54 protein-coding genes and 1 pseudogene (2 of these 55 only partly in view) are annotated in these 57,023 nt (G+C 53.4%); 37 read left to right on the top strand and 18 right to left on the bottom strand.

Annotation, left to right across the window (positions count from 1 at the left end):
- The 4 genes and pseudogenes from ICA20_RS18805 to ICA20_RS18790 form a co-directional block, all read left to right on the top strand.
- Positions 1–1,261: pseudogene (locus ICA20_RS18805) on the top strand (hemagglutinin repeat-containing protein) (its annotated part extends 9,802 nt beyond the left edge of the window); the annotation flags it as partial.
- A gap of 632 nt (positions 1,262–1,893) precedes the next feature.
- On the top strand, positions 1,894–2,151 hold the full coding sequence (locus ICA20_RS18800) for a hypothetical protein (RefSeq protein ID WP_038638013.1): 258 nt from the start codon (positions 1,894–1,896) through the stop codon (positions 2,149–2,151).
- Entirely contained in the window at positions 2,148–2,837 is a 690-nt protein-coding gene (locus ICA20_RS18795) for a hypothetical protein (RefSeq protein ID WP_230592279.1), read from the top strand. Before ICA20_RS18800 ends, ICA20_RS18795 begins: the two co-directional genes overlap by 4 nt.
- Positions 2,837–3,154, top strand: coding sequence for a hypothetical protein (locus ICA20_RS18790; RefSeq protein WP_038638015.1), 318 nt, complete (start codon positions 2,837–2,839; stop codon positions 3,152–3,154). Before ICA20_RS18795 ends, ICA20_RS18790 begins: the two co-directional genes overlap by 1 nt.
- A gap of 44 nt (positions 3,155–3,198) precedes the next feature.
- On the opposite strand, the gene ICA20_RS18785 is transcribed toward ICA20_RS18790, so the two are convergent.
- Positions 3,199–3,300 carry a type I toxin-antitoxin system SymE family toxin gene (locus ICA20_RS18785; RefSeq protein ID WP_233638525.1) on the bottom strand — a complete coding sequence of 34 codons (102 nt, stop codon included), beginning with the start codon at positions 3,298–3,300 and terminating at the stop codon, positions 3,199–3,201.
- 768 nt (positions 3,301–4,068) lie between these two features.
- On the opposite strand from ICA20_RS18785, the gene ICA20_RS18780 reads away from it, so the two are divergent.
- The 3 genes from ICA20_RS18780 to ICA20_RS18770 all read left to right on the top strand — a co-directional run bounded on the left by ICA20_RS18780 (position 4,069) and on the right by ICA20_RS18770 (position 5,976).
- Complete coding sequence (locus ICA20_RS18780) at positions 4,069–4,314, top strand: YmjA family protein (protein WP_038638018.1); 246 nt, start codon at positions 4,069–4,071, stop codon at positions 4,312–4,314.
- Positions 4,315–4,400: 86 nt separating this feature from the next.
- Positions 4,401–4,877: a cold shock domain-containing protein gene (locus ICA20_RS18775; RefSeq protein ID WP_038638021.1), complete on the top strand. Its 477-nt coding sequence runs from the start codon at positions 4,401–4,403 to the stop codon at positions 4,875–4,877.
- Positions 4,878–5,259: 382 nt separating this feature from the next.
- The gene (locus ICA20_RS18770; protein ID WP_038638023.1) at positions 5,260–5,976 is read left to right on the top strand and encodes a YebC/PmpR family DNA-binding transcriptional regulator; all 717 of its coding nucleotides are present in this window, start codon (positions 5,260–5,262) and stop codon (positions 5,974–5,976) included.
- A gap of 114 nt (positions 5,977–6,090) precedes the next feature.
- Here ICA20_RS18770 and ICA20_RS18765 read toward each other — a convergent pair whose 3' ends face one another.
- On the bottom strand, positions 6,091–6,948 hold the full coding sequence (locus ICA20_RS18765) for an alpha/beta fold hydrolase (RefSeq protein WP_038638026.1): 858 nt from the start codon (positions 6,946–6,948) through the stop codon (positions 6,091–6,093).
- A gap of 168 nt (positions 6,949–7,116) precedes the next feature.
- Positions 7,117–7,929: a DNA-binding transcriptional regulator gene (locus ICA20_RS18760; protein WP_051594508.1), complete on the bottom strand. Its 813-nt coding sequence runs from the start codon at positions 7,927–7,929 to the stop codon at positions 7,117–7,119.
- A gap of 190 nt (positions 7,930–8,119) precedes the next feature.
- On the opposite strand from ICA20_RS18760, the gene ICA20_RS18755 reads away from it, so the two are divergent.
- From ICA20_RS18755 to mmuM, 8 genes are all read left to right on the top strand, one after another.
- Positions 8,120–9,784 carry a bifunctional 3-(3-hydroxy-phenyl)propionate/3-hydroxycinnamic acid hydroxylase gene (locus ICA20_RS18755; RefSeq protein WP_038638028.1) on the top strand — a complete coding sequence of 555 codons (1,665 nt, stop codon included), beginning with the start codon at positions 8,120–8,122 and terminating at the stop codon, positions 9,782–9,784.
- A gap of 1 nt (position 9,785) precedes the next feature.
- A complete protein-coding gene (mhpB, locus tag ICA20_RS18750; protein WP_038638031.1) occupies positions 9,786–10,730 on the top strand; it encodes a 2,3-dihydroxyphenylpropionate/2,3-dihydroxicinnamic acid 1,2-dioxygenase in 945 nt (314 codons plus the stop codon).
- A gap of 28 nt (positions 10,731–10,758) precedes the next feature.
- A complete protein-coding gene (gene mhpC / locus ICA20_RS18745; protein WP_038638034.1) occupies positions 10,759–11,625 on the top strand; it encodes a 2-hydroxy-6-oxonona-2,4-dienedioate hydrolase in 867 nt (288 codons plus the stop codon).
- Positions 11,626–11,634: 9 nt separating this feature from the next.
- A complete protein-coding gene (gene mhpD / locus ICA20_RS18740; protein WP_038638037.1) occupies positions 11,635–12,444 on the top strand; it encodes a 2-keto-4-pentenoate hydratase in 810 nt (269 codons plus the stop codon).
- Positions 12,441–13,391, top strand: coding sequence for an acetaldehyde dehydrogenase (gene mhpF, locus ICA20_RS18735; RefSeq protein WP_038638040.1), 951 nt, complete (start codon positions 12,441–12,443; stop codon positions 13,389–13,391). Before mhpD ends, mhpF begins: the two co-directional genes overlap by 4 nt.
- Positions 13,388–14,401, top strand: a complete 1,014-nt coding sequence (gene mhpE, locus ICA20_RS18730; RefSeq protein WP_038638043.1) for a 4-hydroxy-2-oxovalerate aldolase — start codon at positions 13,388–13,390, stop codon at positions 14,399–14,401. Before mhpF ends, mhpE begins: the two co-directional genes overlap by 4 nt.
- Positions 14,402–14,469: 68 nt before the next feature.
- Complete coding sequence (mhpT, locus tag ICA20_RS18725) at positions 14,470–15,681, top strand: 3-(3-hydroxy-phenyl)propionate transporter MhpT (protein ID WP_038643046.1); 1,212 nt, start codon at positions 14,470–14,472, stop codon at positions 15,679–15,681.
- A 114-nt stretch (positions 15,682–15,795) separates the two neighbouring features.
- Positions 15,796–16,722, top strand: a complete 927-nt coding sequence (mmuM, locus tag ICA20_RS18720; RefSeq protein ID WP_038638046.1) for a homocysteine S-methyltransferase — start codon at positions 15,796–15,798, stop codon at positions 16,720–16,722.
- A gap of 114 nt (positions 16,723–16,836) precedes the next feature.
- Here the strand turns inward: mmuM and fbpC are convergent, their stop codons facing one another.
- From fbpC to ICA20_RS18690, 6 genes are all read right to left on the bottom strand, one after another.
- Positions 16,837–17,883 carry a ferric ABC transporter ATP-binding protein gene (fbpC, locus tag ICA20_RS18715; protein ID WP_038638049.1) on the bottom strand — a complete coding sequence of 349 codons (1,047 nt, stop codon included), beginning with the start codon at positions 17,881–17,883 and terminating at the stop codon, positions 16,837–16,839.
- A gap of 11 nt (positions 17,884–17,894) precedes the next feature.
- The gene (locus ICA20_RS18710) at positions 17,895–19,973 is read right to left on the bottom strand and encodes an iron ABC transporter permease (protein WP_038638053.1); all 2,079 of its coding nucleotides are present in this window, start codon (positions 19,971–19,973) and stop codon (positions 17,895–17,897) included.
- A 67-nt stretch (positions 19,974–20,040) separates the two neighbouring features.
- A complete protein-coding gene (locus tag ICA20_RS18705) occupies positions 20,041–21,072 on the bottom strand; it encodes an ABC transporter substrate-binding protein (RefSeq protein WP_038638056.1) in 1,032 nt (343 codons plus the stop codon).
- On the bottom strand, positions 21,069–22,364 hold the full coding sequence (gene uhpC / locus ICA20_RS18700; RefSeq protein ID WP_038638059.1) for an MFS transporter family glucose-6-phosphate receptor UhpC: 1,296 nt from the start codon (positions 22,362–22,364) through the stop codon (positions 21,069–21,071). The genes ICA20_RS18705 and uhpC overlap by 4 nt, the downstream gene beginning before the upstream one ends.
- 85 nt (positions 22,365–22,449) lie before the next feature.
- Positions 22,450–23,991, bottom strand: a complete 1,542-nt coding sequence (locus tag ICA20_RS18695; protein WP_038638062.1) for an MASE1 domain-containing protein — start codon at positions 23,989–23,991, stop codon at positions 22,450–22,452.
- The gene (locus ICA20_RS18690) at positions 23,991–24,620 is read right to left on the bottom strand and encodes a response regulator transcription factor (protein ID WP_038638064.1); all 630 of its coding nucleotides are present in this window, start codon (positions 24,618–24,620) and stop codon (positions 23,991–23,993) included. Before ICA20_RS18690 ends, ICA20_RS18695 begins: the two co-directional genes overlap by 1 nt.
- Positions 24,621–24,956: 336 nt before the next feature.
- Here ICA20_RS18690 and tauA point away from each other — a divergent pair, with 336 nt between their 5' ends.
- From tauA to tauD, 4 genes are read left to right on the top strand one after another with little or no spacing between them, the layout of a single operon-like run.
- On the top strand, positions 24,957–25,919 hold the full coding sequence (tauA, locus tag ICA20_RS18685) for a taurine ABC transporter substrate-binding protein (protein WP_038638070.1): 963 nt from the start codon (positions 24,957–24,959) through the stop codon (positions 25,917–25,919).
- Positions 25,920–25,930: 11 nt separating this feature from the next.
- Positions 25,931–26,698, top strand: a complete 768-nt coding sequence (tauB, locus tag ICA20_RS18680; RefSeq protein ID WP_038638074.1) for a taurine ABC transporter ATP-binding subunit — start codon at positions 25,931–25,933, stop codon at positions 26,696–26,698.
- Entirely contained in the window at positions 26,695–27,525 is an 831-nt protein-coding gene (gene tauC, locus ICA20_RS18675; protein ID WP_038638077.1) for a taurine ABC transporter permease TauC, read from the top strand. Before tauB ends, tauC begins: the two co-directional genes overlap by 4 nt.
- A complete protein-coding gene (gene tauD / locus ICA20_RS18670) occupies positions 27,522–28,373 on the top strand; it encodes a taurine dioxygenase (RefSeq protein ID WP_038638080.1) in 852 nt (283 codons plus the stop codon). The genes tauC and tauD overlap by 4 nt, the downstream gene beginning before the upstream one ends.
- A gap of 79 nt (positions 28,374–28,452) precedes the next feature.
- On the opposite strand, the gene hemB is transcribed toward tauD, so the two are convergent.
- Positions 28,453–29,427, bottom strand: coding sequence for a porphobilinogen synthase (gene hemB, locus ICA20_RS18665; RefSeq protein WP_038638082.1), 975 nt, complete (start codon positions 29,425–29,427; stop codon positions 28,453–28,455).
- 502 nt (positions 29,428–29,929) lie between these two features.
- On the opposite strand from hemB, the gene ICA20_RS18660 reads away from it, so the two are divergent.
- Together ICA20_RS18660 and iprA are read left to right on the top strand one after the other, a co-directional pair.
- Positions 29,930–32,773, top strand: coding sequence for an autotransporter outer membrane beta-barrel domain-containing protein (locus ICA20_RS18660; RefSeq protein WP_038638084.1), 2,844 nt, complete (start codon positions 29,930–29,932; stop codon positions 32,771–32,773).
- Between the two features lie 83 nt (positions 32,774–32,856).
- A complete protein-coding gene (iprA, locus tag ICA20_RS18655; RefSeq protein WP_038638087.1) occupies positions 32,857–33,480 on the top strand; it encodes a hydrogen peroxide resistance inhibitor IprA in 624 nt (207 codons plus the stop codon).
- Position 33,481: 1 nt separating this feature from the next.
- On the opposite strand, the gene ampH is transcribed toward iprA, so the two are convergent.
- Positions 33,482–34,639, bottom strand: coding sequence for a D-alanyl-D-alanine-carboxypeptidase/endopeptidase AmpH (ampH, locus tag ICA20_RS18650; protein WP_038638090.1), 1,158 nt, complete (start codon positions 34,637–34,639; stop codon positions 33,482–33,484).
- A 384-nt stretch (positions 34,640–35,023) separates the two neighbouring features.
- Here ampH and sbmA point away from each other — a divergent pair, with 384 nt between their 5' ends.
- Positions 35,024–36,244: a peptide antibiotic transporter SbmA gene (gene sbmA / locus ICA20_RS18645; protein WP_038638093.1), complete on the top strand. Its 1,221-nt coding sequence runs from the start codon at positions 35,024–35,026 to the stop codon at positions 36,242–36,244.
- Between the two features lie 14 nt (positions 36,245–36,258).
- Positions 36,259–37,362 carry a DUF1615 domain-containing protein gene (locus ICA20_RS18640; protein ID WP_038638096.1) on the top strand — a complete coding sequence of 368 codons (1,104 nt, stop codon included), beginning with the start codon at positions 36,259–36,261 and terminating at the stop codon, positions 37,360–37,362.
- Here ICA20_RS18640 and ICA20_RS18635 read toward each other — a convergent pair.
- Positions 37,347–37,670 (bottom strand): YaiY family protein, encoded by a 324-nt coding sequence (locus ICA20_RS18635; RefSeq protein WP_038638099.1) that lies wholly within the window; start codon positions 37,668–37,670, stop codon positions 37,347–37,349. The two genes, ICA20_RS18640 and ICA20_RS18635, sit on opposite strands and share 16 nt — an antisense overlap.
- Positions 37,671–37,934: 264 nt before the next feature.
- On the opposite strand from ICA20_RS18635, the gene ICA20_RS18630 reads away from it, so the two are divergent.
- Positions 37,935–38,159 (top strand): DUF2754 domain-containing protein, encoded by a 225-nt coding sequence (locus ICA20_RS18630; protein WP_038638102.1) that lies wholly within the window; start codon positions 37,935–37,937, stop codon positions 38,157–38,159.
- Between the two features lie 21 nt (positions 38,160–38,180).
- Here the strand turns inward: ICA20_RS18630 and ddlA are convergent, their stop codons facing one another.
- Positions 38,181–39,275: a D-alanine--D-alanine ligase gene (ddlA, locus tag ICA20_RS18625; RefSeq protein WP_038643049.1), complete on the bottom strand. Its 1,095-nt coding sequence runs from the start codon at positions 39,273–39,275 to the stop codon at positions 38,181–38,183.
- A gap of 301 nt (positions 39,276–39,576) precedes the next feature.
- Between ddlA and ICA20_RS18620 the strand changes: the two genes are divergently transcribed.
- From ICA20_RS18620 to adrA, 5 genes are all read left to right on the top strand, one after another.
- A complete protein-coding gene (locus ICA20_RS18620; RefSeq protein ID WP_038638105.1) occupies positions 39,577–40,773 on the top strand; it encodes a multidrug efflux MFS transporter in 1,197 nt (398 codons plus the stop codon).
- Between the two features lie 249 nt (positions 40,774–41,022).
- Entirely contained in the window at positions 41,023–41,268 is a 246-nt protein-coding gene (locus tag ICA20_RS18615; protein ID WP_038638107.1) for a sigma-S stabilization anti-adapter protein IraP, read from the top strand.
- 99 nt (positions 41,269–41,367) lie between these two features.
- On the top strand, positions 41,368–42,783 hold the full coding sequence (gene phoA, locus ICA20_RS18610; RefSeq protein WP_038638110.1) for an alkaline phosphatase: 1,416 nt from the start codon (positions 41,368–41,370) through the stop codon (positions 42,781–42,783).
- A 97-nt stretch (positions 42,784–42,880) separates the two neighbouring features.
- On the top strand, positions 42,881–43,201 hold the full coding sequence (gene psiF / locus ICA20_RS18605) for a phosphate starvation-inducible protein PsiF (protein ID WP_038638114.1): 321 nt from the start codon (positions 42,881–42,883) through the stop codon (positions 43,199–43,201).
- 91 nt (positions 43,202–43,292) lie between these two features.
- On the top strand, positions 43,293–44,408 hold the full coding sequence (gene adrA / locus ICA20_RS18600; RefSeq protein WP_149282232.1) for a diguanylate cyclase AdrA: 1,116 nt from the start codon (positions 43,293–43,295) through the stop codon (positions 44,406–44,408).
- Between the two features lie 17 nt (positions 44,409–44,425).
- Here adrA and proC read toward each other — a convergent pair whose 3' ends face one another.
- Complete coding sequence (gene proC, locus ICA20_RS18595) at positions 44,426–45,235, bottom strand: pyrroline-5-carboxylate reductase (protein WP_038638118.1); 810 nt, start codon at positions 45,233–45,235, stop codon at positions 44,426–44,428.
- Positions 45,236–45,383: 148 nt separating this feature from the next.
- Between proC and ICA20_RS18590 the strand changes: the two genes are divergently transcribed.
- From ICA20_RS18590 to ppnP, 5 genes are all read left to right on the top strand, one after another.
- A complete protein-coding gene (locus ICA20_RS18590; protein ID WP_038638120.1) occupies positions 45,384–45,839 on the top strand; it encodes a YaiI/YqxD family protein in 456 nt (151 codons plus the stop codon).
- 185 nt (positions 45,840–46,024) lie between these two features.
- The gene (aroL, locus tag ICA20_RS18585; RefSeq protein WP_038638123.1) at positions 46,025–46,570 is read left to right on the top strand and encodes a shikimate kinase AroL; all 546 of its coding nucleotides are present in this window, start codon (positions 46,025–46,027) and stop codon (positions 46,568–46,570) included.
- Between the two features lie 26 nt (positions 46,571–46,596).
- A complete protein-coding gene (gene yaiA, locus ICA20_RS18580; RefSeq protein ID WP_038638127.1) occupies positions 46,597–46,788 on the top strand; it encodes a protein YaiA in 192 nt (63 codons plus the stop codon).
- A gap of 247 nt (positions 46,789–47,035) precedes the next feature.
- Complete coding sequence (locus tag ICA20_RS18575; protein WP_038638130.1) at positions 47,036–47,713, top strand: AroM family protein; 678 nt, start codon at positions 47,036–47,038, stop codon at positions 47,711–47,713.
- Positions 47,714–47,784: 71 nt separating this feature from the next.
- Entirely contained in the window at positions 47,785–48,069 is a 285-nt protein-coding gene (gene ppnP, locus ICA20_RS18570) for a pyrimidine/purine nucleoside phosphorylase (RefSeq protein WP_038638136.1), read from the top strand.
- 50 nt (positions 48,070–48,119) lie between these two features.
- On the opposite strand, the gene rdgC is transcribed toward ppnP, so the two are convergent.
- Positions 48,120–49,031, bottom strand: a complete 912-nt coding sequence (gene rdgC, locus ICA20_RS18565) for a recombination-associated protein RdgC (protein ID WP_003021479.1) — start codon at positions 49,029–49,031, stop codon at positions 48,120–48,122.
- Between the two features lie 91 nt (positions 49,032–49,122).
- On the opposite strand from rdgC, the gene mak reads away from it, so the two are divergent.
- Positions 49,123–50,031, top strand: a complete 909-nt coding sequence (gene mak, locus ICA20_RS18560; protein WP_038638141.1) for a fructokinase — start codon at positions 49,123–49,125, stop codon at positions 50,029–50,031.
- 6 nt (positions 50,032–50,037) lie between these two features.
- Here the strand turns inward: mak and araJ are convergent, their stop codons facing one another.
- The 3 genes from araJ to sbcD form a co-directional block, all read right to left on the bottom strand.
- Positions 50,038–51,207 carry an MFS transporter AraJ gene (gene araJ, locus ICA20_RS18555; RefSeq protein ID WP_038643051.1) on the bottom strand — a complete coding sequence of 390 codons (1,170 nt, stop codon included), beginning with the start codon at positions 51,205–51,207 and terminating at the stop codon, positions 50,038–50,040.
- 164 nt (positions 51,208–51,371) lie between these two features.
- Complete coding sequence (gene sbcC / locus ICA20_RS18550; protein ID WP_038638144.1) at positions 51,372–54,521, bottom strand: exonuclease subunit SbcC; 3,150 nt, start codon at positions 54,519–54,521, stop codon at positions 51,372–51,374.
- Positions 54,518–55,720: an exonuclease subunit SbcD gene (gene sbcD / locus ICA20_RS18545; RefSeq protein WP_038638145.1), complete on the bottom strand. Its 1,203-nt coding sequence runs from the start codon at positions 55,718–55,720 to the stop codon at positions 54,518–54,520. The genes sbcC and sbcD overlap by 4 nt, the downstream gene beginning before the upstream one ends.
- A gap of 190 nt (positions 55,721–55,910) precedes the next feature.
- Between sbcD and phoB the strand changes: the two genes are divergently transcribed.
- Together phoB and phoR are read left to right on the top strand one after the other, a co-directional pair.
- On the top strand, positions 55,911–56,600 hold the full coding sequence (gene phoB, locus ICA20_RS18540) for a phosphate response regulator transcription factor PhoB (RefSeq protein ID WP_003021496.1): 690 nt from the start codon (positions 55,911–55,913) through the stop codon (positions 56,598–56,600).
- 50 nt (positions 56,601–56,650) lie between these two features.
- On the top strand, positions 56,651–57,023 hold the start of the coding sequence (phoR, locus tag ICA20_RS18535; RefSeq protein ID WP_038638149.1) for a phosphate regulon sensor histidine kinase PhoR. 923 nt of this gene lie beyond the right edge of the window; the window shows 373 of its 1,296 coding nt (coding positions 1–373); the start codon lies at positions 56,651–56,653; the stop codon falls past the right edge of the window.

Genomic DNA, 57,023 nt, shown 5'->3' with positions numbered 1-57,023 from the left:
TGGTCGTGATGCCATTCTGAATGGCGCGCAGGTCAGCGGCGATAAAGTGGTGGCGAATATTGGTCGCGACCTGTGGATGAGTAGCCAGCAGGACAGCAACGACTATAAATCGAAACAGAACAGCGTAGCAGCAGGCGGCAGTTTTACCTTCGGCAGCATGACCGGTTCGGGCTATATCAGTGCCAGCCAGGACAAGATGAAAAGCACTTATGACTCGGTGCAGGAGCAGACCGGGCTTTTTGCTGGCGATGGCGGATTTGATGTGGTGGTAGGACGTCACACACAACTGGACGGTACGGTAATCGCCTCGACGGCGCCAGGGGATAAAAACAGCCTTGATACCGGAACGCTGGGGTTCAGGGACATTCACAACGAAGCAGACTTTAAGGTCAGTCATTCAGGAGCCAGCCTGAGCGGCGGCGGGGCTTTTGGCGGCGATCAGTTTAAAGGTAACATGCCGGGTGGAATGATTTCAGCCGCTGGCAACAGTGGCCACGCGGAAGGCACGACGCAGGCGGCGGTGGCAGACGGCACCATAACTATCCGTGATAAAACCGGTCAGAAACAGGACGTGGCGAATCTGAGCCGTGATACGGAACACGCCAACGGCAGCATCAGCCCGATTTTCGACAAGGAGAAAGAGCAGAACCGGCTGAAAGCGGTGGGACTCATCAGCGACATTGGCGGTCAGGCAGCCGATATCGCCAGGACCCAGGGAGAGATTATTGCGCTCAAAGAGGCGCGGAGGGACAATCCAAATCTGCCAGCGGATAAGCTGAAAGATACACCGAAGTACAAGGAAGAACTGGCCAAGTATGGCACGGGCAGCGATATTCAGCGGGGAATTCAGGCGGCAACGGCGGCGCTTCAGGGGCTGGCTGGCGGTGATGTGGGGGCCGCGCTGGCGGGGGCATCGGCACCAGAGCTGGCGAATCTGCTTAAATCGACAGAGGGCAATACTGCGGTAAATGTCATTGCCCACGCGATACTGGGCGGCGCAGCGGCTGCGATGCAGGGTAACAGCGCGGCAGCGGGTGCAGCGGGTGCGGCAACGGGCGAACTTGCGGCCCGGGCGATTGCAGGTATGCTGTATCCTGATGTGAAGGACCTGTCGCAACTGCGTGAGGATCAGAAGCAGACCATCAGCGCGCTGGCAACGATATCAGCAGGGATGGCCGGTGGTCTGGCAGGAGACAGTACGTCATCAGCCGCAGCAGGTGCGCAGGCCGGGAAAAATGCAGTTGAGAATAATGCACTCAGCTTCGGTGATGGTTTTGAAAGCAATGCTGCGGCGGCTACATCATGGAACAAGTACGCGGTGGACAATAATCTGACTCCGGAACAAACACAAGCCGGGCTGGATAAGATCGCGAAAGGTGATATGCCGGACAGCACCAATATCACGAAAGTGATTGTGGATGGTTATCAGGATGGTGTGATGATTGCCGGGGCATGGTATCTGGGACCTGCCGCATCAGTTGGTAAGGTGATTGGTGGCGGAGTTATTGCTGAAATAGCCAACGGAAGCTACCAGTGGTTTGATCTGAGCCAGCCGGGTAATGAAAACAAAAGCTGGGACTGGAAAAGTAGTGCCAGTGCTGGCATTACAGGTATGCTTGCACCAGGAAGGACTATTGGACAAAACGTCGGTATAGCGGCTGGCAGCGCATTTTTCACCGATGGACCGGATACAGGGTCTATTGGAGGGGCTGCGGCTGGAGCATGGGCCGGTGGACTGTTCGGGGAATATGCGCCTGGAATTGTAAACTCAGTTATCGGCAAAGAAATTCCTGGTTTTGTTTATGATTATTGGGGCGGTGTCGCCTCAGAATTCTCATCTGGACTAATTAAAGATCTTAATAAACCAAAAGAGTCTACTAAGGAGAAAAAACAATGAAGCAACTATACGGTTATGTAATGTTATTTATTTATAGTTGCTTGTCTTCCATATTGATGCTGTTGCTTTTAGGTGGAGGGATTGCTATTTTTTACTTTTTAAAAGGTAATGAGTTTAATTTTCCACTAGGGCAATTAAAAAGGGCTATTGTTTTCGGTTGTATAGCAGGATCTGCGATCACTTTGGCTACAATCGTCTTTAATCTGATAGACAAAATTAACACCCGTAAAAAACCACCTTCAGATCCTAAGTGAGATTAACAACAATCCCTGTATTTGCAGTTGGGATTGTTGTTGAGAATAATGCGCTGAGTCTGCCAAAAGGGATGACGGAAGCCGGACAGGCAGCTACATCCTGGGTGAAGTATGCGCAGGACAACAATCTTTCGCCGGAGCAGGTACAGGCTGGGTTAAAGGATATCGTGCGCGGTGACTTGCCGGAAAGCGCGGATATTATCAAAGCCATCCTGAGTAATAACCCGGGCTCGGATGCGGTAATGGCGTTGCTGACAGCGGAAGAGGCGAAGGATTACGCGCTGGCTCTGCTGACGTCAATCCCGGCAGAAAAAGCGTTATCGCTAGCGGGTAAAGCAGCCGGTATTATTGATAACAAAATCCTGATTAGTGCGGCGGAGAAGATATCGACGGCGAAGCCGGGTAAGCAATTTACGGCACCGAGGGATCTGAATGAGCAGATGGTGTGGAAGCAGGTTGAATCCAATCCTTCACAAGGGCAAATACTTGACGGTATGAATAAAGATCCTCGATTCCCTACATCGGCTGGCTTCCAGAAAATGCAGGTTAACCATGAATTACCAGATGGTTCAAATATCACAATTCACTATCAGTATAATTCAGTGACGGGTAAAGCATACGATATGAAGATTACAAGTCCTCAACCGAATCTATTACAACCAGGTCCATCACTGAGGGATAAGTAATGAAAATAAGACCTTATAACTCATCTAATGTTATTGATATTTATGCTATTTACTGGAGTGGTAAGGACACTCTTTTTTTGGGAATGCCAAAAGGGCATTGTGGGTTAATTTCATATAACTCACAAAAAGTAGATATAATAGATCCTGATATCTCTGGAGAACTTACATACTTTAATAATAACTGCTCTGGCATTTACCACTGGGCACTAATTAAGGAAAGGTTACTTGATGATTTACTCGAAAATGATGAAACGGCCTATAAACGCTTCCTTGAAATCGTGAAAGCTGAAGGTCTGGTTGATCCCGATTTTTATTAACTGCAAAAGATCCCGGCCTCAGCGCCGGGATCTTTTTTTACCCGTCAGCCCTTAACCGGCTCGATCACCAGTCGTCCCTGCTCCACGCTGACCGTGACCGGCGTGTCGGTGCCGACTCTCGCCTCTTCCTGCCAGTTGCCGTTCAGGCGCAGGCTGGGGCTGATGGGATAACAAGTGGTTATGTCGGTACATACTCTTTAACAGCTCGGGGAAAATGGAAAACGGGGAGCAAAACCGCGTATCGGGCCACTGGTGCCTGCCCATCAAAAATTAGTGATGGAAAGTATTTATAATATTATGAATATACTCGGAAAACTTTGCTTGGATTGTTGAATCTGCAACAGATAAAATTGTTGTTGAGAATAACTCGCTAAGTGGTGATAAGGCCCGAGAAGCGGCGAAACGGGCTGCTGAATCCCTGAAAAATAAGATCAGGGAAAAGCTGGGTGAAGGCGGAACTGCCCTGCGCTGATTACGTTCGCAGGTGACTACTTGCCGTACCTGTCAGCATACTGTGCCGGGGGAAAGCGGTTTTTTGCGTAGTAACTCGTGGTTTTACGGGGCATCTGGTGAAACACCTGAATATGCCTGGGCAACGGCGGGTTCTGGCATAAAATTTGTGTCAGCGATAATCAGCTTCTTATAAGTTGTCATGTATTAAGCGGAATAAAGGTGTTTGTGCCCCTTTGCTACTACACTATTTAACCTATGGCTATCACACCGTACTTAATAAAACTGTCGTCATTTAAAAATGGCATATTTATTAAATGCGAAGCGGCTCCAGAAAATAGTGTTGATATATGTAATGTGTAACAGCCAATAAAACAGATCGCGAACCATGAAATAACAATGCTATCATTCACATCAGACGTGGCAGACAACTGCTGGCACACGCATTCACCCCGGAGCACCTCATGAATAACGACATTCCGCTAAAATATTATGATATCGCCGACGAGTACGCGACCGAAGCCGCAAAGCCGGTAAACGATGCCGAACGCGATGCACTGGCGCACTACTTCCAGCAACTGATCACCCGTTTAATTAACAACGAAGAGATCAGCGAAGAAGCGCAGCAGGAGATGGCAACCGTGGCCGGTGTTGACGCGCAGCGTATCGACGATATCGCGGAGTTCCTCAATCGCTGGGGTAACGAGTAGCCAAAGACGTGGTCTGTGTTTTACACTGCGCGCAAATTCAGTAGATATACTCTGCGAGTATTAGATTTAATCAGGTGGAAACAGCAATGAACGGAACAATCACAACGTGGTTTAAAGATAAAGGCTTTGGATTTATCAAAGATGAAAATGGCGATAACCGCTATTTTCATGTGATTAAGGTTGCTAATCCTGAGCTAATCAAGAAAGACGCGGCGGTAACCTTTGAACCGACCACCAACAACAAAGGTCTGTCTGCCTATGCGGTGAAAGTCATACCAGACAGCAAATACATCTATATCGCGGGCGAGCGTCTGAAGCTCACGGCGATCAAGTCGTACCTGGTATACAGTGAAGAAGTTCCTGTCGAAACCCGTATTGATAAAGAAAACGCGGTGCTGTCTGTCGGCGTGCTGATGAACAGCATCCGGCCGAAATCAGAGGTGAAGCCAGGCGAAATGCGTAAGCTGAAAAAACTGGCTATCACCACTTTCCAGGGTACGACGCTGATCTTCTCTGAAGATGAAATCGACATCGATGCGACAGTAAAATTGCTTAAGGTCTGAAGCTCGTCAGACTGATAAGTGCCGCAACTCTGTTATTCATTGCCCCATGCGGATAGTGTTGCTCTGAGCGCTGAGGATGCAAGAAACCGCTCGCCCAGAGCAGAACACTTTATGTAATTGCTGAAGCCGCCGCTGGCTTCGCGTCCTTATTATTGCAGTGGTCCAATTAGTTAGGATAAAAACAAAAGAACCAGCAGGGAGTCTGGTAATAACCTATTCATAATGTTAATTATTAATTAAATAAAAGTAGCAGCTCATGAAGTTTTGATATTTTCATTTCTCATAGACGAGAATTTACACATCATGATATAATATGGTGGAGAAAGCTCGCGGTTTATTAATCTGCGCGTAATGTAAATAAATTTTCGGGGAGTGTATTCCAGTGGGACGTAAATGGGCCAATATTGTTGGTAAAAAAACGGCTAAAGACGGTGCTACGTCTAAAGTATATTCAAAATTCGGTGTGGAAATCTATGCTGCCGCTAAACAAGGTGATCCAGACCCAGAATTAAACACAGCTTTAAAATTCGTTATTGAACGTGCGAAACAAGCCCAGGTTCCCAAGCACGTTATTGATAAAGCTATTGATAAAGCCAAAGGTGGCAGCGACGAAACGTTCATGCAAGGGCGTTATGAAGGTTTTGGCCCAAGCGGTTCCATGATTATCGCTGAAACCCTGACATCAAACGTTAACCGCACGATTGCTAATATTCGCTCAATCTTCAATAAAAAAGGCGGGAATATCGGGGCGGCAGGTTCTGTCAGCTACATGTTTGACAATACTGGTGTAATCGTATTTAAAGGCACTGACCCTGACCATGTTTTTGAAATTTTGCTTGAAGCTGAAGTTGATGTTCGTGATGTCACCGAAGACGAAGGAAATATCATTATTTATACTGAGTCTACCGACCTTCACAAAGGCATTGCAGCGTTAAAAGCAGCGGGAATTACAGAGTTTTCAACAACAGAATTAGAAATGATTGCTCAATCAGAAATTGAACTGTCGCCAGAAGATTTAGAAATCTTTGCAGGGCTTGTTGATGCTCTTGAAGATGACGACGATGTTCAAAAAGTATATCATAACGTTGCAAATCTCTAATTCTAAATTAAAGAAATCTGTCATTGTGGCAGATTTTTTTAACGATTAGATTTGTTATAAAAAGTATATCTGGCCTGACAGTACGGCAGAAAATAAAATTAAATATCTGCTGGCTCAATTCTGGCTCTGTCTCGCCAGCCACTGACCGACGATAGGCCATAATTTATCCGCACTCCGCGTTCGAAAAAAGCCCATGTGTCCAATTGAAGAAAGACCATAATCTGCGTGCCGAATTTCGCGATGTTCGATTTTTGCGTTTTGCACTGGCTCCATCAGGGATGCAATGGCTTCAGGGTTAGCCCACGGATCGTCATCAAAACCCATCACCAGTAAAGGCAAGGTTATCTCACTTGCCCGTTGGCGTGCATCCCAGTCTGGATCGTCGTAGAAATAACCCGGCATTGCGCTCCAGCGTCCCCACTGAAGCATTACTGGAGCTGGCAAATCTTCGCCCAGCCCAAGGCGCCTGGCAGGCATATACCCGAAGATTCGGCAAAGAACCGGGGCCAGAACACGCAGCAGGCACCAGACCCGCACCTTCTCAGCCGTTTGTTTTATTGTGCTCGTCACCCCGGCATGGGAGGCCACAATGACGGCCGCGTGCAGGGCGGAAGTGGCCGTGGAAAGCAGAACCGCATGCCCGCCGACACTGTGTCCTACCGCCAGCAGGTTAAGTCCGGGAAAACGCGTTTTAGCCCAGGCAGTAATGCAGCCCACGTCCTGCTCGATCCAGTCTGACATTGAGATGCTATAGCTACGGAGCTTCCCGGATTTCGAGCGGCCCGTTCCCCGGTAATCGTAAGTGACGACACTGAATCCCTGGTTAAAAAGGTACTCTGCGAACCCCTTATAAAACGCCTGTACAACCGCCGTGGCTGGATGAAGAATAACGATCGCTTTGGCATCGCTTCTTTCCCAAATCGTGGCGGACAGAAATCCGCCTTCATTTACGGGTATTATTATTGAATTCATTCATTGAGCCTTATCTGCGTGGTCATACCAGTTAGTTCTGAATTCAATGTAGCTTTAATTAGCGAATCTGGCGATTTTTTTGTTCTGTATCCCAGTCTCGTTAAAGGAGACCGGGAATGCGGAAGGTTATTTAAGCTTTGGATAATCCGCCAACAAATGTGATCTACTTCACCTCCCGGCAACCAAAATCTCTTGTGACTCCACGCCGTCCTCTATCTGTTTCGCCACTTTTTGTAAGGCCGGAAGATGCTTTTCCGCTGCCTGCTCGATGGTCATAGCGCTGGCCATATACACCAGGTTCAGGCAACCAATAACCCGCTGTTCGCTGCGGATGGGAACGGCGATGGAGGCGATTTTTTCTTCCTGATCCCACCCGCGATAGTTCTGTCCAAAGCCGTCTTTACGTGCGCGGGCCAGAATAGCGTCGAGCTTCAGCGGTTCGCGGGCTAACTGGAACTCTTCTCCCGGTCTTGAGGCTAGCATTTCAATCAGTTGCTGACGTTCATTCTCCGGGCAAAATGCCAGCCAGGTCAGGCCGGATGCGGTTTTTAATAGCGGTAAACGACGTCCGACCATTGCCCGGTGAAACGACAGGCGGCTGAAGCGGTGGGTGGTTTCACGCACTACCATCGCGTCAACGTCCAGCGTGGACACGTCGGTCGGCCAGATGACTTCGCGCAGCAAATCCCCCAACAGCGGGGCGGCGAGCGCAGAAATCCACTGCTCGTCACGAAATCCCTCGCTGAGCTGACGGACTTTAATGGTTAAGCGAAAGCTGTCATCGGACAGGCTGCGCCGGACGTAACCCTCATCCTGCAACGTTTCCAGCAGACGTCTGACCGTGGTGCGGTGCAGGCCGCTCAGCTCTGCCAGCAGGCCAACGCTGGCCCCGCCGTCAAGCCGATTTAACATATTTAATAACATTAACCCGCGCGTTAACCCGCGCACGGTTTTGTATTCGGTACCGTCGTCACTTTTCATATTCATTGACAAATATATAGGTAAAACAACGTTGTGCACTTAGTGCACATCCAGGCATGTTTTGATTGTAGCGCAAAAACTCACTTCTATACTGACCGCACAATAAAAATTATTCACATATTTTTAACAAAACAAATTGCGCCTCACCAGGGCCTGCAATTGCGTTTTGTCCGAGTAGTGAGGTTCTGAAATGACAACTATAAATCCTGATATCCAACCCGCAGTGCAGCACACCGCGCAGGTAGCGATTGCTGGAGCCGGCCCGGTAGGGCTGATGATGGCGAACTATCTTGGCCAGATGGGCATTGAGGTGCTGGTGGTAGAGAAGCTCGACACGCTGATCGACTATCCCCGCGCCATCGGTATTGACGATGAAGCGCTGCGCACCATGCAGTCCGTTGGTCTGGTCGAGAACGTTTTGCCACACACCACGCCGTGGCACGCGATGCGCTTTCTTACCCCGAAAGGCCGCTGCTTTGCCGATATCCAGCCGATGACCGACGAATTTGGCTGGTCGCGCCGCAATGCGTTCATTCAGCCGCAGGTGGATGCGGTGATGCTGGAAGGGCTGTCGCGTTTCCCCAACGTGCGTTGCCTGTTTTCTCGCGAACTGGAAGCCTTCAGCCAGCAAAATGGTGAAGTGACGCTGAACCTGAAAGCGCCGGACGGCCAGCGGGAAACGGTGAAGGCCCAGTGGCTGGTGGCCTGCGACGGTGGCGCCAGCAACGTCAGGCGCTCGCTGAATGTGCCATTTGAAGGTAAAACCGCGCCGAATCAGTGGATTGTAGTGGATATCGCCAACGATCCGCTGAGTACGCCGCATGTGTACCTGTGCTGCGATCCGGTGCGCCCGTATGTTTCTGCCGCGCTGCCGCATGCGGTGCGCCGCTTTGAATTTATGGTGATGCCGGGAGAAACCGAAGCCCAGCTTAGCGAGCCGCAGAATATGCGCCAACTCTTGAGCAAAGTGCTGCCGAACCCGGATAACGTCGAGCTGATCCGCCAGCGCGTGTACACCCATAACGCCCGGCTGGCCGAACGCTTTCGTATTGACCGTGTGCTGCTGGCGGGCGACGCGGCGCACATTATGCCGGTCTGGCAGGGGCAGGGGTACAACAGCGGTATGCGCGATGCCTTCAATCTGGCGTGGAAACTGGCGCTGGTGATTAATGGCAAAGCCGGTGATGCGCTGCTGGATACCTACCAGCAGGAGCGCCGCGATCATGCCAAAGCGATGATCGATTTGTCGGTTACCGCAGGCAACGTGCTGGCGCCGCCAAAACGCTGGCACGGCGCGGTGCGCGACGGAGTTTCCTGGCTGTTGAACTACATTCCGCCGGTCAAACGTTACTTCCTTGAAATGCGCTTTAAGCCGATGCCGCAGTACCACATCGGGGCGTTGGTGCGTGAAGGTGACGCGAAAACCTCGCCAGTCGGCAAGATGTTTATCCAGCCGAAGGTCACGCTGGAAACCGGCGAAGTGACGTTGCTCGACAACGTCATTGGCCCGAATTTCGCGGTGATTGGCTGGGGCTGTAATCCGCTATGGGGCATGAGTGAAGCGCAGATCCAGCAGTGGCAGGCGCTGGGGACGCGGTTTATCCAGGTGGTGCCGGATACGCAGATACATACCGATCAGGATAACCATGACGGCGTTACCCGCATTGGCGATACGCAAAACCGTCTGCGCGCGTGGTTTGCCCAACACAATGCCGCGCTGGTGGTGATGCGCCCGGACCGCTTTGTCGCCGCCATCGCTATTCCGCAAACCCTGGGCAACACCCTGAATAAACTGGCGTCGGTGATGACGCTCACCCGCGTAAATACCGATCTTCCTGTTGAAAAGGTAGCCTGATATGCACGCTTATCTTCACTGTCTTTCCCACTCGCCGCTGGTGGGCTATGTCGACCCGGCGCAGGCCGTGCTCGATGAAGTTAACGGCGTGATCGCCAGCGCCCGCGCACGTATTGCGGCGTTCGATCCTGAGCTGGTGGTGTTGTTTGCCCCCGATCACTACAACGGTTTTTTCTACGATGTGATGCCGCCGTTCTGTTTAGGCGTAGGGGCCACCGCAATCGGCGATTTCGGCAGCGCCGCCGGGGAACTGCCGGTGCCCACCGATCTCGCTGAGGCCTGCGCCCATGCAGTGATGAAAAGCGGTATCGATCTTGCCGTGTCCTACAACATGCAGGTCGATCACGGCTTTGCGCAGCCGCTGGAGTTTTTGCTCGGCGGTCTGGATAAGGTCCCGGTATTACCGGTGTTTATTAACGGCGTCGCCACGCCGCTGCCGGGCTTTCAGCGTACCCGCATGCTCGGTGAAGCCATTGGTCGTTTCGCCAGTTCGCTGAATAAACGCGTGCTGTTTTTAGGTTCCGGCGGCCTGTCGCATCAGCCACCGGTGCCGGAGCTGGCAAAGGCCGATGCCCATATGCGCGACCGCCTGCTCGGCAGCGGCAAACAGTTACCCGAAAACGAGCGTGAATTGCGCCAGCAGCGAGTGATCAGCGCCGCCGAGAAATTTGTGCAAGACCAGCACACGCTGCACCCACTTAACCCCGTCTGGGATAACCGCTTTATGACCCTGCTTGAGCAGGGACGTTTGCAGGAACTGGACGCGGTCAGCAATGAAGAGCTATCCGCGATGGCGGGCAAATCAACGCACGAAGTGAAAACCTGGGTTGCCGCCTTCGCTGCCATTTCTGCCTTTGGCAACTGGCGCAGCGAAGGCCGTTATTATCGCCCGATCCCGGAGTGGATCGCCGGATTCGGCTCCCTGAGCGCCACCACACAGAACTGAAACAGAACTGAATATGCAGGAGAAGAGCATGACTTACCAACCGCAAACCGAAGCCGCCACCAGCCGTTTTCTGGAGGTGCAGGAAGCAGGCGAAACCTTACGCGTGCATTTCAATGATTGTGGGCAGGGCGAAGAGACCGTGGTGCTACTGCACGGCTCAGGTCCTGGCGCGACGGGCTGGGCGAATTTCAGCCGCAACATCGATCCGCTGGTTGAGGCCGGATACCGGGTGATCCTGCTGGATTGTCCTGGCTGGGGGAAAAGCGATGGGATCGTTAACCGCGGGTCACGATCCGATCTCAACGCTCGCATTCTGAAAAGCGTGGTCGATCAACTGGATATTCAGCAAATCCACTTACTGGGCAACTCAATGGGTGGCCACAGTGCAGTGGCGTTTACTTTGAGCTGGCCGGAGCGCGTGGGCAAGCTGGTGCTGATGGGCGGTGGAACGGGCGGCATGAGCCTGTTTACCCCGATGCCGACCGAAGGCATCAAGCGTCTGAATCAGCTATATCGTGAGCCGACCATCGAAAATCTGAAGCTGATGATGGAGATTTTTGTCTTCGACACCAGTGACCTGACTGAAGCGCTGTTTGAGGCGCGCCTGAATAACATGCTGTCGCGCCGCGATCACCTGGACAACTTTGTCCAGAGTCTGGAAGCCAACCCGAAACAGTTCCCGGACTTCAGCCCGCGTTTGGGTGAAATCAAGGCTCAGACCCTGATTGTCTGGGGCCGCAACGACCGGTTCGTGCCGATGGACGCCGGTCTGCGCCTGCTCTCCGGGATTGCCGGTTCTGAACTGCACATCTACCGCGACTGCGGGCACTGGGCGCAGTGGGAACATGCGGATGCCTTTAACCAACTGGTGCTGAACTTCCTCGTACGCCCTTAAGGAACGGACATGACGAATCTTAATCTTGAGCAGTTAGCCGCCGATTTACGCCTGGCAGAGGAAAAAGGAGAAGCTATCGCCCCGCTGCGTGAACTGATTGGCGTGGACAATGCCGAAGCGGCCTATGCCATTCAGCGCATCAACGTGCAGGACAACGTGGCGCGCGGGCGGCGCGTGGTTGGGCGCAAAGTGGGGCTGACGCACCCGAAAGTGCAACAGCAATTGGGGGTCGATCAGCCGGATTTCGGCACGCTGTTTGCCGACATGTGCTACGGCGATAACGACACCATTCCGTTTTCACGTGTACTGCAACCGCGTATTGAAGCAGAAATTGCGCTGGTGCTGAACCGCGATCTACCCAATGCCGACACCACTTTTGATGAGCTGTATAACGCCATCGAGTGGGTGCTGCCCGCGCTCGAAGTGGTCGGCAGTCGTATCCGCGACTGGTCAATAAAGTTTGTTGATACCGTGGCGGATAATGCCTCCTGCGGCGTGTATGTGGTCGGCGGGCCGGCGCAGCGTCCGGCCGGGTTAGATCTGAAAAATTGCGCAATGAAAATGACGCGCAATAACGAAGAGGTCTCCAGCGGGCGCGGCAGCGAATGTCTGGGGCATCCGATCAACGCCGCCGTCTGGCTGGCGCGCAAAATGGCCAGCCTCGGCGAGCCGCTGCGTGCGGGGGACATCATTCTCACCGGGGCGTTAGGCCCGATGGTATCAGTGAATGCGGGCGATCGTTTTGAAGCCCATATCGACGGTATTGGTTCAGTTGCCGCCACTTTTTTAGCGGCGGTTACAAAAGGAAGTCAGTCATGAGTAAGCGTAAAGTCGCCATTATCGGCTCCGGCAACATCGGCACCGATTTGATGATTAAAATTCTGCGCCACGGCGTGCATCTGGAGATGGCGGTGATGGTCGGTATTGACCCGCAATCCGATGGTCTGGCACGCGCCAGACGTATGGGCGTTGCCACCACCCATGAAGGGGTGACAGGGCTTATCGCCATGCCGGAATTTGCCGATATCGACATCGTGTTTGATGCCACCAGCGCGGGCGCACATGTGAAGAACGACGCCGCGCTGCGCGCCATTAAACCGGGGATCCGCCTGATCGACCTGACGCCCGCGGCGATCGGTCCATACTGCGTGCCGGTGGTGAATCTGGAGGCTAACGTTGATCAGCAGAACGTCAATATGGTGACTTGCGGCGGGCAGGCGACCATCCCGATGGTGGCGGCTGTCTCTCGCGTGGCAAAAGTCCATTACGCCGAAATTATTGCCTCTATCGCCAGTAAATCTGCGGGACCGGGCACTCGCGCCAATATTGATGAGTTCACCGAAACCACCTCAAAGGCGATTGAAGTGGTCGGCGGCGCCGAAAAAGGTAAAGCCATCATTGTGCTCAACCCGGCTGAACCGCCGCTGATGATGCGCGACACGGTGTATGTGCTAAGCGAAGCGGCCTCCGAGATTGAAGTTGAAGCGTCCATCAACGAGATGGCGGCGGCGGTACAGGCCTATGTGCCGGGTTATCGCCTGAAACAGCGCGTACAGTTTGAAGTTATCCCGCAGGATAAACCGGTGAATCTGCCGGGTATCGGCCAGTTTTCCGGGCTGAAAACCGCGGTATATTTGGAAGTGGAAGGCGCGGCGCACTATTTACCTGCCTATGCGGGCAACCTCGACATAATGACCTCCAGCGCGCTGGCGACCGCTGAGAAGATGGCGCAGTCACTCACCCGTCAGTCAGGAGAAGCAGCATGAACGGTAAAAAACTCTATATCTCTGACGTGACCCTGCGTGACGGTATGCACGCCATTCGTCACCAGTATTCGCTGGAAAACGTGCGCCAGATTGCGAAAGCGCTGGACGATGCGCGGGTCGATTCTATTGAAGTGGCGCATGGCGACGGTTTACAAGGTTCCAGCTTTAACTACGGCTTTGGCGCGCACAGCGATCTCGAGTGGATTGAAGCGGCGGCAGACGTGGTGCAGCACGCTAAGATCGCCACGCTGTTACTGCCGGGGATCGGTACTATTCACGACCTGAAAAATGCGTATCAGGCCGGGGCGCGGGTGGTACGCGTGGCGACCCACTGCACCGAAGCGGACGTGTCGGCCCAGCATATTCAGTATGCGCGCGAGCTGGGTATGGATACCGTCGGCTTTCTGATGATGAGCCACATGACCACGCCGGAAAATCTGGCGCAGCAGGCGAAGCTGATGGAAAACTACGGCGCGACTTGTATCTACGTGGTCGATTCCGGCGGGGCGATGAACATGAGTGATATTCGCGCCCGCTTCCGCGCCCTGAAAGCGGTACTGAAGCCGGAGACGGAAACCGGAATGCATGCGCACCACAACCTCAGTCTCGGTGTGGCGAACTCGATTGCTGCGGTGGAAGAGGGCTGCGATCGTATCGACGCCAGCCTGGCGGGGATGGGCGCAGGCGCGGGCAATGCACCGCTGGAAGTGTTTATCGCTGCAGCGGATAAGCTCGGCTGGCAGCATGGCACCGATCTGTATGCGCTGATGGATGCTGCCGACGATCTGGTGCGTCCGCTGCAGGACCGCCCGGTGCGGGTGGATCGCGAAACGCTGGCGCTGGGCTATGCCGGGGTGTACTCCAGCTTCCTGCGTCATTGTGAAGTGGCGGCGGCGCGTTACGGCCTGAGCGCGGTCGATATTCTGGTTGAACTGGGCAAGCGCCGAATGGTGGGCGGCCAGGAAGATATGATCGTCGACGTGGCGCTGGATCTGCGTAACAGCAAATAAAAATGATTACGCGGCTGGCAATGTATCAGCCGCGATTCACCTGCATCGTGACCTCAGAGGTACATCCTATGACTACCCGTACCCCCGCATCCTGGCGCCTGACGTTGACCGTCGGGCTGTGTTTTCTAGTCGCCCTGATGGAAGGGCTGGATCTCCAGGCCGCCGGGATCGCTGCCGTCGGTATCGCTCAGGCGTTTGCGCTGGATAAAATGCAGATGGGCTGGATCTTCAGCGCCGGTATTCTCGGGCTGCTGCCCGGCGCGTTGGTGGGCGGTATGCTGGCCGATCGCTATGGCCGCAAGCGCATTCTCATTGCCTCCGTGGCGTTGTTCGGCCTGTTCTCGCTGGCGACGGCGATTTCCTGGGATTTCTCGTCGCTGGTATTTGCCCGTCTGATGACCGGCGTCGGGCTGGGCGCGGCATTGCCGAATCTGATCGCGCTGACCTCCGAAGCGGCGGGGCCACGTTTTCGCGGCACGGCGGTGAGCCTGATGTACTGCGGCGTGCCGATTGGCGCGGCGCTGGCGGCGGCGCTTGGGTTTAGCGGTCTCGCCTCCGCCTGGCAAACGGTGTTCTGGGTTGGCGGGGTGATCCCGCTGCTGCTGGTTCCGCTGTTGATGCGCTGGTTGCCGGAATCGCAGGTTTATACCCAACAAACGCAGGTAGCTGCCGCGCCGTTGCGCGCCCTGTTTGCGCCAGCAGCAGCGAGCGCTACGCTGCTGCTGTGGCTGTGCTATTTCTTCACCCTGCTGGTGGTGTATATGCTGATCAACTGGCTTCCGATGCTGCTGGTGGAGCAGGGATTTCAACCCTCGCAGGCGGCAGGCGTGATGTTTGCTCTGCAAATCGGCGCAGCCAGCGGGACGTTAATTCTCGGGGCGTTGATGGACAAACTGCGTCCGGTAGTGATGTCGCTGCTGATCTACACCGGGATGTTGGCTTCGCTGCTGGCGCTGGGGACGGTGTCGACATTCAGCGGCATGCTGATGGCGGGATTTGTGGCGGGGATGTTTGCCACTGGTGGGCAAAGCGTGTTGTATGCGCTGGCGCCGTTATTTTACAACACGCAGATTCGCGCCACAGGCGTGGGCACCGCCGTTGCTGTCGGACGTTTGGGCGCGATGAGCGGCCCGCTGCTGGCCGGGAAAATGTTAGCGCTGGGCACTGGAACGGTGGGCGTGATGGCGGCGTCTGCGCCGGGGATTTTGCTGGCGGGCCTGGCGGTATTTATTCTGATGAGCCGTAAATCGCAGATGTCGATCCCGGCTAACGGTGCTTAAGCGACCGTCTGGTGCAGAGTTGACGTATCGCCATAATTGCGGGTGAGCGCGGAGCCTTGCGGGTATGGCTGTGATAGTGTGAGGGCTTATTTCCATCAAAACAGGAGCCAGAACATGTCGCAGAATAATCCGTTAAGCGCCATCCTCGACAAACAGGATTTCCTGTTACTGGATGGTGCGATGGCGACGGAGCTGGAAGCGCGCGGTTGTGATTTAGCAGACAGCCTGTGGTCAGCCAAAGTGCTGGTCGAAAATCCGCAGCTTATCCGCGAAGTACATCTTGATTATTTCCGGGCGGGGGCGCAATGCGCGATCACCGCCAGCTATCAGGCCACGCCGGCAGGTTTTGCCGCGCGCGGCCTGAATGAAGCGCAGTCGAAAGCGCTGATTGGCAAAAGCGTGGAGCTGGCGCGTAAAGCGCGTGAAGCCTGGCTGGCTGAGAACCCGCAGGCGGGTACGCTGCTGGTGGCAGGCTCCGTTGGGCCTTATGGCGCGTATCTGGCGGATGGATCAGAATATCGTGGCGATTACCAACGTAGCGCTGAAGAATTTCAGGCGTTTCACCGTCCGCGCGTGGAAGCGTTGCTGGATGCCGGGGCCGATCTGCTGGCCTGTGAAACCCTGCCGAATTTTACCGAGATTGGCGCGCTGGCTGAGCTGTTGACCGCGTATCCGCGTGCCAGGGCGTGGTTCTCGTTTACTCTGCGCGACAGCGAGCACCTGAGCGACGGTACGCCGCTGCGTGACGTGGTGGCGTTGCTGGCGGGTTATCCGCAGGTGGTGGCGTTAGGCATCAACTGTATTGCGCTGGAAAAGACCACCGCCGCATTGCAGCATCTGCACGGCTTAACGGCACTGCCACTGGTGGTGTATCCAAACTCAGGCGAGCATTATGATGCGGCAAGCAAAACCTGGCATCATCACAGTGAGCATTGTGCGCAGTTGGCGGATTATTTGCCGCAGTGGCAGGCCGCTGGCGCACGGTTGATCGGCGGGTGCTGTCGCACCACGCCGAAAGATATTGCCGCGCTAAAAGCGTGAAGCTGAGAATTTATCAGGCCTACATCGTTCACTGTAGGCCTGATAAGCGCATCGCATCAGGCATTGCCGGATGGCGGCACAAGCGCCTGATCCGACCTACAAAGCAACAAAACCTTATGCCGCATCTGCCAGCACAAACATGCCGTACGGGTGGATTTCGAGGTAATACTGCTCGCCGACGTCCGGCTGCAGGCGCGTGGCGTTGACCTGTAACAAGATCTCCTGTCCATGCCACTCCACCGTGACTTCATACTGAGGGCCCATATAGGCGACATGGCGGATCGCGCAGCGCTGGCTCTCCTCGCCGCGATCGCTGAGCGTGATCGCTTCCGGGCGCACGCCGACCATCCCTTCTCCGTGATCGTTAAAGTGCGGCGGTCGCGGCAAACGATAGCCGTAGATATCAACGTATCCTGCGCTAAAGGTGGCCGGAAACAGGTTGGCATCGCCCATAAAGCTCGCCATAAAACGTGAGGCAGGCTGACGATAAAGATCCTGCGGCGTACCGATCTGCATGATGTGTCCTTTATTCATCACCAGTACGGTATCGGAAACCGCAAAGGCTTCGCTCTGATCGTGGGTAACGTACAGCGAGGTGATATCAAACTGCTTTTGAAGCTCGCGGATCTTGTCGCGCATACTGCGACGCAGGTTGGCGTCCAGGTTGCTCAGCGGCTCATCAAACAGCAGCACCTTCGGTTTGAGGATCAACGCGCGGGCCAGTGCCACGCGCTGCTGCTGACCGCCGGAGATCTGATCGACATAGCGCTCTTCGAACCCCTCCAGATCGACCATCGCCAGCGCGTCTTTCACCCGTGCCTTCACTTCGCTGCGCGACACGCCAAGCATCTTCAGGCCATAGCCGACGTTCTCTCCCAGCGACATGTGCGGAAACAGAGCATACGACTGAAACACCATGCAGATGTCGCGTTGCTGAATGGAACGATGGGTGACGTCTTCGCCATCAATAAAAATCTGGCCTTCACTCGGTTTTTCCAGCCCGGCGACAAGGCGCAAAATGGTGGTTTTGCCACAGCCGGAGGGGCCGAGCAGCGTCACCATTTGCCCCTGCGGAATGGTGAGGTTGATGTTGTCGATAACCGTGTTGCTGCCAAATCGTTTAGTGACGTTGCGCAGTTCAACGAAATTTTTCTGAGTCATAGTGCGCTCCATTACGCCTGGTTTTTAGCTTTTGAACGGGAGGTACGTGATTCGCCGATCAGCCAGTCAAAGATGAAAATAATCGCCAGCATCACCACGATCAGAATCGAACCGTAGGCAATCGCCACCCCGTACTCGCCGTCTTCCACGCGGTTGAGGATGTAGGCCGTCGCCACGCGGGTATCCGGCGTCACAAGGAACACAATGGCGCTGACGGTGGTAATGGCGCGCACAAAGCTGTAGATCAGCGCCGAGAGGATCGCCGGGCGCAGCAGCGGCAGCAGGATATGCGTAATGGTCCGCAGGGAACCGGCACGCAGGCTAAGCGAGGCTTCATCCAGCGATTTATCGATTTGGCCTAAGCCCGCGATGCCCGCCCGAATTCCGACCGGCACGTTACGCATCACCATTGAGATAATGACGATGGCGGCGGTTCCAGTGAGGTACACCGGGGCGCTGTTAAAGGCCAGTATGTACGACACGCCCGCTACGGTGCCAGGAACGGCAAAGCACAGCATGGTGGTGAACTCGATGGTTTTTTTACCTTTAAACTGCTGGCGCACCACAATCCACGCGATCAGCAGACCAAAGATCGCGGTGATCGGCGCGGCAATCCCGGCGTAGAGCAGAGTGTCGAGCAGTGAAGGCCACGCGCCGTCGCTCATCCCCTGACCGAACAGTTTGGTAAAGTTCGCCAGCGTCAGGGTGTAGTCCACGCCCCAGTTAACGGTGAAACTGCCGTAGAAAATGCTGCCGTAGAGCAGGGCGTTAAAGGCAATCCACACCGCCAGCAGCGCAACCACGCTCCACACCAGCGTCACTGGCAGCGGCTGGACGTCGCCCCGGTAGGATTTACCGGAGACCGTCACGTAGGAGCGCTTGCCGATCCACATGTACTGCACACAGAATACCAGCAGCGAGAACAGCAGCAGGAACGCGCCCAGCGTACTGGCGGCCTGATAATCGAGCTGCGAGCCGGTGATATAGAAGTAAATTTGCGTTGCCAGCACGTCGAAGTTACCGCCGAGCACCAGCGGGTTACTGAAGTCGGCCAGCGACTGTACCACCACAATCAAAAAGGCGTTCGCCAGCGCCGGTTTCAGTAGCGGGACAAACACGCCGTTAAAGGTCTGCCAGCGGCTGGCACGCAGGGTGTATGACGCTTCTTCCAGCGACGGATGAATGGTCTTGATGGCCCCGTCGAGGATCATAAACGCCATCGGCGTAAAGGCCAGCACCTGCGCCAGCCAGATGCCGGTAAAACCGTACAGCCAGTTGGTGTTGGTTAAACCGAACCAGTCGACCATAAATTCGGTGATGTAACCAGAGCGACCCATCATCAGCGTAACGCCTAAACCGACGACAAACGGCGGGGTGACGATCGGCAGAATCGAGAAGATACGTCCGATGATGGCGCTACGTCTGGCGATACGGGTCGTGTAGATAGCCAGCACCAGGCCAAAGAAGGTACAGCCGACGCCGACGGCAATCGACAGCATAATCGAGTTGAGGATCACCTGAATGATATGCGCCTGCGACAGCACATTCATAAACGCCAGTGGCGCAAATTCCCCGGCGTCGTTGGTGAACATCGGAATGAAAATAGCGATGCTCGGCCAGACGATAAAAATACCGATCAGCGCGACAATCGCGGTCAGCGAGCCGATGACAAAACGGTCGCCGCCCAGCCATTCCAGACGGGTAAGCGCCAGGGTCATAATTGCGCCCAGCGCCACAAAAAGCACGATGGTGGCATAGCCTAAGCCGCGACCTTCAAGCGTGGCGCTGGCGACGATAAAGGCCATGCAGAAGAATGCCCAGCCTGCGTCAAGATAATGGCGGCCGCGCTGTTCGCGTCTGGCTTCATGGAACGGGCGTACCAGCAGCAGGCTTGGTAGCAGATACCATAACCAACTGATATTGAATTGTGACCAGCCGTAGGCGGCGAGAATTTCTTCGCCCGTCGACTCCAGCAGACCGTAGTCCAGGCTCCAGCTTGGCAGCAGGGCAAACGCCAGCCAGCCGAGCAAAACCCAAAGAAATATCGCATCCCGTTTTTTCACGGGATGGAGTGCAAGTGTGTGTGACATAGCGGTTCCGGTATTTCAGGCCGGGCGGGCGCTTACGCCGCACCCGGCAAATGAACGCAACGTGGGCTTATTTACCCATCTTCACTTCGCTAACCCACTTATTGATCAGGGCTTTACGTACGTCGGTCGAGCCGTACTTATCCATGTCGTAGTTGATAAGCTTCAGGTCGTCGAGCTTCAGCGAGTTCGGCGAGGTCTCGGCGGTGGTGTTGGTCAGGATCTGATAGGATTTACCTTTCTTCCATGCCAACTCCTGGGCGTCTTTCGACAGCACCCAGTCAACGAACAGTTTGGCGTTGTCGAGGTTACGCGCGCCTTTCAGGATGCTGACGCCGCCAATTTCATAGCCGGTGCCTTCGCACGGGGAGATCAGCTCCAGCGGGGCGCCCTGTTCTTTTTCCAGCGAGTAGTCGTGCAGGAAGCCAATGCCGATCGCCGTTTCGCCACGGGCGGCATTACGCGCCGGAGCAATGCCGGATTTGGTGTACTGGGAGACGTTGGCGTTGAGCTGTTTCAGGTAATCAAAAGCCTGATCCTCACCCCAAAGCTGGGCGAAGGTCGCCAGCGCGGTGTAGGCGGTGCCTGAACTCTGTGGGTCAGCAATCTGGATTTCCCCTTTGTATTCTGGTTTGGTCAGATCCTTCCAGCATTTCGGTACCGGCAGGTTTTTCTCTTTCAGGCGTTGAGTATTAACGCCAAAGCCCAGAATACCGACATACACCGCCGAGGAGAGGTTACCCTTTACTTTTGCGGGATCGCGGAACTTCTCCATGATCTGCGCGAGGTTAGGTGATTTGTACGGCTGCAGCAGGCCCATTTCGCCGGCCTGGGATTGTGGATCCAGCGTACCGCCGTACCACACATCCGCCTGCGGGTTTTTCTTCTCGGCATCGACCTTCGCCAGCGTGCTGCCGGAGCCGTTACGAATAAATGAGGTTTTCACATCATATTTGTCGCCGAAGGCTTTGGTTTCGGTTTCGCACATCTCGTTGGTGGCGCTGCAATACACCACCAGACGTCCTTGAGCTTGTGTCGCACTGCTGAAGGCCGCCAGCGTCAGAGCGGAGGCAATCAGGGTAGAGGTAAGCGTCAGTTTCATTGTTTTATCCTTTGACTGAGAGAAGGGGTAATGCCCGCAATGAGCAATGGCATCAGCAATAAACCCATAAAAACAGCGGCAACCGAGAGCAAACTGAACATTCCCGACCAGCCGTAGTGTTCTATGACCAGCGACAGCGGCCAACCCGCCAGCGCGGCCCCCAGATAGGCGAACAGCCCGAGAAAACCGGTGATTGAACCTGCCGCCGCTTTGTGTCCGCATTCGACAGCAGCCAGACCAATCAACATCTGCGGGCCAAACACAAAAAAGCCCACGGTAAAGAAACAGACTGCCAGCAGCGCATAGTGGTGCACCGGGGCCAGCCACAGGGCGGCGACGGAGACCATCAGCCCCAGCGTGAACAGCAATATCATCGGCGCGCGCTGACCGCTGAACAGCAGGTCCGATCCCCATCCGGCAAATAGCGCGCCGAGCAAGCCGCCGACTTCAAACAACATCACCGTGGCATTGGCGCTGAGTAGATTCACGCCGTGGCTTTCCGTCAGCCAGATGTTGCCCCAGTCGTTGAGCGCAATGCGGATCAAATAGACCAGTACATACGACACGCCAAGCAGCCAGATCATCGGATTTTTCAGCATGGTGGTGCGTAACATTTGCCACAGCCCCATCGGCGGGCTCTGCTGCTCCTGACGTAGCTCCAGCGGATCGTGCCGCCACTCTCCAACTGTCGGTAATCCCTCTTCCTGGGGCGTGCCTTTCAGTTGCAGGGTGAGCCAGATACCTAACGCCATGCTGATTATCCCTGGTGCCAGCATCGCTGCCTGCCAGCCCCACCAGAGGGCGGCAAAGGCGCTAATCAGCGGGATGATGGCCCCGCCGATGTTGATCGACATATTCCAGCAACCCCACCAGAAGCCGCGTTCGTTGCGCGAGTACCAGTGGGTCAGCAGGCGGGCGCAGGGCGGCCAGCCCCAGCCCTGGAAAAATCCGTTCAACGTCCAGACCGCCAGCAGCAGCGTCAGCGATTCACCAAAGGCGAACACCACGTTCAAAACACCAGTGGCGAACAGGCCGATTCCCATGAACGCGCGCTGCCCATGGCTGTCGTGCCACAATCCGGCGGCGAATTTCGACAGGCCGTAGGTCAGATAAAACAGCGAGCCCAGCAGACCGATATCGCCTTTATCCAGCCCCAGATCCGTTTGCAGCGCCGGGAGTACATAGTTGACGCTTTTGCGCGTCAGATAAAACGCGGCGTAGCCAATCACCATGCACATCAGCAATTGTGGACGTAGCGTCCGGTATTGTTGGTCTGTTTCGCGTGCGTGCATGGCGGTCTCCGTTTGTGCTGACTATAGGAAAGTGAAAGCAAAAGGGGATGAGAGAAAGTCCGCAGTGACTAAGACTTTTTCCTGGTTAGCGGCTGGTTTGTTGCAAATTTGTGGGCAGGTTAACAATTACCCGCGTGCCGTGGTTCGATTCCAGCGTGAGTTCGCCACCGAGGGCGCTTACCCGCTCACGCATGCCCTGGATACCGAAACCGGGGATTTTTTCCGGGAGGATACCCACGCCGTTGTCATCGACTTCCAGTGACAGACGGTGTTCCCGCTGGCGTAGCGTAATCGATACCTCGCTGGCATCGGCATGCTTACAGATGTTATTGAGCAGTTCCTGCATCAGGCGATACAGCGTGAAGCGCACCGTTTCATTTTCTGGCGTATTTTCCAGATGGTAATTAAATCGGCAGTGGATGCCCCGCTCGGCAAAGGCAAATTCATTCACCAGATGATACAGCGCATCTTTGAAAGACAGTTCATCAAGCGCGGGCGGGCGCAACTGGCGCAGAAGCTGGCGGGTGGAGTGGTGAATGCGCCGGGCAAGATCGTTGATCTGATTCGCCGCCTCAAGCGTTTGCTCGCGACCCGGCGCGCGTTTGACCAGTTGCGTCTGAATCTGGATGGCGGTGATGTTCTGGCCTATTTCGTCATGCAGTTCACGCGCTAAACTTTTTCGCGTGTCTTCCTCGGTACGAATCAGCTGTTCGGTCAGCGCACGGCGTGCCGCCAGTTCGGCTTCCAGACGCTGGCGATAATGGTGCAAGTTTTGCGCCAGATGCTGCTGGCGGCTGATGGCGATGCCAAGACCAATACCCAGCAACGCCTGCGTCGCGAGAAAAATCTCCAGTTCAAGAAGATTACTGAACCCCACGCCTATCTGCCGGGCGATGGTGATCATCATGCTGCCGAGCAATCCAGACAACACGCCGCCCTGCCAGCCGAATTTCCATGCCATCACCACGTTTGGTAAAAACACCACGATCAGCAGCAGGCGCTCGATATCCGGCGACAGTACCATTTGCGTGCCAATGCCAATAATAAAAAACAGGCTGCACCAGATGATAAGCGAGGTGCGCAGCGGGGGATTGGTGGTATCCAACCCGAGCAAATGATAACGGTGCTGCTGGCGCAGAAATTCATAGATCAGATAGACAAACGGCGTCAGCAGCACGCCGCCGGTAAACGACGCCAGGCCAATTAACGTTGCCGGGCTTTCGATAAACGGTGATAGCAGGGCGGTATTAAGCAATGAGGTAATTGTTACCGCGGCCAGCAGCAGTGTTAAGCGCTGCCAGTACAGGGGGAAGCGGTGCCAGTATGACTGACCGATGCTTGCCGGAAGAAGGCTAATTAATGGGGCTACCAGCAAAATATAGCCATTCAATAATTGCTCGCTGTGCAGCCAGAACAGCATCAGTACAGGTGGCAGCACCAGCGCGGGCCAGTAGCGGCGAGAAAGCAGAATCAACAGTGCAAGATAGACCCCGTGTGGTAGGAATAATGCCGCCTGCTGACCGTTGTGGGTCAGGTAAAACCCCAGCGTCCACAGCATCAACCAGCCCGATCCCCAGGCCAGCAGAATAAACAGGGAGATTACCCAATGACGAAGGTTACGCGACATTAATGCCCCGTCAGTAGCTGGTGGTCGAGGGCAAAATGCACCAGCTCAATAGTGCTGTGGCATTGCAGTTTGCCCAGCACGTTCGCGCGGTGGACGTGAACCGTTTTGTGGCTGAGGTCGAGCTTAAAGGCAATTTCTTTCACGCTGTCGCCTTTGACCAATAGATCAAACACTTCGCGCTCGCGCGGGGTCAGTACCTCCAGAACCTGCGCGGGCTGCTCGCCGCCGCGTAACGCCCGCAGCGCATCGGCGCACAGATAATGCCCGCCCATACCCACCGATCGTACCGCCTGCACCAGTTCTTCGGGTCCACAGCGTTTGGTCAGATAGCCGCTGGCGCCAGCATCCAGTGCGCTTTGTACAAACGTCGGCGAGTCATAAATGCTAAGAATAATGGCGCGAAAACCGGGCTTCTGCGCCCGCAGTCGTTTTAACAGGCTCAGGCCATTTTCATCCGGCATGGCGATGTCCATCACCGCCACGTTGACGTCATCATGCAGTAATGCAGGCCAGGCCTCCGCCGCGCTACTGAACTGACCGGTGACGTTGAGATCGTCTTCGAGACTGAGTAATTGCGCAAAGCCGGAACGCACCACCACATGGTCATCCACCAGCACAACATGAATCATGATATTGCTCTCTTGCCTGACAATAGCGTCTATGATGCCTGCCAGCGCAGCGCTGGCAATCATCCAGGCGCAGTTATGTAACGAATGTAACAAAATCGCAATAATTTACAGGCTGTGCAGCGAGAGTAGGCCTGATAAGCGTAGCGCATCAGGCATTGATTGCCGGATGGCGGCGCAAGCGCCTTATCCGGCCTACGATTACATGCATTTTTGAGCTAACTATTGCCGGTTTTTTTCTAAAAACGCTTTGTTCTTAGCCAGAATTTTTAATTCCTTTATCAAAGTGGGCCGCAACGAAATACTGCCTCCTATAACAAGACAGGGGAGCAGACAATCATGGCTAATTCATCGCGTAACGCACTTCTTGCCGCACTGGCATTCATCGCATTTCAGGCGCAGGCGGTGAACGTCACTGTCGCGTATCAAACTTCCGCCGAACCCGCCAAAGTGGCGCAGGCGGATAACACTTTTGCTAAAGAGAGCGGAGCCACCGTTGACTGGCGCAAGTTTGACAGCGGCGCGAGTATTGTCCGCGCGTTGGCATCCGGCGACGTACAGATCGGTAACCTCGGCTCCAGCCCGCTGGCGGTAGCGGCCAGTCAGCAGGTGCCGATTGAGGTTTTCCTGCTGGCATCAAAGCTCGGCAATTCTGAAGCGCTGGTGGTGAAGAAAAACATCAGTAAACCGGAAGATTTGATTGGTAAGCGCATTGCCGTGCCGTTTATCTCCACCACCCATTACAGCCTGCTGGCAGCGCTGAAACATTGGGGGATTAAACCCGGCCAGGTAGAGATTGTGAACCTTCAGCCACCGGCGATTATTGCCGCCTGGCAGCGCGGAGATATTGACGGCGCGTACGTCTGGGCGCCTGCAGTCAATGCGCTGGAAAAAGACGGCATAGTACTGACTGACTCGGAAAAAGTCGGTGAATGGGGGGCGCCAACGTTGGACGTGTGGGTGGTACGCAAAGATTTTGCCGAGAAATACCCTGAGGTAGTGAAAGCATTTGCGAAAAGCGCCATCGATGCGCAGCAGCCCTATATCGCCAACCCGGATGCCTGGCTCAAACAACCGGAGAATATCAGCAAGCTGGCGCGCTTAAGCGGTGTGCCAGAGGCGGATGTGCCGGGGCTGGTGAAAGGTAACACCTATCTGACTCCGCAGCAGCAAACCGCCGAGCTTACCGGACCGGTAAACAAAGCGATTATCGACACCGCGCAGTTCCTTAAAGAGCAGGGCAAAGTGCCCGCCGTAGCGACGGATTATAGCCAGTACGTGACCGATCGTTTCGTGCAATAAAGGGGACGCTGATGCTGCAAATCTCTCATCTTAATGCCAGTTACGGCGGCAAACCGGTGCTTGAGGATATCAACCTGACGCTCGATAGCGGTGAACTGCTGGTGGTGCTGGGACCTTCCGGTTGTGGGAAAACCACATTGTTAAATCTGATTGCCGGATTTGTACCGTATCAACACGGCAGCATTATGCTGGCGGGCAGTAAGGTCGAAGGACCTGGCGCAGAACGTGGAGTGGTGTTTCAGAATGAAGGTCTGTTGCCTTGGCGCAACGTGCAGGACAACGTCACCTTCGGTCTGCAACTGACGGGCATGGAGAAACCGCAGCGTCAGCGTATTGCTCAGGAAATGTTGCAAAAAGTGGGGCTGGAGGGCGCGGAAAAACGCTTTATCTGGCAGCTTTCCGGTGGGCAACGTCAGCGTGTCGGCATTGCGCGGGCGCTGGCGGCCAACCCGCAGCTGTTGCTACTCGATGAGCCGTTTGGCGCGCTCGACGCCTTTACCCGCGAGCAGATGCAAACCCTGCTGCTGAAACTTTGGCATGAAACGGGGAAACAGGTGCTGTTGATTACCCATGATATCGAAGAAGCGGTGTTTATGGCCACGGAACTGGTATTGCTGTCGCCAGGTCCTGGCCGGGTGCTGGAACGACTGCCGCTTAATTTCGCCCGGCGTTTTGTGGCCGGAGAGGCGAGTCGCAGCATTAAGTCCGATCCGCAGTTTATCGCCATGCGCGAGTATGTGTTAAGTCGCATCTTTGAACAACGGGAGGCCTTCTCATGAGCGTGGTGATTAATGACAAACCCCGCCGCCCGCGGGCGCTGAACTGGCGCTGGCCGTTCTCGCGCCAGATGACTTTAAGCCTCGGTACGCTGGCCGTCATTTTGGCGCTGTGGTGGACGGTGGCGGCGCTGCAGTTAATCAGCCCGTTGTTTCTGCCGCCGCCGGGCCAGGTTTTGCAAAAGCTCATCAGTATTGCCGGGCCGCAGGGGTTTATGGATGCCACGCTGTGGCAGCATCTGGCGGCCAGTTTGACGCGTATTGTTATCGCGCTGCTGGCGGCGGTGGTGTTGGGGATTCCGGTCGGCATCGCCATGGGGCTGAGTCCGACGATTCGCGGCATTCTCGACCCAATCATTGAATTGTATCGTCCGGTTCCGCCATTGGCCTATTTGCCGCTGATGGTTATCTGGTTTGGTATTGGTGAAACCTCCAAGATCCTGCTGATTTACCTGGCGATTTTCGCCCCTGTGGCGATGTCGGCGCTGGCGGGCGTAAAAAGTGCGCAGCAGGTGAGAATCCGGGCCGCGCAGTCGCTGGGGGCCAGCCGTGCGCAGGTGCTGTGGTTTGTGATTTTACCAGGTGCCTTGCCGGAGATTTTGACCGGACTGCGCATTGGACTGGGCGTGGGGTGGTCGACCCTGGTGGCGGCGGAGCTGATTGCCGCGACGCGAGGTTTAGGATTTATGGTGCAATCAGCCGGTGAGTTTCTGGCAACAGATGTTGTGCTGGCGGGGATCGCGGTAATTGCCGTTATCGCGTTTATTTTAGAGCTGGGTCTGCGCGCGCTTCAGCGCCGTCTGACGCCCTGGCATGGAGAAGTACAATGAGTGAACGTCTGAGCATTACCCCGCTGGGGCCATACATTGGCGCACAAATTACCGGCGCGGATTTAACGCGCCCATTAAGCGATAACCAGTTTGAACAGCTTTATCATGCTGTATTGCGCCATCAGGTGGTGTTCCTGCGCGAGCAGGTGATTACGCCACAGCAGCAGCGCGCGCTGGCGCTACGTTTTGGCGACCTGCATATTCACCCGGTCTACCCACATGCCGAAGGGGTGGACGAAATAATCGTGCTGGATACCCACAACGATAATCCGCCCGATAACGACAACTGGCACACTGATGTGACGTTTATCGACACGCCGCCCGCCGGAGCGATTCTGGCGGCGAAAGAGCTGCCATCGACAGGCGGAGACACCCTGTGGACCAGCGGGATTGCTGCTTATGATGCTCTTTCCCAGCCGTTTCGCCAGCTGCTGAGCGGCCTGCGGGCAGAGCATGATTTTCGTAAATCATTTCAGGAATATAAATATCGCCAGACGCCAGAGGAGCATCAGCGCTGGCTGGAGGCGGTCGCCAAACATCCACCGTTATTGCATCCGGTGGTGCGTACCCATCCTGTGAGTGGCAAGCAAGCGCTGTTTGTGAATGAAGGGTTTACCACGCGAATTGTTGATGTGACGGAAAAAGAGAGCGAGGCGCTGCTGGGCTTTTTGTTCGCGCATATCACCAAACCGGAGTTCCAGGTGCGCTGGCGCTGGCAGCCTAACGATGTGGCGATTTGGGATAATCGCGTGACGCAGCACTATGCCAACGCGGATTATCTGCCGCAGCGGCGCATTATGCACCGGGCGACAATTCTTGGAGACAAGCCGTTTTATCGGGCCGGGTGAATAACCGCTGGCGCTTCGCTGACCGGACCTGGCGATAACAGGCCGGATAAGGCGAAGCCGCCATCCGGCACAAGGTCAATTAACGCAGGATTTTTTTCTCAGCCAGATCCAGCGCAAAGTAGCTGAAGATCAGATCCGCGCCCGCGCGTTTGATCGAACCTAAGCTTTCCAGCACCACTTTATTTTCATCGATAGCACCCGCCATCGCCGCGAACTTGATCATCGCGTATTCACCGCTGACCTGATAAGCGCCAATTGGCAATTCGGTGCGTTCGCGGATATCACGCAGAATATCGAGGTACGCGCCGGCCGGTTTCACCATCAGGCAGTCTGCACCCTGGGCTTCATCCAGCAGTGATTCGCGAATCGCCTCGCGGCGGTTCATCGGGTTCATCTGATAGGTTTTACGATCGCCCTTCAGCGCTGTACCTGCTGCTTCACGGAACGGGCCATAGAAAGAAGAGGCAAACTTAGTGGAGTAGGACATGATCGCGGTATCGGTGAAGCCCGCGGCATCCAGCGCCTGGCGAATCGCCTGCACCTGACCGTCCATTGCGGCGGAAGGGGCGATGAAATCTGCACCCGCAGCGGCAGCAACGACTGCCTGTTTGCCGAGGTTGGCAAGGGTTAAATCATTATCGACGCCGTGATCGCACAACACGCCGCAGTGACCATGCGAGGTGTACTCACAGAAGCAGGTGTCGGACATGACGATCATTTCCGGTACGGTCTGCTTACAGATACGCGACATGCGCGCCACCAGACCATCTTCTTTCCAGGCATCGCTGCCGGTGTCGTCGGTGTGGTGGGAAATGCCGAAGGTCATAACCGAACGGATACCTGCATTGGCAATGCGTTCAATTTCGCGCGCCAGGTGTTTCTCTGGAATGCGCATCACGCCCGGCATGGCGTCGATGGCTTTGTAATCGTCGAGTTCTTCTTCAACAAAGATCGGCAACACCAGGTCATTTAAGCTGAGTGTTGTCTCTTCAAACATAGCGCGTAGCGCAGGAGATTTGCGCAGGCGGCGAGGGCGATGGATTAGGTCTGTCATGGTATGCCTGATGTTTGTGGAATCGAAGGTCGCAGTATACCTGAACCTGAGGGCGGGTGGTTTACGAAAGTTGGCGTTATGCGAGTGAGGTTCCACTCTTAATAACCTCTTTTACATATATACTATTTATATTTTTGCGATGTTAATTATTTTAGATATCGATTGGTTTTAATCCTGGTTCAGCTTTGTTTAATGTTTAATTAAGTTGCGAGGGGGTGGTGGTATTTATTGCTTGCGTTTTTTATTTCTTTTTAAATGATAGGGTAAGTGTATGTGTTGGAGTTTTTTATTATTTTAATGCTCTGAATTTAAAAGTGTTTTAATTCTTCTTATAGAATTTTCTTAATTGTCTTATTTATGGTCTGCTTTCGGACTTAAGGCAAAGAATAATTGAACCTTTCATCCATGACGCCGCATAATCCTTCCTGCGAAACATAAAATGTTTTCTTTGCATTGATAATTGATGGATCAACAATATTACGTCCCTGAGGAGGGATGACAAATGCACACCTGGAAAAAGAAACTCGTAGTCTCACAATTAGCACTAGCCTGCACTTTGGCAATCACTTCTCAGGCAAATGCTACCACTTACGATACCTTTGGTTTTCACGACGATGCGACCACATATAACACGCCAGATGCTGACTACATGACCTACAATGGTTATGTTTATAACAACGCAGCAACCGATAGCAGCTATTTCGACACCTCATTCTCTGGCGATACGGTGAATGGCGTTGTTTCGACGTATTATCTGAACCGCGATTATGCAGACGATACGGCAAATACCGTGAATGTAACCAATTCCACGATTCACGGTATGATTACCTCTAAGCAGGTATCTGGCTTTAATGATGCGATTGCGCATGACTGGGTTGACGGTGATATCTTCACATTAAATATCAATAACTCGACGATTGATGATGACTATGAAGCATTTTATTACACCGATACCTATCTGGATGGCACAACATCGAAGTCAGTCTACGAAACATATTCTGTAGCTGGACTGGGAACGGCGGTAACGCTGGATGTCGAAAGCGCTATCAATATTAGTAATAATTCACATGTTGCAGGTATTAGCCTGGAGCAGGGTGATACCACCAATGCGGCGTATACCACTGGCGCAACTCAGTGGGATAACACCATTACGGTAAATGACTCAACCGTCACGTCGGGTTCTTATACTGCTGATGAATCAACGGGGCACTTTGGTAACTCTGCAGAGCCGAGTGATTACAGTAATTCTTCAACTCAGGATGATGTTGCACTATCGTTCACAGATAACAGCGCTTCTGCTAATCGTATGGTAAACACCGTCACGCTGAACAATTCTCAGTTGTTAGGCGATGTTATGTTTACGAGTACCTGGAACAGCAATTTTGATTCCGCTGGCCATCTGGTTGATGGTTCTACTTCAGATTATACCCACGGCGGCTGGGATGATGACGATCAAAACGTCGATCACCTGACTCTGACGCTGAATAATAGCAGTTGGACGGGGGCAGCCAATATTGACTATGACACCGTGACCCCTTCACAGTTCTATGATATTACAGCTAACAGCTTAGATCCAAATGCGACAAGTTCTGACAACTGGAACCGTGTTAACAGTGCAAGCTCCTTCCAGAGCGGTATATTTGATATCGCACTGAATAATGGATCTGTATGGAATACCACGAAAACGTCTCTGATTGATACCCTGGCTATCAACAGCGGTTCTCAGGTTAATGTTGCCGACGGTTCCAGCGTAACGTCTGATTCCATTACCCTGAACGGTGCTTCTACGATGAATATCGGCGAAGACGGCGCGGTTGATACCGATCACCTGACGATTGACACTAACAGTACCGTGACGCTGTCTGATGACGTCAGCTCTGCATGGTCAGGGGCTGCTTTGTATGCCAACACCATTACCGCAACTAACGGCGGTATGCTGAATGTCGAAACCAGCAATAATGGTGCTTCCAGTCTGTTTACCGCCGGTACGCTGGAACTGACCAGCGGAAATGTGGCTGATAACAACGGCAACGTGTACGCCGGTGTTTTCAATATTAACAGCAACAACTACGTACTGAATTCAGATCTCGTCAACGATCGTACCTGGGACACCACTCAGGCTAATTATGGTTACGGTATCATCGCGATGAATTCTGATGGTCACCTGACCGTCAACGGGAATGGTGATATCAATAGCGGCGACGAAGCTGATGCCAGCAGCACCAGCGATAACGTTATCGCTGCAACCGGTAACTACAAAGTTCGCATTGATAACGCAACGGGTGCAGGTTCTGTTGCTGATTATAAAGGCAAAGAGCTGATTTACGTTGATGACGTAAACACCAACGCCACCTTCTCTGCAGCCAATAAAGCTGACCTGGGCGCTTACACCTATCAGGCACAGCAGCAGGGGAACACCGTTGTTCTGCAGCAGATGGAGCTGACGGACTACGCTAACATGGCGCTGAGCATCCCCTCTGCCAACACCAATATCTGGAACCTGGAACAAGATACCGTGGGTACTCGTCTGACCAACGCACGTCATGGTCTGGTCGATAACGGTGGCGCATGGGTCAGCTACTTCGGTGGTAGCTTCGACGCGGATAACGGCACCATTAACTACGATCAGGATGTTAACGGCATCATGGTCGGTGTTGATTCCAAAATTGATGGTAACAACGCGAAGTGGATTGTCGGTGCCGCGGCAGGCTTTGCCAAAGGAGATATGAGCGACCGTACCGGTCAAGTGGATCAGGACAGCCAGACTGCCTATATCTACTCTTCTGCTCGTTTTGCCAACAATCTCTTTGTTGACGGTAACTTAAGCTACTCTCACTTCAACAACGATTTGTCTGCCAGCATGAGCAACGGTCAGTATGTTGATGGTAGCACTTCTTCTGATGCCTGGGGCTTTGGCTTGAAACTGGGTTATGACCTGACGCTGGGTGACGCTGGCTACGTAACCCCTTATGGTAGTGTATCCGGCCTGTTCCAGTCTGGTGATGACTATAAGCTGAGCAACGACATGAAAGTTGACGGTCAGTCTTATGACAGCATGCGCTATGAACTGGGGGTTGATACAGGTTATACCTTCGCGTACAGCGATGACCAGGCGCTGACCCCGTTCTTCAAACTGGCCTATGTTTACGATGACTCGAACAACGATTCTGACATAAACGGCGACTCCATCGACAATGGCGTAGAAGGTTCTGCGGTACGTGTCGGACTGGGTACGCAGTTCAGCTTTACCAAAAACTTCAGCGCGTACACCGATGCTAATTATCTCGGTGGTGGCGATGTCGATCAAGACTGGTCTGCCAATGTTGGTGTTAAATATACCTGGTAAGAAATCTATCGCAGAGAAAAAATAATTTAATCTGGAAAATGCCCGTCATGGATTTGACGGGCATTTATTGCAAGGAACGAGCAATGTTATCTACGAATAAACCTCTTCCTGAATTTAGTAAGCTTGATAAATGTTTATCGAAATATGGCAAGCACTTTGAATGTGATAACGATAAAGAAACTATATATTCCAGTGAGGTAAATAACGATGATACCGTTATTATTTTAAGCGGTGTAGTTTCCCTGAGACGCGGGGAGAATGTACTCGTCGGCATTGCGCAGGCACCATTTATTATGGGGCTTTCAGATGGTGTGATGAAAACCGATGTACAATACAGATTAATGACCGAAAGTTATTGTACGGGATATAATCTTCCTGCCTTACAAACGATTAATATAATTGAACAATGCCAGCTTTGGCGCGAAGCATTCTGCTGGTTGGCCTGGCAGAACCGCATGCTTGAAATGCGTGATCTGCAGCTGATTGGTAATAACTCCTACGATCAGATCCGCGCGACGTTGATATCCATGACGAAATGGGACGAAGGTCTGCGTTCGCGTATTGGCGTTATGAACTATATTCACCAACGCACACGAATTTCACGCTCAGTTGTCGCTGAGGTCCTCGCAGCATTGCGTAAGGGTGGTTACATTGAAATGAATAAAGGCAAACTGGTGAGCATTAAACGTTTGCCTTTTGAGTATTGAATCAGGATGCGGGAATAACCTGCGGTTTGTTTCCGCTCAACTCTGTGACCAGATCGTTAATACCGTCACTCATATTGGTAAAGCGCGTCAGCGGAGAACGGGTCACCACGACAAATGCCCCAACGTTTTTCTGCGGGATCATTGCCATATAGGTAATAAAACCACCGCCACCACCGGTTTTTTGAATAATTCCCGGGCGGCCATTCTTCGGTGCCATATACACCCAGCCCAAACCAAGCGCATCGGCTTTGCCCGGAACGTCCATCCCTATCACTTTGGTTAACTGCGTACGCTGATAAATCAGCGTCTGCATACGGTCGGCTTGCTGGCTGCGATGATAAAAATCAGAAGAGAGATACTGTTGCATCCAGCGCATCATATCGCCGGGCGTTGAATAGACGCCGCCGCTACCCATTGCCGCCAGGGTATTGTTACAAGGGCTGGCCCCTTTTTCCGCGACCATCAGACGTCTGCACTGATCGGGGGATGGGGTAAAGGTGGTGTCTTTCATTCCCAGCGGTCGGGTGATTTTTTCTTCAAACACCTGCGGATAAGGCTTACCGGCAGCAGTTCCCAGCGCGTCGGCCAACAGGTCGAATGCCAGATTTGAATAAGAAGCCTGCGATCCTGGCGCGGCTTTAAGCGTGGCGGTTGAGAGATAGCTCCAGCGTTGTTCGCGGGTTGGCCAGACAAACACCGGGCGATGTGCTGCGCCGCCAGGCTGTTCGCGCGGCAGCGCGCTGGTATGCGTCGCCAGATTCACCAACGTGATTGGCGTTCCCTGATAAGTCGGCACGCGTGCGCCAGGTGGTGCATATTTACTCAAGGGATCGTTGAGTTTAACCGTGCCCTGATCGAGTAATTTCACCAGCACTTCGCTGGTCATTAATTTAGTGATAGAGGCAATGCGAATCACGGAATCCAGTTGTGGATGAACATTATTGCCGGGGCGCGTTTCGCCGAAGCTACGAAATACGCGTTGATTACCATCAATCACCACGAGCGCCATCCCCGTAGCACCACTGCCGTAAAATATATGGTCGGCATAACGATCGACGATATCTGAGGCGAAGACCGGATCGGTTATAGGCTGTGCCGCCTGGACAGATGTCAATGACGCCGCACACAGCGCGGCAGAAAAAAGCAGACTACGTTTCAACGGTGGTGTCCATGAGTTAGAAAAAGTGAAAAAGGATGTCGTGCGTATGCGTATTTATACTACTCAACGGCGTATTGCAAAGCGCTTATCAGCCAATAATAGTGTGAAAAACGTAACGATGAGTAAACGTGAGTGTTTCCCGGATTGTGGATGTTCGCTTTTGTGATCTCACGCTGTGATAATCTGCACATGCTGGAACGTTGTCGAGTGTGAAAACCACAGAAACAATTCTTCATCGCCGTGGGGCGAACTATGTGCCACGGTTTTGGTCACAATTGTCGGTTTCAGCTTGTGTTTTTTGGCGTAAGCCGTCTCGCCGCCGCATTTCCCGGTGGCAAACGCACAGCAGTCGTCATAACGATAAGAAGTTAGCAGGAGAGCACTATGTTTAAGTCTTTTTTCCCAAAGCCGGGACCGTTCTTTATTTCGGCATTTATTTGGGCACTGGTCGCTGTTGTATTCTGGCAAGCAGGTGGGGGAGCCTGGGTGGCGCGCATTACCGGCGCGTCGGGGGATGTACCGATTAGCGCGGCGCGTTTCTGGTCGCTGGATTACCTGATTTTTTATGCTTACTACATTCTTTGCGTTGGGGTGTTCGCGCTGTTCTGGTTTCTCTACAGCCCGCACCGCTGGCAGTATTGGTCCATTCTCGGTACCTCGCTGATAATTTTTGTGACCTGGTTTCTGGTTGAGGTCGGCGTCGCCGTCAACGCCTGGTATGCGCCATTCTACGATCTCATTCAAACCGCGCTCAGCGCACCGCATAAGGTGAAAATTGAGCAGTTCTATAATGAAGTGGGGATCTTTCTCGGCATTGCGCTGATTGCCGTGGTCATTGGCGTGATGAACAATTTCTTCGTCAGTCACTATGTGTTCCGCTGGCGTACCGCGATGAACGAACACTATATGGCGCACTGGCAGCATCTGCGTCATATCGAAGGCGCAGCACAGCGTGTGCAGGAAGACACCATGCGTTTTGCCTCCACGCTGGAAAATATGGGCGTCAGCTTTATCAACGCCATTATGACGCTGATTGCCTTCTTGCCGGTACTGGTTACGCTGTCGGCGCATGTTCCCGATCTGCCGATTATTGGACATGTTCCTTATGGGCTGGTGATTGCCGCGATTGTCTGGTCGCTGATGGGAACCGGCTTACTGGCAGTAGTCGGGATCAAACTTCCGGGTCTGGAGTTTAAAAACCAGCGTGTGGAAGCGGCTTACCGTAAAGAACTGGTATACGGCGAAGATGATGCCAGTCGTGCAACGCCGCCGACGGTGCGTGAACTGTTTCATGCGGTGCGGCAAAACTATTTCCGTCTCTATTTTCACTACATGTATTTTAATATCGCCCGTATTCTGTACCTGCAGGTTGATAACGTTTTCGGTTTGTTCCTGCTGTTTCCGTCAATTGTTGCCGGTACGATTACGCTCGGTTTGATGACGCAAATTACCAACGTGTTTGGCCAGGTGCGCGGCTCGTTCCAGTATCTGATTAACTCCTGGACAACCTTAGTTGAACTGATGTCTATCTATAAGCGTCTGCGCAGCTTTGAACGTGAGCTTGATGGCCAGGATATTCAGGAAGTTACCCATACGCTTAGCTAACAAAAGGAGATGTTATGTCGACGGTTTCCCGTCTTTACCCCTGGTCCGGACTGGCAGCATTGGTGCTGGTGGGATGTAGTAGCCAACCCGCGCAGCCGTTAAAAAAAGGGGAGAAAACCGTCGATGTGGCGAGCGTGGTGCGCCAGAAAATGCCCGCCAGCGTGAAAGACCGGGATGCGTGGGCGCAGGATCTGGCGAAGACGTTTGAAAGTCAGAAGCTGGCACCAACGGTTGAAAACATCTGTTCGGTGCTGGCGGTCGCGCAACAGGAGTCAAACTACCAGGCTGACCCGGCGGTTCCTGGCTTAAGTAAAATCGCCTGGAAAGAGATCGACCGTCGCGCCGAGCGCATGCATATTCCGCTGTTTGTGGTACACACTGCGCTGAAGATTAACTCGCCAACGGGGAAAAGCTACAGTGAGCGTCTGGATACGGTAAAGACGGAAAAACAGCTTAGCGCCATCTTTGATGATTTCATCAGTATGGTACCGATGGGGCAGACGCTGTTTGGTTCACTGAATCCGGTGCATACCGGCGGACCGATGCAGGTCAGCATTGCGTTTGCCGAGCAGCACGCCAGCGGCTATCCATGGAAAATGGCAGGGACGGTCCGTCAGGAAGTGTTCAGCCGACGCGGCGGACTGTGGTTTGGCACTTATCATCTGCTCAATTATCCGGCGAATTACAGTGCGCCCATCTTCCGCTTTGCAGATTTTAATGCCGGCTGGTACGCCAGCCGCAATGCGGCTTTCCAGAATGCAGTCAGTAAAGCCAGCGGAGTTAAGCTGGCGCTGGACGGGGATTTGATTCTCTACGGCAGCAGCGAGCCGGGGAAAACGGAGCTGGCGGTACGCAAGCTGGCCGGGAAGCTGGGGATGAGCGAGAGTGAGATCCACCGGCAACTGCAAAAGGGCGATAGCCTGGCCTTTGAAGAGACTGCGCTGTACGAGAAGGTCTATAAGCTGGCTGAAGCGAAGAGTGGTAAATCGCTACCTCATGAAATACTGCCTGGCATTCAGTTGGAAAGCCCGAAGATCACGCGTAATCTGACGACCGCGTGGTTTGCTAAACGCGTGGACGATCGTCGGGCGAAGTGTATGGCTCAGTCATCGTTATGATGACGGCGGCGCCAGCGGATAATTGTCGCGACGGCGCCAAGAATCAGGCTACCGACCAGGAAAGGGATCAGCCCAAACAGGGTACCGACGCCTAAACCAATTTCAACGCGCGGGCGTCCTGTCTCTTGCATTTGCAACTGCATCAGTTGCTCATAGATGCCGGGGGCGTGGGCCAGCAGATTTAAAATCTGCGCGCCTGCCCAAAAGCAAAACAGCACAAATACGGCATACGCAATGTTGCCGGGCAGGGAGGAGGTATCCCGATGCTTGCCCTTAAACAGGGATTTTGAGAGCGTAAAATCAGCCATAAAGACCTCCGGAAATAACCTGCTTTTTGTGGCGTAATGCCTGTAACTGAGTGTGAGTCTGACAGGTGATTAGGAATGTCAATATCAGAATGTTGGTAATTTCAGGTGGAGATTATTCCTGGATTTCGGTTTTTTGTGGTATATCACAATTATTTAACCTTAAGTTAAATTGAGTTACATTTCAGAAATTACGCCTATGCCACAGACGCCCATGGGGAAATGTGCGAGGATGCTTTCCCATGTTGTATATCCACCGGAGCCGTTATGAACCTGCCTGTAAAAATCCGCCGAGACTGGCACTACTATGCCTTCGCTATTGGGCTTATCTTTATTCTGAATGGCGTGGTCGGGTTATTAGGCTTTGAAGCGCAGGGATGGCAAACCTATGCGGTGGGGCTGGTTACCTGGATAATCAGCTTTTGGCTGGCCGGATTAATTATCCGTCGCCGCGTGGAAAATGAAGATGATGAAGCGAAGGATGCCCAATAGTTATCAGGCATCCTGGCGGGTTTACATACTGGTTTTCAGCGCGCTATCCGCAGCGTGGCGCTCCAGCGCCAGTTCGATCAGACGCGTGATCAAATCGGTATAGCCTAAGCCGCTCGCCTGCCACAGTTTTGGATACATACTGATGTTGGTGAAGCCCGGCAGGGTGTTGATCTCATTGATCACAACGTCGTTGTCTGCGGTTAAGAATACATCTACACGCGCCATGCCGGCACATCCCAGTGTCTGGTACGCCTGAATGGCGATCTGGCGGATCTTGTCGTTAATCTCTGGCGCGATCGCTGCCGGAACAACTACTTTGGCGCCATTATCGTCAATGTATTTGGTGTCGTATGCGTAAAAATCACTGTTCAGCACGATCTCACCACAGGTGCTGGCCTGCGGATGATCGTTGCCCAGTACCGCGCATTCGATCTCACGGCCTTTGATCCCTTGCTCTACCACGACTTTATGATCGAACTCAAATGCCAGCGCGACAGCCTGGTTGTATTGCGCTTCACTGGTCACTTTGCTAACGCCAACGGACGATCCCTGGTTGGCGGGTTTCACGAACAACGGCAGACCCAGGCGGGATTGCACCTCAGCAAAGCTAATATTGTTGCGGTTCGCGCGAGTGAGTGTAATAAATGGCGCGATATTTAATCCGGCATCGCGCAGCAGACGTTTGGTTACGTCTTTATCCATACAGGCTGCGGAACCCAGGACATCAGAACCGACGAACGGCAGATTCGCTACGCGCAGCATACCCTGCAAAGAGCCATCTTCACCCAGCGTACCGTGGACGATCGGGAAAATAACATCGACCGTCGGCAGCGGCTGACCGTTTTGCGCATCGATCAACTGGTGCTCTTGTTTACCCGGAACCTGAGCCAGACTGGTCGCGGAAGGACGCAGCGCAATGTGCGCCGGATCGTCTGAATTGAGCAGATAGTTACTGGCATCGCTAACGTGCCATTGCCCTTGTTTATCAATACCTAACAGCACAACGTCAAAGCGAGTCTTGTCGATGGCATCGACAATATTTTTTGCCGATTGCAATGACACTTCATGTTCCGCTGATTTACCACCAAATACGATTCCTACCCGCAACTTTGCCATCTTAAAAACCCATTCCATGAATGCAAAGCACATACATTACCACGACAAAACGCAGGTTTCCTCGGCTTCTGGCAGATTGTTTGTCTGGGCAACAGGGGAATAGATACGCGCAAACGCGTTGATCCCGCATCAAGCATAATTCCCTGCTTGTATTGTGGGTTTGATGTGAGGCGTATCACAAATATGATGAGCGGGAAGATAAAATTCTAAACTGTGATATATCGCACCTGTGGATCCTTATTTGGCTAAGTAATTTGTTAAGCTGCTCGCAGTTTTCAGCTACTTATCGTTATGAGTCCTTATGGAATCCTGGAGAGTAAACCTTATTTCCGTCTGGTTCGGATGCTTTTTTACCGGACTGGCGATTAGCCAAATCCTGCCTTTTTTACCGCTCTATATCTCCCAATTGGGCGTCACCTCGCACGAAGCGCTCTCTATGTGGTCCGGATTAACGTTCAGCGTCACCTTCCTTATTTCAGCCATTGTTTCACCAATGTGGGGCAGTTTAGCCGATCGTAAAGGGCGCAAGCTGATGTTGTTACGAGCTTCGCTGGGGATGGCGATTGCGATTTTACTGCAGGCATTTGCCACCAACGTCTGGCAGCTTTTTCTGCTGCGCGGGGTGATGGGGTTAACCTCAGGCTATATTCCGAACGCAATGGCGCTGGTAGCATCACAGGTTCCGCGTGAACGCAGCGGATGGGCATTGAGCACGCTTTCTACAGCGCAAATCAGCGGCGTTATTGGCGGTCCGTTAATGGGCGGTTTTATTGCCGACCATATTGGCTTACGGGCGGTGTTCTGTATTACTGCTGCTTTGTTGGTGGTCAGTTTCCTTGTCACGCTGTTTTTGATCAAAGAGGGTGTGCGCCCGACGACCAAAAAAAGCGAACGCCTGAGCGGGAAGGCCGTCTTTGCCTCGCTGCCTTATCCGGCGCTGGTGATCAGCCTGTTTTTTACGACGATGGTGATTCAGCTGTGTAACGGCTCTATCGGGCCAATTCTGGCGCTGTTTATCAAATCAATGGTGCCAGACAGTTCTAATATTGCCTTTCTCAGCGGGCTAATCGCCTCAGTACCTGGCATCTCGGCCCTGATTTCCGCGCCCCGGCTTGGCAAATTAGGCGACCGTATTGGCACTGAGCGGATTTTAATGGCGACGTTGATGTTCGCTGTCGTGCTGTTTTTTGCCATGTCGTGGGTCACCACGCCATTGCAGTTGGGGGTATTACGTTTTCTGCTCGGCTTTGCCGACGGCGCGATGTTGCCAGCGGTACAGACGCTGCTGGTGAAATACTCCAGCGACCAGATAACCGGGCGTATCTTTGGTTATAACCAGTCATTTATGTACCTGGGCAATGTCGCCGGGCCATTGATGGGAGCAACAGTATCAGCCATGGCGGGATTCCGCTGGGTGTTTATTGCTACGGCGAGTATTGTACTGATTAACATCTGGCAGTTGACCATCGCGTTGCGACGTCGGCGTCACGCGCGCTGACTTCCTGATAAACAACGCTGCCAGTCGGCGTTGTTTATCGATAATTCTGCATTATATCTCTATGTGATTATTCATAATCTTACCTTTTGATATTGAATGATTCTGCTGTACGTCTCGTCTCTCCCTTATTTTGTGATGTGATTGTTTTCGCAAATAGTTTAATTTCTTCTAAAAATAAAACTTTTATCACCTAGGCAGTTATGAGCCTTAATGTTAACGTGGCTTATATTTTGTTAAGGGAATACGCAAATGAAAAATCTCGTCACTGAGTTGTTGCTTAAGCTCGCCCAAAAAGAAGAAGAGTCACAAAACCTGGCCGCGCAGGTTGAAATGTTAGAGCAGGTAATCACCGAAATGCTGCGCAATATGGCGTGGAGCGATCGGCAAATATTGCTGCGTCAAATTGAAGGGGCTCTGGCAGGTGTCAACCCCGTGCCAGCGTTTATGACGACCCTGCATAACGCTGGCGAAAGCGTGTCAAAACGTTTTGATTAATCTGTGGGACGTCCCCACAAATTATCATAAAAGTGTCACATCAAATACTTATAGTCGCTTTGTTTTAATTTTACCGTATTTATACATGGAGAAAATAAAGTGAAACAAAGCGCACTCGCTATTGCCCTGTTACCTTTGCTGTTTACCCCGATTATTAATGCAGAAACATCTACCGTAGCGGTTATGGATAATCGTGCCGCTCAGGGTGATATCACCACGCCAGGCGGCGCCCGCCGATTGTCAGCCGATCAAACGGCGGCTTTACGCGAATCTCTGAACGATAAACCTGCCAAAAATATCATTTTACTTATTGGCGATGGGATGGGCGATTCTGAAATAACGGCAGCGCGAAATTATGCCGAAGGCGCGGGCGGTTTTTTTAAAGGTATTGATGCTTTACCGTTGACCGGACAATACACGCACTATGCGTTAGATAAGAAAACGGGCAAGCCGGATTATGTGACGGACTCAGCGGCCTCAGCGACGGCGTGGACCACCGGGGTTAAAACTTACAATGGCGCGCTGGGCGTTGATATACATGAAAAAGATCACGCAACAATTTTGGAAATGGCAAAAGCGGCAGGTCTGGCGACGGGCAACGTTTCTACCGCTGAATTGCAGGATGCAACCCCAGCGGCACTGGTTGCTCATGTGACTTCACGTAAGTGCTATGGCCCTGACGTGACCCGTGAAAAATGCCCAACCAATGCCCTGGAAAAAGGCGGCAAAGGGTCAATTACAGAACAATTGCTGAATGCCCGGGCTGACGTCACGTTGGGCGGTGGGGCAAAAACGTTTGCCGAAACCGCTGCGGCAGGGGAGTGGCAGGGTAAAACGTTGCGTGAACAAGCCCTGGCGCGCGGTTATCAGATGGTAAGTGATGCCGCGACGCTGGCTGCGATTACCGAAGCTAACCAGGATAAGCCGTTGCTGGGCTTGTTCTCCGACGGCAACATGCCGGTACGCTGGGAAGGTCCGAAAGCGTCCTATCATGGGAATCTGGATAAACCAGCGGTGACCTGTACGCCAAATCCAAAGCGTGATGACACCGTACCGACGCTGGCGCAGATGACGGATAAAGCGATTGAACTGTTAAGCAAAAATGAGAAAGGTTTCTTCCTGCAAGTTGAAGGGGCATCCATCGATAAACAGGATCACGCCGCCAACCCGTGCGGACAGATTGGTGAAACGGTTGATCTGGACGAAGCGGTACAGCGCGCGCTTGCCTTTGCGAAGCAAGACGGCAACACCCTGGTGGTGGTAACCGCTGACCACGCGCATGCCAGCCAGATTGTCGCGCCTGATACTAAAGCGCCTGGTCTGACTCAGGCACTGAACACCAAAGATGGCGCGGTGATGGTCATCAGCTACGGCAATTCTGAAGAGGAATCTCAGGAGCACACCGGTAGCCAGTTGCGCATCGCCGCTTATGGCCCACATGCGGCGAATGTGGTCGGTCTGACCGATCAAACTGATCTGTTTTACACCATGAAAGCGGCGTTAGGGCTGAAGTAACTCTACCCCCGGTGACAATAGTTTTGCCGCCGGGTGGTATTTTTATCGTTAGCAGCCAAACTTACCTGTGTGTCGTCGTTCAGAAAAGGATGGTGCTATGAAAATTACATTATTAATGACGCTGCTCTTTGGACTGGTTTTTTTAACTACCGTCGGTGCTGCCGAGAAGACGTTAACCCCGCAACAACAGCGTATGACCACCTGCAATCAGCAGGCAACGGCGCAGGCTTTAAAAGGGGATGCGCGCAAGACGTATATGAGTGATTGCCTGAAAAACAGCAAATCTGCGCCTGAGGAAAAGAGTTTAACCCCCCAGCAGCAGAAGATGCGTGAATGCAACGTCAAGGCGACGGAGCAGTCACTGAAAGGCGACGATCGTAACAAGTTTATGAGCGCTTGCCTGAAAAAAGCTGCGTAGCACTTACGGGTGAGCAGGTAAAAACGCTCACCCGAAATTTCATACTCCCGCCAGCAGACCCCTACCTATAATTTGGGAAATTTGTTTCAGAATGTTCCCAAATACGATGAATGATGAAAACTTTTTCCAAAAGAAGGTCGTCGCGGATGAAGCGTTTATATTACTTCATCAAAACGACCACCAACGTTCCGGTCTGCGATTTGCCCGACGGATCAGGCTGCCGCGAGCGGTGGGATTGGGGGGGATGTTTTTCCCTATCGCGTCGGTATTAGTTTCCCAGCCTATTACTGGAGGCTGGTGGCTGTTACTGGTGGGATGGGCATTTGTCTGGCCACATCTGGCCTGGCAGTTGACAAGTAAAGCAGACGATCCTCTGCATAGTGAATTTACCAATTTAAAAGCCGATGCCATCCTCGCCGGTATGTGGCTGGGCATTATGGGGGCAAACCTGTTGCCGTCCACGGCGCTGCTCATGATTACTTGCATCAACCTGATGGGCGCAGGGGGAATGCGAGTATTCCTCGCGGGCGTCGTGTTGATGGCGGTGTCATGCCTGGTGACGTTACAGTTAACCGATATTCCCGTCGCTGTTAGCAGCAGTCAACTGAGCGTGATGTTATCACTGCCGGTACTGGTGATGTACCCGCTGCTGTTTGCCTGGGTCAGCTATCAGACGATCATCAAGCTGGCGGAACATAAACGCCGCTTACAGGTGATGAGTACGCGAGATGGGATGACCGGCGTTTATAACCGACGTCATTGGGAGTTATTGCTACGTAATGAATTTGATAATTGCCGCCGCTATCAGCGTGATGCCACGTTGCTTATTATTGATATCGACCATTTCAAGAGCATCAATGATACCTGGGGTCATGACGTCGGGGATCAGGCTATTGTCGCGCTGACCCGCCAGTTGCAGATGACTTTACGCGGTAGCGATGTGATTGGCCGTTTTGGTGGTGATGAATTTGCGGTGATTATGTGCGGTACGCCCGCAACCAGCGCAATTGCGGCCATGTCGCGCGTGCATGAACGACTTAGTCAGTTGCGTTTATCCTGCGCTCCGCAGGTCGCCTTACGTATTAGCGTTGGCGTAGCGCCGCTGACTTCTGAAACTGAGCATTATCGGGAATGGTTAAAATCGGCGGATATGGCGCTTTATAAAGCAAAGAATTCCGGACGTAACCGCACCGAAGCGGCGGCCTGACGTCCGGTGATATTAACTCAGGATCGGCTGAGTTTTTCTGACTGTTCCATGCATTTAACCATCGCTTCAATCACTGATGAACGAAAACCGCGTTCTTCCAGGACGCGTACCGCTTCGATAGTGGTGCCGCCTGGCGAGCACACCATATCCTTCAGTTCCCCAGGATGTTTACCCGTTTCCAACACCATTTTTGCCGAGCCCATTACCGCTTGCGCTGCGAATTTATATGCCTGCGCACGGGGCATACCGCCTTGCACGGCGGCGTCCGCCATCGCTTCGATAAACATAAAGACATAGGCCGGCGCAGAGCCGCTGACGCCGACAACCGGGTGAATCATCGATTCTGCAATCACTTCGGCTTCGCCAAAGCAGCGGAAGATATTCAGTACGTCGGCCGTATCTTCCGGCGTTACTAAGGCGTTCGGCGTGACGGAGGTCATTCCGGCATTAACCAGTGACGGGGTATTAGGCATTGCGCGAATGATTTTGCGATCATGACCCAGCGCACGGGCGAGCTGATCGAGGGTAACACCAGCGGCAATAGAGACAACCAGAGAGTCTTTGTTCAGGCTGGAGGTGATTTCACTCAGTACCTTAATCATGATGCCTGGTTTTACGGCCCCAAAAACAATGTCGGCGATTTGCGCGACTTCTTGCGCAGACTGCGCTGCATTAATGCCATACTGGTCGTGCAACGCAGCGACTTTATCGGGGGAAGGGGTATAGACCCAGATTTGTCCCGGGAGAACCTGGCCGCTGGCGATCATGCCGCCAAGAATTGCTTTGCCCATATTACCGCAGCCGATAAAACCAATTTTTTTGTCCATCTTGTCACTCCCTATGCGTGATATTCATTGTTTTACCTGGGAAAGCTAAGCTTAGCGCGGAATGAATATGTGCAGAAGGAGAAACAGCACTTTGCCTGCAAGTAAAAGCACGAGACAATGCGCGATTACACACGAGTGGGGAGAGATTATGACAATATGGGTGGATGCCGACGCGTGTCCGAACGTGATTAAAGAAATTTTATACCGCGCCTCTGAGCGCATGCAGATGCCGCTTATTCTGGTGGCGAACCAGAATTTGCGCGTCCCGTCTTCGCGTTTTATCCGTACATTACGCGTTCCCGCCGGGTTTGACGTTGCTGATAACGAGATTGTACGACAATGTAGCGCCGGTGATTTAGTGATCACGGCGGATATTCCGCTGGCTGCTGAAGCCATTGAAAAAGGGGCGGCTGCGCTTAATCCACGCGGCGAACGTTATACCGAAGCGACGATCCGCGAACGTCTGATGATGCGTGATTTTATGGATACGCTACGCGCCAGCGGCATCCAGACCGGGGGACCGGATAGCCTTTCTCCCCGTGACCGACAGCATTTTGCGGCTGAGCTGGATAAGTGGTGGCTGGAAGTTCAGCGCAGAAAATAGTATCTGTAATTTATTTTTTACACTTTCATCCGTGTGAATTCTTGTTATAGTAGGGTTTAATTGACACCATCACTGTTTGTGTAATTTTTTCTTTACGATTTGGTGGTGTACTAGTTTGATGATATGATTATATCTTTAATTGCATCAGATCCCGCTCGTCGGCGGTTCTCTGGGGAAATTCTGTGATGACGCAACCTCTTTTTCTTGTGGGCCCCCGGGGGTGTGGTAAAACGACAATCGGTATGGCGCTGGCGAAGGCTGTCGATTACCAGTTCGTTGATACCGATCGCTGGTTGCAGTCGCACGTGCAGATGACCGTAGCGGAAATCGTCGAAAGAGAAGGATGGGAAGGGTTTCGTGCCCAGGAAACGACCGCTCTGCAGGCCGTCACGGCTCTGACAACGGTTGTTGCGACCGGTGGCGGCATCATTCTGACCGAATTTAATCGTCATTATATGCGTAGCCACGGTGTGGTTATCTATTTAAGCGCGCCGGTATCGGTACTGGTTGATCGTCTGGAGGCTACGCCTGAAGAGGGATTGCGCCCAACCTTAACCGGCAAGCCGCTGACTGAAGAAGTAGAGGAAGTGCTTGCCCAGCGTGATGTTCTGTACCGTGCAGCGGCGCATTATATTGTTGATGCGACCAATCCGCCTTCGCAGGTGGTGGACGACATTCTTGGGATACTGTCGCAGGCAGCGCCACGCTTACAGGGTGGTGTCTATACTTAAAGCTCATTCAGACAAAAGGAAGAGCTATGCCGACAAAACCACCTTATCCGCGTCAAGCAACCATTGTTACCGTTGAAAAGGGGACGCCAGGCCAGACGGTAACCTGGTATCAACTTCGCGCCGATCACCCGGAACCGAATTCGCTGATCAGTGAGCATCCTTCCGCTCAGGAAGCCATGGATGCTAAAAAACGCTACGAAGATCCCGATAAAGACTGATATTAAGCACCGTCCTGGCACGAGTCTGAAAAGTGCCAGGACGGGCGTACATCACATTTTTTTAAATATCGCCGTATACAGTAAAAATTGAAAATTAAACAATAACAATACAGTACTGGAATGATTTGGAATCTTTACAAAATAGACCGCCGATCTGCTGCTACGCTTTTGAGCGTTTGTAGCACAGGTCAGCGCCCGGCAATTATTCGGGAATTCACAGCAAAGTAAGAAGACGGTGGAGCAAAAAATGGGTACGTCGTTGGCTATCCTCACGATTGGCGTGGTGCCGATGCGTGAGGTGTTACCGCTCCTGACGGAATATATTGATGAGCAGCACATCACTCACCACAGTCTGCTGGGGCAGATGCGGCGAGAGGATGTGATGGCCGAGTACGGCGTCTCTCCCGGTGACGAGCCGCTTTTAACGCTGCTCAGCGACCATCAGCTTGCCCATGTTTCGCGCCAGAAAGTGGAACGATCACTCCAAGGTATCGTAGAAGTACTCGATAATCAGGGCTTTGACGTGATCCTGCTGATGAGTACGGCCTCAATTGCCCGCCTGACCGCCCGCAAGAGTATGTTACTGGAACCTTTACGTATAATTCCTCCACTGGTCGCCTCGATTGTGGAAGGGCATCAGGTCGGGGTTCTTGTCCCCGTCACGGAATTGCTTAAAGCCCAGACACAAAAATGGCAGGTGTTGCAAACGCCGCCAGTGTATGCCGTGGCGAATCCGATTCACGGTTCCGAACAACAACTGATTGATGCCGGTAAAGAATTGCTTGAGCAAGGCGCGGATGTGATCATGCTGGATTGTCTGGGTTTTAATCAACGTCATCGCGATTTACTGCAAAAATCGCTGGATGTTCCGGTTCTGCTGTCCAATGTGCTGATCGCCCGGCTGGCTTCGGAATTGCTTGCGTAATTTTGCGTGACAGGTGGAACGCCAGCCCCCTATATTGGTTATTAACTTAATCACAAGATAGGGCCAGTTGTATGCTTCAAAGTAATGAATACTTTTCCGGCAAAGTAAAATCCATCGGTTTTACCAGCAGCAGTACTGGCCGTGCCAGTGTTGGCGTGATGGCTGAAGGCGAATACACCTTTGGTACTGCGGCGCCTGAAGAGATGACGGTCGTCAGCGGCGCACTGAACGTGCTGCTGCCGGGGGAAACTGAGTGGAAAGTCTATGCCGCAGGGGACGTGTTTAACGTACCAGGCAGCAGCGAGTTTCATCTGCAGGTGGCAGAGCCAACATCCTATCTTTGCCGCTACCTGTAAGCGTAAAAATGACGAATGGCGACATTGAGCCGCCATTCGGTAAATACGGCTTAACGTTGCGCTTCGCCGCCTAATCCTTCTACCAGACTTTTAATCAGCGCCGCCAGTTCGCCCGTCATCAGGATGAAATCGGCATCAAAACGCTGAGCGTAGTCCTCGCGGTCAATATCTTCGTTCTGATCGCGCAACTCGTCGCTAAACTTCAGACGCTTAATCGAGCCGTCGTCACACATAACGAACTGAATGCGCTGCTGCCAGTCCAGCGCCAGCTTGGTGACCAGTTTGCCCGCTTCGATATGTACGGCGATTTCGTCGCAGACCAGATCCTGTTTTTTCGCGCGGATCACGCCGCCGTCTTCAAGGATCGCTTTCAGTTCTGCTTCATCCAGCAACTGGAAGCCCTGCGCCGTTGTACCGGAGCGAACCCATTCGGTTAGCGTCAGCTCAATAGGGTTTTCCATCGTCAGCGGAACGACCGGAAGCGAGCCGAGGCTCTTACGCAGCAGCGCCAGCGTATCTTCCGCTTTCTTCGCGCTCGCACAATCAACCATGATCAGATCGTTAACGGTGTCGATCCACATCATCGTTTGGCTGAAGCGGCTAAAGGCGCGCGGCAGCAATGAGTGCAGAACTTCATCTTTCAGCGAGTCTTTTTCGGTCTTCTTAAGCTTGCGACCTTGCTCAGCTTCCAGTTTGAATATTTTGGCTTCCAGCGCCTGTTTGATAACCGGCGACGGCAGAATTTTTTCTTCTTTGCGGGCGCAGATAATAATTTGGCCATTGGCGGTATGCGTTAATGCATCGCTGTGCGATCCCATCGGCGGAACCCAGCCCATTTTTGCCATATCCTGGCTACCGCAAGGGGTGAACGTCATTGATGCCAGCTGTTTTTCCATCTCTTCGGCACGCAAAGAAACATCGCGGCTAAGACGGTAAACCATTAAATTTTTGAACCACAGCATGATAATTTCCACGGCCTTGTCGTTAAATCCAGCGGGCATGATAGCGAATTGTCGCTATGCTTGCATTGTTAATCGGGAAGAGGAGCAAACAGTGCGTATAGGTATCGATTTGGGCGGTACAAAAACGGAAGTTATTGCGCTTGGCGATGCAGGCGAGCAGCTTTTTCGCCATCGCCTGCCCACACCGCGTGAGGATTATCAGCAAACGATAGAAACCATTGCCGCGCTGGTGGAGATGGCGGAGCAGGCTACCGGGCAAACGGGAACCGTGGGGATGGGGATCCCTGGTTCAATTTCGCCTTACACTGGGGTAGTCAAGAATGCCAACTCAACCTGGCTTAACGGGCAACCCTTTGATAAAGACTTAAGTATGCGTTTGAACCGTGAAGTGCGCCTGGCGAATGATGCCAATTGCCTGGCGGTTTCTGAAGCGGTGGATGGCGCGGCGGCAGGGGCGCAAACCGTGTTTGCGGTAATTATTGGCACCGGATGCGGCGCGGGTATGGCGTTGAATGGTCGGGCGCACACGGGTGGCAACGGTACCGCGGGCGAGTGGGGGCATAATCCGCTGCCGTGGATGGACGAAGATGAGCTGCGTTATCGCCAGGAAGTACCCTGCTATTGCGGCAAGCAAGGCTGCATTGAAACCTTTATTTCCGGGACCGGTTTTGCCACCGACTACCAGCGTCTGAGCGGTAAGTCGCTCAAGGGCAGCGACATTATCGATCTGGTTAACGTGCGGGATGCTGTGGCGGAGCAGGCATTGAGCCGCTATGAGCTGCGTCTGGCAAAATCACTGGCGCATGTGGTGAATATTCTCGATCCGGACGTCATTGTACTGGGTGGGGGAATGAGTAATGTCGACAGGCTATATCAAAACGTTCCCACGTTGATGAAGCAATTTGTCTTTGGCGGCGAGTGCGAAACGCCCCTACGCAAGGCGCTGCATGGTGACTCCAGCGGCGTACGCGGTGCGGCCTGGCTGTGGCCGCAGGCGTAATCTGTTTTACGTCGCGGCTGCAACTTGTTGCACGCCGCGCTTCAGGTAGCCGTAAATCAGCAGCGATGACATGGCGGAGAACGACAGCAACGCAGCCGGCAGCGTCACATAGTTGTAGGCAAAGCCCAGCGTCAGCATCATACCGCCGCACCAGGCGCCAATTGCGCTACCGAGGTTAAAGGCAATTTGTCCGCCTGCCGCGCCCAGTAGTTCACCTCCTTTGGCATTTTGCAGCAGCAAAATTTGCAGCGGCGCCGACAGGGCGAACAGGCCCGCGCAGCAAATAAAGGCGAAGGTCAGCGATGCGGCTTTGATACCGCCAAAAACAAAAAGCAGCAGCAGAACCAGCACAATGATGAAGTCGGTTATTACCGCAATGCGCAGCGGCGTATAGCGGCCAGACAGCCGACCGCTCAACAGATTCCCTAATACCATCCCCAATCCCACCAGCATCATGATGAAGGTCATCAGCGCTTCGGAAAAGCCGGAGATGTACATCATGTACGGCTTGACGTAGCTGAACCAGGCGAAAACCCCGGCGTTGCCAAACATGGTGGCGGAAAAGATCAGCCACGGGGCGGGGCTTTTCAAAAAATGAAATTGCTCGCGCAGATTCCCTTTCGCTTCATCGCTGATGTTGGGCACCCAAAAAGCTATCGAGACAATAACGGCGATATTAAAGACGGCAATCAGCAGGAACGTATAGCGCCAGCTAAATTCCTGGCTCAGCCAGGTACCGACGGGAATGCCAATCAGATTGGCAACGGTCATCCCTGAAACCATGCCCGCGACGGCGGCGGTGACTTTTCCTGGGCGCGCCAGCTTCGACAGAATAATCGCCCCAACGCCAAAAAATGCGCCGTGCGGGAAGCCGGAAACCAGCCTGCCCACCGCCAGCATAAAATACGAGGAGGAAAGGGTGAAGATGGCGTTGCCAATCACGCACAGCGTGACCAGAAACAGCAGAATATGCTTAAGCGAAAAGCGGCTGGAAAAGAGCGCAATAATCGGCGCGCCCAGCACTACGCCAAAGGCGTAAAACGAAATCATATGACCAGCGGCCGGGATAGAAATGCCCACGTCCCGCGCCAGCTCGGTGAGTACCCCCATGATGCCGAATTCGGCCATGCCCAGCCCAAATGTCCCCAGCGCTAAAGAGAAAACGACTTTTTTCATACCACCTGCCAACAAGAAAGACGCCGGATGTGCGTCATAGCGGCGAACGTTCGCCGCCAACAGAGATAGCTTGCGGATAAGCGAAGTGGAATGCCATTTCATATCCGTCTTTGAGTATGCAATATTGTGCTACATATTGTGCCGGATGGCTCCGGCCTGGAGATTTATGCTGATCCCACCGCAAACAGCTTGTCGAGTTTGCTGTAGCCCAGCCCGTTGATTTTTTTAACCTTGATCTGCACCGGAATGCGTTCTTTCATCGCTTCAACGTGGCTGATCACTCCAATGGTTTTGCCGGTGGCGTTCAGCGCATCCAGCGCGTCCAGCGCGGTATCCAGCGTTTCGCTGTCCAGCGTGCCGAAACCTTCATCGAGGAACAGGGAGTCAATTCGCGTTTTGTGGCTGACCAAATCGGATAACGCCAGCGCCAGCGCCAGACTCACGAGGAAGCTCTCGCCACCGGAAAGCGTACGGGTGTCGCGCACGGCATCGGCCTGCCAGGTATCAACCACTTCCAGCTCCAGCGCTTCGCTGGCCTTACGCTGTAACAGATAGCGACCATGCAAACGAGTGAGTTGGTTGTTGGCAAGCCACACCAGGTTATCCAGTGTCAGTCCCTGGGCAAACTTGCGGAATTTATCTCCCTCTTTCGAGCCGATCAGCGCATTCAGATAGCCCCAGTCTTCAACCTGCTGCGTGACGTTTTCAATCTCCTGCATCAGCGCCTGCTGCTGCTGGCGATGTTCAGTATCCTGTTTCAGCTGCTGGCGAATTTCGCCCTGACGCGTGGTATTTTCCCGTAGCTGCTGGGTGAGCTGCGCCAGCGCGTCGCGAAGCTGTTGTGCCGAGAGCGTGAGATCCGCCCCGGTTGGCAACTGCTGGTGATGGCTCGCCAGCGCCTGCTGAGCCTGATTAAGCAGCGTTTGTGCCTGCTGCTGCTGCTTTTCCAGCGATTGCGTTAACTGCTCCAGACGGCTAAAGGTTTCTTCATCCAGCAGTGCGGCAACAAAGGCGTCACGATCGGCAAAGATGCTGGCCTGCAGTGCGGCATCAAACTGTGCCTGAATTTCTGCGGCGCGCTGTAGGTCCTGCGCCTCCTGCTGTTGCAAGGTTTGCCACTGGCCTTGTAAAGACAGGCAATCGTCATGCACCTGTCGCCAGTTTTCCAGCGACAGATTCTCAGTACTTGCAGACAGCGTATCGCTCTCAGGCAGTGTTTCCAGCAACGGCGTGAGCTGAGCTATTTGCGCCTGTAACTCGGTGAGTTCGTTCTGGCGCTGCTGCCACATTTGCGCTTCTCTCGCCCGCTCACTCAGCCACGAATTAGCGTCATCTGCAGCAGGAAGGGACAGTCCATGGCGGGCCAGCCCGGCGGTTAACGTCGCCTGGCGCTGGTCAATTTGCTGCTGGAGCTGGGTAATCTGCTCGGTATGCGCCGTGATTTGCGCCTGCAGGGTATGACGCAGGCTCAACTGGTGAAGTTGTTGTTCGTATTCTTCCTGGGCGGCAAGCCACGGGGCGATATCATCCTGCGGTTGCAGCGTCACGTTAAGGCTGGTAGTGACTGTCTGCCACTCTTGAGTAAGCGCTTGCTCCTCTTGAGAAAGCGTCTGTGCTTCACGCTCATCGCGCTGGAGTTGCTGGGTTATGGCCTCAAGCTGACCGCGTAACGTTGAGCCCTCATCAGCCAGGGTTTTAACCTCTTTTTCCAGTGCTTCACGTCGTGCCTGATTAACACTCAGTTCGAGCGTTTGATAGCGCTCAATCGCCGGATGCGTGGTGGAGCCGCACAGCGGACAAGGCATGCCGGATTGCAATAATGCCCGCTGGCTTTCCAAATCTTTGATGCGGGCTTCCTGCTCGCAAATGATCCTCACATCGGCAAGCTGCTGATTTTTATCTTTATAGCGCTGACGTTTTTCGGCAAGCACCGCGTTGCGCTGCGTTAGCTCTTGCTGACGTTGCACCAGCGTCGCGCGTAACTGCGCCAACTGCTTTTGCTTCGGGGCGATTTGCCCATGCAGATTGCTCAGACGTTGGCGTAACGGACGGAGCTGCACATGTTGCGCCAGCGCCGCCGTGACCTCCTGCGGCGAAAGTGTCAGCGTGGGAAGCGCCAGCGCATCCAGTTTACGCGTGTCGTTTTCCCGTAATTGCTGCCACTGGCGTAGCTGGGCGCTGGCGTCGGAGTGTTGCGCCAGCAGGGCCTTCCACCCAGCCAGTTCGCTGCCCCACAAGCGGAAGCGATCGTGTTCGTTCAGCCAGTCGATTAACGTCTGTTGTCCGGCGAGCAAGGCGGTCGACTGCGTGTGCGCCTGCTGACGGATGCGCCCGCGCAGCGCTAAGCTGCTTTGTAAGCGAGCATTCACTTCCTGAATATTCTGCCGCGTACGCGCTATCGTAGCCGTTTGTTCCTCGATTCGCTCCCAGTGAGGGCGTAACGCTCTGGCCGGTTGTGCCAGACTCAGCGCCGCCAGCTGTGGCTGCGCGTCTTCTTGCGCCTGTTTTGCGGCCTGTAACGCCTGTTGGTGACGGTTGATTTCTGCCTGTAGCTCATTTTGCCGAATGAGCCAGTTGAGATGTTGTTGCTGAGTCTGCTGGCTTACAAGATATTGTTTTTCCTCGTCAGTAAGTACCTGCAAACTCTCTGTCAGGGACTGCACCTGCTCCGCAGCGAGCAGAGCCACGCCGTTGGCCTGCGCCTGCAGTTTTTCCAGCTCTGTACGCGCTGCTTTATGCTTTTCAAACACCATGGCGGAAATTTGGCCGTAGATCTCAGTCCCCGTCAGCTCTTCCAGCAGTTCGGCACGCTCTTTCGGTTTGGCATTGAGAAATGCGGCAAATTGCCCCTGAGACAGCAGCATCGAACGGGTGAAACGACCGTAATCCAGCCCGGTAAGTTCGGCGGTCATTTCCAGCTTGTCTTTGACTTTATCGGCGAGGATTTTACCGTCGGCGCAGCGGGCAAGTTCTACGCGCGGAGCCTGTAGGTTGCCTTCAGGCTGATTGCGCGCGCGGTTCTGGCTCCAGAATGCGCGATAGGCTTCGCCCCGGACTTCGAACTCGACCTCGGCCAGACACTCGGCGGTGTCGCGGGTCATCAGATCGTTTTGCGACTGAGACACGGTATTGAGCCGCGGCGTTTCGTGATACAGCGCGAGACAAATGGCGTCCAGCAGGGTGGTTTTTCCCGCGCCCGTTGGACCCGTGATGGCGAACAGCCCATTGCTGGCAAAGGGCTCAGCCGTGAAATCGACTTTCCATTCTCCTTTCAGAGAATTGAGGTTTTTCAAACGCAGGCTGAGAATTTTCATGCTTCGGTCTCCCCGGCAAGCGTGTGTAAGGTGGTGCTAAACAGTTGATTCAGGCGCTCGCGTTGCGATTCTTCGAGTTCTTCCAGCGCCAGGCGACGGGCAAAAACGTCCGTCACGCTTAGCTCGCTTAGCGTTTCACGTCGTTCATTCGCCATAATACGTTCGCGCTGTTCCCGGCTACGGCGCACCAATAACACCTCTACCGGTAAATCTTCGGTTAATGCCTGAATCTTACGCTGCATGTCGTGCAGATAGTCATCGGTGGTGATTTCGATATCTAACCAGACTGGCGGTTCCTGCTGCACACCGCGCCACTGCTCTAGTTGGGCGGTAATCGCGGCTAAATCACCTTTCAGCACCGCCAACGGCTGGGTGACCGGTACGGTGAGGTGTTCAACAGCGCTCAGCTTGCCGTTTTCGAAGCTCACCAGATGGACGCATTTGCTTTTGCCGCACTCGTCAAAACTGAGCGCAATTGGCGAGCCGCAATAGCGAATATGCTCTGTTCCGCCGATAACCTGCGCCCGGTGAATATGTCCCAGCGCGATGTAATCGGCGGGTGGAAAGTTTTGCGCCGGAAAGGCGTCCAGCGTACCAATATAAATGTCACGTACAGCGTCACTTTTACTGGCGCCAACGGTGGTTAGATGCCCGGTCGCAATGATGGGTAGATTCTGGTCGCCGCGCAGCATACAGGCGTCATGATATTGCTGTTGGTAATAGTCGGTGATAGCCGATAGCAAATGCTGCTGTTTCTCTTGTCCCGTTAGCCCGGCCTGGCTGGTAATGATGTCACGCGGGCGTAAAAAAGGAACCGGACACAGGATCGCGCCCGGCGTGCCGTCGCGTTGCGACAGTACCTGCGGCGCATGGCCAGCGCTGGCGATCACTGTGGTGTTGAGAAACGCCAGAATATCGCGGGATTCGTTGAGCGTGGCGACGGAGTCGTGGTTACCTGCCAACACCACCAGATGACAGCCGGTTTGCTGCAGATTAACGACAAAACGGTTATACAGCTCACGGGCATAGCTTGGCGGTGAGCCGGTATCGAAAATATCGCCCGCCACAATAATGGCATCCACCTGCTGGGATTGTGCCGTTTCCAGCAGCCAGTCGAGAAAGGCCTGATGTTCAGCGGCGCGGCTCTTGCTGTAGAAATTTTGGCCCAGATGCCAGTCAGACGTGTGAAGGATGCGCATAAGAGTTCCATGACGATAAAACAGTGGCGGGGATTATAACCCTGCAAGGACGGTAATATCTTGTTTAAGGGCTGTCATAATTCGCGGGGCTGCGTTAAACCTGGACTATCTTTTCATAAATCTGTCATAAAACTGACGCATAATGGCACCGTATTGATGGCAAACGATTTAATTATAAACAGGGCAAATCATGGCGAGACGTATTCTGGTCGTAGAAGATGAAGCTCCAATTCGTGAAATGGTCTGCTTCGTGCTCGAGCAAAACGGTTTTCAACCCGTAGAAGCCGAAGACTATGACAGTGCTGTGAACCAACTCAATGAACCCTGGCCGGATCTCGTCTTGCTTGACTGGATGCTACCCGGCGGCTCGGGCCTACAGTTTATTAAACATCTCAAGCGCGAAGCGATGACGCGGGATATTCCCGTCATGATGCTGACGGCGAGGGGAGAAGAGGAAGATCGCGTACGGGGTCTGGAAACGGGCGCGGATGATTATATTACCAAGCCGTTTTCTCCCAAGGAGCTGGTGGCGCGTATTAAAGCTGTTCTGCGTCGTATTTCCCCCATGGCGGTGGAAGAGGTTATTGAGATGCAGGGGCTGAGCCTTGACCCAACCTCGCATCGCGTGATGACCGGCGAGGATCCATTGGATATGGGGCCGACAGAATTCAAACTGTTGCACTTCTTTATGACCCACCCTGAACGCGTCTATAGCCGTGAGCAATTACTCAATCATGTCTGGGGTACCAATGTGTACGTGGAAGACCGGACAGTGGATGTGCATATCCGCCGCTTGCGTAAAGCGCTGGAGCACAGTGGACACGATCGTATGGTGCAGACGGTTCGTGGGACGGGATATCGTTTTTCGACCCGCTTCTGACTGACATGAATTTAGGCCTGACGGATTAGGCTGTTAATGGAGTAAGACGTTTGCTAGAACGATTGTCATGGAAAAGGCTGGTACTGGAGCTGATCCTCTGCTGCATACCGGCGTTTATCCTTAGCGCTTTTTTTGGTTACCTGCCCTGGTTTTTGCTGGCGTCGGTAACCGGCCTGCTTGTCTGGCATTTCTGGAATTTATTACGCTTGTCCTGGTGGTTATGGGTCGACAGAAGCATGACCCCGCCGCCGGGGCGCGGAAGTTGGGAGCCGTTGCTGTATGGGCTGCATCAAATGCAACTGCGCAACAAAAAGCGCCGTCGGGAACTGGGTAATCTGATTAAACGTTTTCGCAGTGGGGCGGAATCGCTACCCGACGCGGTGGTGTTGACGACTGAAGAGGGGGGCATTTTCTGGTGTAACG

Source organism: Citrobacter sp. C5_2 (genome assembly GCF_014596845.2).
GTDB classification, from domain to species: Bacteria; Pseudomonadota; Gammaproteobacteria; order Enterobacterales; family Enterobacteriaceae; genus Citrobacter; species Citrobacter werkmanii.
This window is presented reverse-complemented; position numbering and strand designations above follow the sequence as displayed.

Excerpts from the sequence above, each read along its gene's own strand:
- ICA20_RS18800 (WP_038638013.1), top strand. The coding sequence starts at position 1,894 with ATGAAGCAACTATACGGTTATGTAATGTTATTTATTTATAGTTGCTTG.
- ICA20_RS18790 (WP_038638015.1), top strand. The coding sequence starts at position 2,837 with ATGAAAATAAGACCTTATAACTCATCTAATGTTATTGATATTTATGCT.
- ICA20_RS18780 (WP_038638018.1), top strand. The coding sequence starts at position 4,069 with ATGAATAACGACATTCCGCTAAAATATTATGATATCGCCGACGAGTAC.
- ICA20_RS18775 (WP_038638021.1), top strand. The coding sequence starts at position 4,401 with ATGAACGGAACAATCACAACGTGGTTTAAAGATAAAGGCTTTGGATTT.
- ICA20_RS18765 (WP_038638026.1), bottom strand. The coding sequence starts at position 6,948 with ATGAATTCAATAATAATACCCGTAAATGAAGGCGGATTTCTGTCCGCC.
- ICA20_RS18760 (WP_051594508.1), bottom strand. The coding sequence starts at position 7,929 with ATGAAAAGTGACGACGGTACCGAATACAAAACCGTGCGCGGGTTAACG.
- ICA20_RS18755 (WP_038638028.1), top strand. The coding sequence starts at position 8,120 with ATGACAACTATAAATCCTGATATCCAACCCGCAGTGCAGCACACCGCG.
- mhpB (WP_038638031.1), top strand. The coding sequence starts at position 9,786 with ATGCACGCTTATCTTCACTGTCTTTCCCACTCGCCGCTGGTGGGCTAT.
- mhpC (WP_038638034.1), top strand. The coding sequence starts at position 10,759 with ATGACTTACCAACCGCAAACCGAAGCCGCCACCAGCCGTTTTCTGGAG.
- mhpD (WP_038638037.1), top strand. The coding sequence starts at position 11,635 with ATGACGAATCTTAATCTTGAGCAGTTAGCCGCCGATTTACGCCTGGCA.
- mhpF (WP_038638040.1), top strand. The coding sequence starts at position 12,441 with ATGAGTAAGCGTAAAGTCGCCATTATCGGCTCCGGCAACATCGGCACC.
- mhpE (WP_038638043.1), top strand. The coding sequence starts at position 13,388 with ATGAACGGTAAAAAACTCTATATCTCTGACGTGACCCTGCGTGACGGT.
- mhpT (WP_038643046.1), top strand. The coding sequence starts at position 14,470 with ATGACTACCCGTACCCCCGCATCCTGGCGCCTGACGTTGACCGTCGGG.
- mmuM (WP_038638046.1), top strand. The coding sequence starts at position 15,796 with ATGTCGCAGAATAATCCGTTAAGCGCCATCCTCGACAAACAGGATTTC.
- fbpC (WP_038638049.1), bottom strand. The coding sequence starts at position 17,883 with ATGACTCAGAAAAATTTCGTTGAACTGCGCAACGTCACTAAACGATTT.
- ICA20_RS18710 (WP_038638053.1), bottom strand. The coding sequence starts at position 19,973 with ATGTCACACACACTTGCACTCCATCCCGTGAAAAAACGGGATGCGATA.
- ICA20_RS18705 (WP_038638056.1), bottom strand. The coding sequence starts at position 21,072 with ATGAAACTGACGCTTACCTCTACCCTGATTGCCTCCGCTCTGACGCTG.
- uhpC (WP_038638059.1), bottom strand. The coding sequence starts at position 22,364 with ATGCACGCACGCGAAACAGACCAACAATACCGGACGCTACGTCCACAA.
- ICA20_RS18695 (WP_038638062.1), bottom strand. The coding sequence starts at position 23,991 with ATGTCGCGTAACCTTCGTCATTGGGTAATCTCCCTGTTTATTCTGCTG.
- ICA20_RS18690 (WP_038638064.1), bottom strand. The coding sequence starts at position 24,620 with ATGATTCATGTTGTGCTGGTGGATGACCATGTGGTGGTGCGTTCCGGC.
- tauA (WP_038638070.1), top strand. The coding sequence starts at position 24,957 with ATGGCTAATTCATCGCGTAACGCACTTCTTGCCGCACTGGCATTCATC.
- tauB (WP_038638074.1), top strand. The coding sequence starts at position 25,931 with ATGCTGCAAATCTCTCATCTTAATGCCAGTTACGGCGGCAAACCGGTG.
- tauC (WP_038638077.1), top strand. The coding sequence starts at position 26,695 with ATGAGCGTGGTGATTAATGACAAACCCCGCCGCCCGCGGGCGCTGAAC.
- tauD (WP_038638080.1), top strand. The coding sequence starts at position 27,522 with ATGAGTGAACGTCTGAGCATTACCCCGCTGGGGCCATACATTGGCGCA.
- hemB (WP_038638082.1), bottom strand. The coding sequence starts at position 29,427 with ATGACAGACCTAATCCATCGCCCTCGCCGCCTGCGCAAATCTCCTGCG.
- ICA20_RS18660 (WP_038638084.1), top strand. The coding sequence starts at position 29,930 with ATGCACACCTGGAAAAAGAAACTCGTAGTCTCACAATTAGCACTAGCC.
- iprA (WP_038638087.1), top strand. The coding sequence starts at position 32,857 with ATGTTATCTACGAATAAACCTCTTCCTGAATTTAGTAAGCTTGATAAA.
- sbmA (WP_038638093.1), top strand. The coding sequence starts at position 35,024 with ATGTTTAAGTCTTTTTTCCCAAAGCCGGGACCGTTCTTTATTTCGGCA.
- ICA20_RS18640 (WP_038638096.1), top strand. The coding sequence starts at position 36,259 with ATGTCGACGGTTTCCCGTCTTTACCCCTGGTCCGGACTGGCAGCATTG.
- ICA20_RS18635 (WP_038638099.1), bottom strand. The coding sequence starts at position 37,670 with ATGGCTGATTTTACGCTCTCAAAATCCCTGTTTAAGGGCAAGCATCGG.
- ICA20_RS18630 (WP_038638102.1), top strand. The coding sequence starts at position 37,935 with ATGAACCTGCCTGTAAAAATCCGCCGAGACTGGCACTACTATGCCTTC.
- ddlA (WP_038643049.1), bottom strand. The coding sequence starts at position 39,275 with ATGGCAAAGTTGCGGGTAGGAATCGTATTTGGTGGTAAATCAGCGGAA.
- ICA20_RS18620 (WP_038638105.1), top strand. The coding sequence starts at position 39,577 with ATGGAATCCTGGAGAGTAAACCTTATTTCCGTCTGGTTCGGATGCTTT.
- ICA20_RS18615 (WP_038638107.1), top strand. The coding sequence starts at position 41,023 with ATGAAAAATCTCGTCACTGAGTTGTTGCTTAAGCTCGCCCAAAAAGAA.
- psiF (WP_038638114.1), top strand. The coding sequence starts at position 42,881 with ATGAAAATTACATTATTAATGACGCTGCTCTTTGGACTGGTTTTTTTA.
- adrA (WP_149282232.1), top strand. The coding sequence starts at position 43,293 with ATGTTCCCAAATACGATGAATGATGAAAACTTTTTCCAAAAGAAGGTC.
- proC (WP_038638118.1), bottom strand. The coding sequence starts at position 45,235 with ATGGACAAAAAAATTGGTTTTATCGGCTGCGGTAATATGGGCAAAGCA.
- ICA20_RS18590 (WP_038638120.1), top strand. The coding sequence starts at position 45,384 with ATGACAATATGGGTGGATGCCGACGCGTGTCCGAACGTGATTAAAGAA.
- aroL (WP_038638123.1), top strand. The coding sequence starts at position 46,025 with ATGACGCAACCTCTTTTTCTTGTGGGCCCCCGGGGGTGTGGTAAAACG.
- yaiA (WP_038638127.1), top strand. The coding sequence starts at position 46,597 with ATGCCGACAAAACCACCTTATCCGCGTCAAGCAACCATTGTTACCGTT.
- ICA20_RS18575 (WP_038638130.1), top strand. The coding sequence starts at position 47,036 with ATGGGTACGTCGTTGGCTATCCTCACGATTGGCGTGGTGCCGATGCGT.
- ppnP (WP_038638136.1), top strand. The coding sequence starts at position 47,785 with ATGCTTCAAAGTAATGAATACTTTTCCGGCAAAGTAAAATCCATCGGT.
- rdgC (WP_003021479.1), bottom strand. The coding sequence starts at position 49,031 with ATGCTGTGGTTCAAAAATTTAATGGTTTACCGTCTTAGCCGCGATGTT.
- araJ (WP_038643051.1), bottom strand. The coding sequence starts at position 51,207 with ATGAAAAAAGTCGTTTTCTCTTTAGCGCTGGGGACATTTGGGCTGGGC.
- sbcC (WP_038638144.1), bottom strand. The coding sequence starts at position 54,521 with ATGAAAATTCTCAGCCTGCGTTTGAAAAACCTCAATTCTCTGAAAGGA.
- sbcD (WP_038638145.1), bottom strand. The coding sequence starts at position 55,720 with ATGCGCATCCTTCACACGTCTGACTGGCATCTGGGCCAAAATTTCTAC.
- phoB (WP_003021496.1), top strand. The coding sequence starts at position 55,911 with ATGGCGAGACGTATTCTGGTCGTAGAAGATGAAGCTCCAATTCGTGAA.